Origin of the sequence: Streptacidiphilus sp. PB12-B1b, from assembly GCF_014084125.1 — a bacterium.
GTDB lineage: Bacteria > Actinomycetota > Actinomycetes > Streptomycetales > Streptomycetaceae > Streptacidiphilus.
The window spans coordinates 4218550-4276220 of the sequence record NZ_CP048405.1 but is presented as its reverse complement, the minus strand read 5'-3'; the positions used below and the strand labels follow the sequence as shown (position 1 = coordinate 4276220).

Sequence of the window (57671 nt, the reverse complement as noted above, 5' to 3'; positions counted from 1 at the left end):
GACGCCGACGCCGCCGAGGAGTTGATCGCCCACCTGGACGCGGCCGGCGTCCGTGCGCGCACCATCGCGGTGGGGCTCGCCGCGCACTCCGCCCACATCGACGCCATCCTGCCCCGGATGCGGGCCGACCTGGCACCGATCCGGCCGCGCCCGGCGCAACTGCCCTACTACTCGGCGCTGACCGGCGACCTGATCGACAACCCCCTTCTGGACGCCGACTACTGGTGCCGCAACCTGCGCAGCACCGTCCGGTTCGAACAGGCCACCCGCGCCCTGCTGCGGGACGGCTTCGACGCGCTGATCGAGGTCAGCCCGCACACCGTGCTGACCTCGGCGCTCACGGACAGCGTGGAGGACAGCGGCGCCCGAGCCCTGGTGCTCGGGACGCTCCGCCGCGAGCAGGGCGGGGAAGCCCGGTTCCTGACCTCGCTGGGCGAACTCCGGGCCCACGGCTACCAGCCGGACCGGGACGCGGTCCACCCCGGGCAAGAACCGGGCGGGTTCGAACTGCCGCTGCTGGTGCCGTCGTTGACGCCGTCGATGGATTCGCGGGCAGGCGGGCCCGGCAAGTCGGCGGACGATCCGGCGGCGCAACTCCGTTCAGAGCTGGGCCGGCTGCCGGTGGCCGGGCAGCGGGCCGCACTGCTGAAGCGGGTCGGCCGGGAGGTGGCCGGGCTGCTCGGGCGCTCCGGGCCGGTGCCGGAGGACGGCGCCTTCCTCGATCTGGGCTTCGACTCCGTGACGGCGGTGGAGCTGCGCAACCGGCTGGCCCGGCAGACCGGTCTGCCCCTCCCGTCCACCACGGTGTTCGACTACCCGACACCGGCCGCGCTGGCCGACTTCCTCCGCAAACGCCTGACCGACCAGCCCACCCCCGAGCCGGAACCGGACGCCGCCGGGTCGTCCGCCGACGATCCGGTGGTGATCGTCGGCATGGGCTGCCGCTACCCCGGTGCGGAAACCCCGGACCAGCTCTGGGAGTTGCTGTCCGGCGCCGTGGACGCCGTGTCGGCCTTCCCCGACGACCGGGGCTGGGACACCGCCGCCGGCTATCACCCGACGCCGGGCAGGCCCGGCCGCTACTACCAGCGCGAAGCCGGATTCCTTTATCAGGCAGGTGAGTTCGACGCGGAGTTCTTCGGCATCTCGCCGCGTGAGGCGCTGGCGATGGACCCGCAGCAGCGGCTGCTGCTGGAGACCACCTGGGAGATGTTCGAGCAGGCCGGGATCGACCCGACCACGCTGCGCGGCAGCCGTACCGGCGTCTTCGTCGGCGCGATGACCATGGACTACGGTCCGCGACTCCAGGACGGCGCCGCCGACGGCGGCCACCTGCTCACCGGCAACACCGGCAGCGTGGCCTCCGGTCGGCTGGCCTACACCCTGGGCCTGGAAGGGGCCGCGATCACCGTCGACACGGCCTGCTCCTCGTCGCTGGTGGCCCTGCACCTGGCCGTGCAGGCGTTGCGCTCGGGCGAGTGCTCGCTGGCGCTGGCAGGCGGTGCCACGGTGATGCCGACCCTCGGCATGTTCGTGGAGTTCAGTCGCCAGGGCGGATTGGCCCCGGACGGCCGCTGCAAGGCGTTCGCGGCGGGTGCGGACGGCTTCGGCCTGGCCGAGGGCGTGGGCATGCTGCTGCTGGAGCGGCTGTCGCAGGCGCGCCGCAACGGTCATCAGGTGCTGGCGGTGGTGCGCGGCAGCGCCGTCAACCAGGACGGCGCGAGCAACGGCCTGACCGCCCCCAACGGCCCCTCGCAGCAACGGGTGATCCGAGCCGCCCTGGCCGACGCCGGCCTGTCCGCCGACGAGGTGGACCTGGTGGAGGCGCACGGTACCGGCACCCGGTTGGGCGATCCGATCGAGGCGCAGGCGCTGTTGGCGACGTACGGCCAGAATCGTTCTGCGGCAAGCCCGTTGTGGCTGGGATCGTTGAAGTCCAACATCGGCCACACCCAGGCCGCCGCCGGTGTGGGCGGTGTCATCAAGACGGTGCTGGCGCTGCTGCACGGGATGATGCCGAAGACGCTGCACGTGGACGGCCCGACGCCGCAGGTGGACTGGTCGGCCGGTGCGGTGCGGTTGCTGACCGAGGCCCGGCCCTGGCCGGAGTCCGATCGTCCGCGCCGGGCCGGGATCTCCTCCTTCGGCATCAGCGGCACCAATGCGCACGTGCTGCTGGAGCAGGCCCCGGCGTCAGCCGAGGCGGACCCCGGCGAGCCACGGCCCGACGCCCCGGCAGCGCTGCCCTGGGTGCTGTCCGCCCGCTCCGCGCAGGCCCTCACCGAGCAGGCCCGGCGGCTGTCGGCAGCCCTCCGAACCGACCCGCGGACGCGGCCGCAGGACGTCGGACTCTCCCTGGCGGTGACCCGCACCCGGCACCCGCACCGCGCGGTGGTCGTCGGCGACAGCGCCGAACTGCTCACGGGCCTGGACGCGTTGGCGCAGAGCGTGCCCGATCCGGGAGTGGTGACCGGTGTCGCCCGGCCCAGCGGCCAGACCGTGTTTGTGTTTCCTGGGCAGGGGTCGCAGTGGGTGGGGATGGCGGCGGGTCTGTTGGATGCGTCGCCGGTGTTCGCGGAGCGGATTGCCGCGTGTGAGCGGTTGTTGGCGCCGTTGGTGGGGTGGTCGTTGGTGGATGTGCTGCGGGGGGTGCCTGGTGCTGTGTCGCTGGGGCGGGTGGATGTGGTGCAGCCGGTGTTGTTTGCGGTGATGGTGTCGTTGGCGGAGGTGTGGCGTTCGTTTGGTGTGGTGCCGGATGCGGTGGTGGGGCATTCGCAGGGGGAGATTGCGGCGGCGTGTGTGGCGGGTGGGTTGTCGTTGGGGGATGGGGTGCGGGTGGTGGTGTTGCGGAGTCGGGCGTTGGTGGGGTTGGCGGGTGGTGGGGGGATGGCGTCGGTGCCGTTGCCGGTGGGTGAGGTGGAGGAGCGGCTTGGGCGGTGGGGTGGTCGGTTGTCGGTGGCGGCGGTGAACGGGCCTGCGTCGACGGTGGTGTCGGGTGATGCGGGGGCGGTTGCGGAGTTGGTGGCCACGGTGGAGCGGGCGCGGCGGATCGAGGTGGACTACGCCTCCCACTCAGCCCACATGGACGGAATCCAGGCCGAGTTGACGCAGGCTCTCGGCGGCATCGTCCCCAGAGCTGCCGACATCCCGCTGTACTCCACACTGACCGGCGGCTGGCTGGACACGACGGCGATGGACGCCGACTACTGGTTCGCCAATCTGCGCCGACCGGTGGCATTCGATCCTGCGGTGCGCACCCTGGCGCAGGCCGGGTTCGGGACGTTCATCGAGGTCAGCGCGCACCCGGTGCTCACCGTGCCGGTGCAGGAGGCGGTCGAGGCGGCCGGTGCGGACGCGGTGGTCCTGGGGACGTTGCGGCGCGGCGAGGGCGGCTGGGAGCGGATGCTGCTGGCGCTGGGCGAGGCCCATGCGCACGGAGTGCCGGTCGACTGGACGCCCGCCTTGCCAGCAGCGCGCCGGATCGCCCTGCCCGGCTACGCCTTCCAGCGCAGCCACTACTGGTTGACGGCCGCGACGCCGCAGCAGACGGCCACGCAGTCCCCGGCTTCGGCCGCCGATCCGCTGTGGGAGAGCCTGGAGGCGCTCGGCCCCGGGCAACTGTCCGAGGCGTTGGGCGTCAGCCGCGAGGCGCTGGCCGACGTCCTGCCCGCGCTGTCGGCCTGGCGCTCCGCGCGCAGCCGGGAGCGGCGGGCCGACTCCTGGCGCTACCGCATCGGCTGGCGTCCGGTCCCGGCCGCTCCGGCGGACGCGCCCGCGGGCCGCTGGCTGGCGGTACTGCCGCACGATCCGGCGCAGGAGCGGACCGGCAGGGTGGCGGACCTGCTCGCCGGGCTGGCGGCGGTCGGCGTGGACCTCGTCCCGGCGGTCGTCCCCGGCGGTCCGGGCGCTTCACGTGCCGAGCTGGCGGCGCTGGTCGCGGACGCGGTGGGAGGCCGACCCCTGGCCGGGGTGCTGTCCCTGCTGGCCTGGGAGGAGCGGCCGCACCCCGACCACCCCGAGCTGCCCGGGAGCCTGGCCCTCACCCTGGTGCTGACCCAGGCGCTGGCGGACGCCGACGTGAACGCCCCGCTGTGGCTGCTGACCCAGGGCACGGCCGTCCTCGGCCCGGCGGAGCGTCCGGGCACGCCCGCCCAGGCCGCCGTCGCCGCACTGGGCCGGACGGTGGCGCTGGAGCACCCGCAACGCTGGGGCGGCCTGGTGGATCTGCCGGTCGTCCTCGACGAACGGGCGGCCCGGCGGCTGTGCGCCGTCCTCGGCGGCGCGGTCGCCGAGGAGGAGCAGATGGCGGTGCGATCCACCGGCGTCCACGGGCGGCGGCTGCTGGCCGCGCCGGTGCCACCCACCGCGACCGGCGACGACTGGCGTCCGCGCGGCACCGTGCTGGTCACCGGCGGCACGGGCGCGGTGGGCGCGCACACCGCCCGCCGCCTGGCGGCCCAGGGGGCCGAACGGCTGCTGCTGCTCAGCCGACGCGGCCCCGACGCCCCCGGGGCAACGGAGTTGCGCGCGGAGCTGGCCGGGCTCGGCGCGGTCGCGGACATCGTCCGCTGCGATGCGACCGACCGGGCCGCGCTGGCAGCCGTCATCGCGGACATCCCGGAGGCGTACCCGCTGACCGTGGTGGTCCACGCGGCCGGCGTGCTGGATGACGGAGTGCTGGACGCGCTCACCCCGGCCCGGCTCGCGGCCTCGCTCCAGGCAAAACTGACGGTGGCTCAGAATCTGCACGAGGCCACCGCTGGCTGCACGTTGTCCGCGTTCGTGGTCTTCAGCTCGGTGATGGGCGTGGTCGGCAGTGCCGGGCAGGGCAACTATGCGGCTGCCAACGCCGCTGTGGACGCCCTGGTCGCGCAGCGCCGGGCAGTGGGGCTGCCCGGCACGGCCATCGCCTGGGGTGCCTGGCCCGGCGGCGGCATGCTGGCCGACGGGGTCGCCGACCGGCTGCGGGATTTCGGCATGCCGCCGATGGAGCCCGAGGCGGCGGTCACCGCGATCGGCCGGGCCGTGACCGAGGACGACGGCCTGGTCCTGGTGGCCGACGTCGACTGGCCGCGCTTCGCCGACGGCATGGGCCTGCGCGCATCGGCGCTGCTGAGCGCCCTGCCGCAACCGGCCGTCGCGCGATCGGCGCCAGCCACGGGCCCGGATGCCGCCGCCGACCCGACCGGCGGACCGGACGCCGTCGGCTCGGTCCGGGCCCGGCTGGCGGAGCTGCCCGCCCACGGCGACCGCGTACGCCTGCTGACCGACCTGGTGCGCGCCCACGCGGCGACCGTGCTGCGGCACCGCACCCCCGACGCCGTGCTGCCCGACCGGGCGTTCGCAGCGCTCGGCTTCGACTCGCTGACGGCAGTGGAACTCCGCAACCGGCTCGGCGCTGCCACCGGCCTCGCCCTGCCCGCCACCGTGCTGTTCGACCATCCGACGCCTACCGCTTTGGCCATCCGCCTGCTTGGCGAGCTGGGCACGGCGGAGCAGTCGGACGCCATGGTGAGCAGCACATCTGACGTTGCATCATCTCTGGATGAGCCGATCGCGGTGATCGGGATGGGCTGCCGCTTCCCCGGCGGGGTCGAACGTCCCGAACAGCTGTGGCAGTTGCTCGCCGAGGGTGTGGACGCGGTGGGGGACTGGCCGTCGGACCGTGGCTGGGACGCCGAGCGGCTGTACGACCCGGACCCCGACCGGCCCGGCACCACCTACAGCCGCCAGGGCGGATTCCTGCGCGACGCAGCCGAGTTCGACGCGGAGTTCTTCGGCATCTCGCCGCGTGAGGCGCTGGCGATGGACCCGCAGCAGCGGCTGCTGCTGGAGACCTCCTGGGAGGCGGTGGAGGCCGCCGGACAGGACCCGATTGCGCTGAAGGGCCGTCAGATCGGGGTCTACTTCGGCACCAACGGCCAGGACTACCTCTCCCTGGTGGAGGGCTCCCCGGTCGCCTCGGAGGGGCACTTCCTCACCGGCAACACCGCCAGCGTGCTCTCCGGAAGGGTGTCGTACGTCCTCGGCCTGGAAGGGCCCGCCCTCACCCTGGACACCGCCTGCTCCTCCTCCCTGGTCGCCCTGCACCTGGCCGTGCAGGCGCTGCGGCGCGGCGACTGCGAACAGGCACTGACCGGCGGCGTGACCGTGATGAGCACGCCCAAGCTGTTCGTGGAGTTCAGCCGCCAGCGCGGGCTCGCACCCGACGGACGCTGCAAGGCGTTCTCCGCGCAGGCGGACGGAACCGGCTGGGGCGAGGGCGCCGGAGTACTGCTGCTGGAACGGCTCTCCGACGCACAGCGCCACGGACATCCGGTGCTGGCCCTGGTCACCGGCAGCGCAGTGAACCAGGACGGCGCGAGCAACGGCCTGACCGCCCCCAACGGCCCCTCCCAGCAGCACGTCATCACCGCCGCCCTGGCCGATGCCGGGCTGCGGCCCGAGCAGATCGACGCGGTCGAGGCGCACGGAACCGGCACCGTCCTCGGCGACCCGATCGAGGCGCAGGCGCTGCAGGCCGTGTACGGGCGGCAGCGCACCGCCGACCGGCCGCTGTGGCTCGGCTCGGTGAAGTCGAACCTCGGGCACACCCAGGCGGCGGCCGGCGTCGCAGGCGTCATGAAGATGGTGCTCGCCCTGCGCGCCGGTGAACTGCCCGCCACCCTGCACGCCGAGCAGCCCAACCCGCACGTCGACTGGTCGGCCGGAACGGTGCGGCTACTGACCGAACGCGCCCCCTGGCCGCAGACCGGCGGCCCGCGCCGCGCGGGCGTCTCCTCGTTCGGCATCAGCGGGACCAACGCCCATGTGATCCTCGAACAGGCCCCGGCCGAAGCCGAATTGACCGCCGTCGCCGCCGACCGGCCGGGGTCGCGCACCGGCGTCGCCGTACCGCTGCTGCTCTCCGCCCGCACCCCGCAGGCGCTGCGGGCCCAGGCCGAGCGGCTGCACGCACGGCTCGCCGCCCGGCCCGAGGCCGAGCCGGTGGCCGATCTGGCGGACGTCGCCCACGCGTTGGCCACCGGGCGCGCCGCGATGGAGTGCCGCGCGGCCGTCCTGGACCGGGAGCCCACGTCCGTGCGGCGCACCCTGCGGGCGCTGGCCGCCGACGGCCGCGCCGCCTCGCTGCTCACCGGCACGGCGGGCCTGCCGGGCCGGACGGCTTTCCTCTTCCCCGGCCAGGGCAGCCAGCGCCCGGCAGCGGGCGCGCAGCTCTACCAGGAGGAGCCGGTCTTCGCCGACGCTCTCGACGAGGTCTTCGCCGAACTGGACCAGCACCTCCCGGTGGAGCTGCGCGAGGTCTTGTTCGCCCCGGCCGGCACAGCCGAGGCCGGGTTGTTGGAACGCACCCGCTACACCCAGCCGGCGCTGTTCGCCCTGGAGACCGCGCTGTTCCGGCTGGTCGAGCACTGGGGCGTACGGCCCGATCTGCTGCTGGGGCACTCGATCGGCGAACTGGCCGCCGCCCACGTCGCAGGCGTGCTGGACCTGCGCGACGCCTGCGCCCTGGTCGCGGCCAGGGGCCGACTGATGGACGCGCTGCCCGAGGGCGGGGCCATGGTCGCCGTGGAAGCCACCGAGCAGGAGGTGCGCCGGGCCCTGGCCGAACCCGTCGACCCGCTCGGCGCAGGCACGGTGGACATCGCCGCCGTCAACGGGCCGACCGCCACCGTCCTGTCCGGCGATGCCGAGGCCGTGCTGCGGCTGGCCGAGGTCTTTCGCGCCCGGGGCTGCCGTACAGCGAAGCTGACGGTCAGTCATGCGTTCCACTCGGCCCGGATGGAACCGATGCTGGACGAGTTCCGGCACATCGCGGCCGGTCTGACCTACTCCGCGCCCCGGATCGCGGTGGTCTCCAACCTCACCGGGGAGACGGCCACGGCGGCCGAACTCTGCTCGCCGGACTACTGGGCGCGCCAGGTGCGCGGCACCGTGAGGTTCCTGGAGGGAGCCCGGCGGCTGCGCAGCCAAGGCGCCACCACCTTCCTGGAGGTCGGTCCCGGGGGCGTGCTCTCCGGCATGCTGCACGGCTGCCTCGACGAAGGCGGCCTCGACGAAGACGGCGGCGGCGAAGGCGACGGCGTGCGCGAGGTGGGCGCGGCGACCGTGCCGCTGCTGCGGGCCGAGCGGCCGGAGGCGGCGTCGGTGACGGCCGCGCTCGCCGCGCTCCACGTACGCGGCGTACCCGTCGACTGGTCGGCGGGAACGGCCGGAGCCCGCGCGCGGCGGATCGACCTGCCCACCTACGCGTTCCAGCGGCGCCGGTTCTGGCCGGAACCGGCCGTCGCCGATGCCGATCGCGCCGCAGCACCGGCCTCGACCCTGGCCGCAACGGTCACCGGGCCGGAGCCGGAGGCCGCCGACCGCCGCCGCTACCGGATCGACTGGCGTCCGGTCACCGCCCCGAATTCCCCCCGGCTGACCGGCAGCTGGCTGCTGGTCGTCCCCGACCAGGCCGCCGTTCGGGCCGCCGCACGGGCCTGCCGACAGGCGCTGACCGCGCACGGCGCGCAGGTCGAGACCGTCCGCGTCCCGGACGGCGTCGAGCGCGGCGAGCTGGCCCGGCTGCTGCGGTCCGACGCGGCCGGGGTGCTCTCACTGCTGGCCCTCGCCGAGGGGCGGCACCCGCGCCTGGACGTCCTCGGCGCGGGCCTGGCCGGGACGCTGACGCTGGTCCAGGCCCTGGGCGACGCCGGGACGGACGCGCCGCTGTGGTGCGCCACCCGGGCGGCCGTCTCCACCGGCGGCCGGGGCACGGTCCGGCCGGAGCAGGCCCAGGTGTGGGGCCTGGGCCGGGTGGCGGCGCTGGAGCACCCGCACCGCTGGGGCGGCCTGGTCGACCTGCCCGCAGAGCTGGACGCCGCCGCACAGGAGCGGCTGTGCGCCGTGCTCGCCGGGCTGGAGGGCGAGGACCAGGTGGCGATCCGCCCGTCCGGCGTGCTCGGCCGCAGGCTCGGCCGGGCACCAGCGCCGGACGCCCCCGCCGGGCCGTCCTGGAAACCGCGCGGAACGGTCCTGGTCACCGGGGGCACCGGCGGGCTGGGCGCACAGGTGGCCCGCTGGCTGGCGGCGAACGGCGCCGAACACCTGGTGCTGCTGAGCAGGAGCGGCCCACAGGCCCCGGGCGCGGCAGCGCTCGCCGAGGAGCTGGCCGCACTCGGCGTCCGCTGCACCCTCCCGGCCTGCGACGTCGCCGACCTGGACGCCCTCGCTGACGTCCTGGACGAGTTGGACGTGCAGCAGGACACCGTGCGCGCGGTCGTCCACGCCGCCGGCCTCACCTCCGACACCAGGATCGAGGACTGCACGCTCGACCTGCTCGCCGAGGAGACCGCCGCCAAGACCTCCGGCGCGGACCACCTGGACGCCCTGTTCCAGGGACGCGAGCTGGACGCCTTCGTCCTGTTCTCCTCCATCTCCGCGACCTGGGGCAGCGCCGGCCAGGGCTGCTACGCGGCGGCCAACGCCCACCTCGACGCCGTGGCCGCGCGGCGGCGCAGCCACGGCCTCCCGGCGACCTCGGTCGCCTGGGGCCCGTGGGCGGGCGCGGGCATGGCGCGCGGCGCGGTCGGCGAGGCGCTGCGACGGCATGGCCTGGTGCCGATGGCCGCCGAATCGGCCCTGGCCGCGCTGCGCCAGGCCCTGGAACTGGACGAGACCGAGCTGATCGTCACCGAGGTGGACTGGGAGCGGTTCGCCCCGGTGTTCCGCTCGGCCCGGGACAGCGCACTGCTGCGGGCCCTGCCGGAAGCCTTCGCCGCCGGACGACGCACCGGCGTCACCGAGGCGTCGGGTGACCCCGCCGCCACCGGCGGCGCGGCCTGGCGCCAGCGGGTACTCGCCCTGCCGGAGGCCGAACGCGGCCGACTGCTGCGGGAGTTGGTCCGAACCGAGGCGGCGGCGGTACTCGGTCACGACACGGCCAACAGTGTGGACGCCGACCGGCCGTTTCGTGATGTCGGCTTCGACTCGCTCACCGCCGTCGAACTGCGCAACCGGCTGATCGCCGTCACCGGCCTCCCGCTGCCGCTCACCTCGGTCTTCGACCACCCGACCGCGGCCGCCCTGGGCGGACACCTCAGCCGGGAGCTGACCGGCTCGGCGCCGACCCCGGCAGACCCCGCGTCCCCGGCTGCCGCCGAGCCCGGGGAGCCGCTGGCGATCGTCGCCATGGCCTGCCGCTTCCCCGGCGGGGTGCGCACGCCCGAGGAGTTGTGGCAGCTGGTGGCCGAAGGCGGCGACGCCATCGGGGAGTTGCCCGAGGACCGGGGCTGGCCGCTGGACACGCTGTATGACCCGGACCCGGATAACCCCGGCACCTTCTACACCACCGGCGGCGGATTCCTGGACGGCGCAGCCGAGTTCGACGCCGAGTTCTTCGGCATCTCGCCGCGCGAGGCACTGGCGATGGACCCGCAGCAGCGGCTGCTGCTGGAAACCGCCTGGGAGGCGCTGGAACGCGCCGGCATCGACCCGGCGTCGGTGCGCGGCAGCGAGGGCGGCGTCTACGTCGGCGTCGCCTCCCAGGGCTACGCCACCGGCCCGCACGATCCGGCCGCCGACGTCGAGGGCCACCTGCTCAGCGGCAACGTCACCAGCGTCGCCTCCGGCCGGATCGCCTACACCCTGGGCCTCGGCGGGCCCGCCGTCACCGTGGAGACCGCCTGCTCGTCCTCGCTGGTCGCCCTGCATCTGGCCGGACAGGCCCTGCGTTCCGGCGACTGCTCGTTCGCGCTGGTCGGCGGGGCCGCAGTGATGGCGAGCCCGGACGTCTTCGTGGAATTCAGCCGCCAGCAGGGCCTCTCGCCGGACGGCCGCTGCCGCTCCTTCGCCGACGGGGCCAACGGCACCGGCTGGGGCGAGGGCGTGGGCGTGCTGCTGGTCGAGCGGCTGTCCGACGCCCGCCGACACGGGCACCCGGTGCTGGCCCTGGTACGCGGCACCGCGATCAACCAGGACGGCGCCAGCAACGGCCTGACCGCCCCCAGCGGCCCCGCGCAGCAGCGGGTCATCCGGCAGGCCCTGGCCAACGCCGGACTGTCCGGTTCACAGATCGACCTGGTCGAGGCGCACGGCACCGGCACCGTGCTCGGCGATCCGATCGAAGCCCAGGCACTCATGCTGACGTACGGTCAGGGACGTTCTCCGGAGCGGCCGTTGTGGCTTGGGTCGCTGAAGTCCAACATCGGGCACACCCAGGCCGCCGCCGGAGTGGCCGGGGTCATCAAGACGGTCATGGCGCTGCGCCACGCCGTGCTCCCGCAGACCCTGCACGCGGGGCAGGCGTCCAGCCGGATCGACTGGGCCGCTGGGGCGGTGCGGCTGCTCGCCGAATCCCGGCCCTGGGACGCCGCCGAGGGCCCGCGCCGGGCCGCCGTCTCCGCCTTCGGCATGAGCGGGACCAATGCCCATGCCGTCCTCGAACAGGCCCCGGACAGCCAATCCCTTCACCAGGAAAGCCCGGTGGCCTCGGACGATCCGGGCACTGTGCCCTGGCTGCTGTCGGCCAGGAACCCGGCAGCACTGCGGCGCCAGGCCCGACGGCTGCGGGAGCACGTCCAGGCGGAGCCGTCATTGACGACCGCCGAGCTCGCTCGCGCCCTCGCCACCACCCGTTCGCCGCTGCCCTGCCGAGCCGCCGCCATCGGCGCCGACCGCAGCCGACTGCTGCAGTGGCTGGACGCCCTTGCCGAGGCAACTCCCGCCCCCGACGCGGTGGAAGGGTGGGCGCGCGGCGGCCGCACCGCCTTCGTCTTCCCCGGCCAGGGCTCCCAATGGCTCGGCATGGCGGCCGGACTGCTGGACTCCTCGAACGAGTTCGCCGAAGCCGTCGCCGATTGCGGCAAAGCACTGGCCCGCTACACGGACTGGTCGCTGGAGAAGCTGCTGCGCAACGAACCTGATGCAGCATCACTGGAACGTGTGGACGTGGTCCAACCCGCGCTGTTCGCCGTGATGGTGGCCCTGGCGGCGGAGTGGCGCAGCGCCGGAGTCCACCCGGACGCGGTGGTCGGACACAGCCAGGGCGAGATCGCCGCCGCCTGCGTCGCCGGCGCGCTCTCGCTGGAGGACGCCGCCCTGGTGGTCGCCCTGCGCAGCCGGGCGCTGCTCCAACTGGCCGGGCAGGGCGGCATGGTGTCGGTCGCCGCCTCCGCCCAACGGGTTGAGGCACTGATCGGCTCCGACAGCGACGACCGGATCTGTGTAGCAGCCGTGAACGGCCCCGACGCCGTGGTCGTCGCCGGACGGCCGCCGCAGCTGGACGCCCTGCTGGCCGCCTGCGAGCGGGACGGGCTGCGGGCCCGGCGCATCCCGGTCGACTACGCCGCGCACTCCGCTCAGGTCGCCGACCTCGAGGACGAGTTGCGTACCGCGCTGGCCGGGGTGCGGCCGCGCCCCTGCACCGTCCCGCTGTACTCCTCGGTGACCGGCGAGCCGGTCGAGGGCACGGCGCTGGACGCCGACTACTGGTACCGCAACCTCCGCGAACCGGTCGCCTTCGAGCGGGCCACCGGCGCGCTGCTGGAGGCCGGACACGACCTGTTCGTCGAGGTCAGCCCGCACCCGGTGCTGCTCGCCGGGATCGAGGGCGTCGCCGAGCAGGCCGGGCGGGCGGTGTCGGCCGTCGGTACGCTGCGGCGCGGCGACGGCGGCCCGGACCGGATGCTGGCCGCCCTGGCCGAGGCGTGGAGCAGCGGCGCGCCCGTGGACTGGGCCGCGCGGCTCGGCGGACTCCCCGGCGCGGACCACGTACCGCTGCCGACCTACCCCTTCGAGCGTGACCGCTACTGGCTGCCCACCCCCGGCCGCAGCGGCGGGACCGCGCCCGCGCCCACCTCACCACCGTCGCCCGGCCAGGCGGCCGACGGGCCGGAGCAGGACGACGCCCCCGCGCGGCTGGCCGCGCAACTGGCCCGGCTGGACCGGCCCGGCCGCCGTCAGGCGCTGCTGGACCTGGTGACCAACCACGCCTCGGCCGTGCTGGGGCACAGTGGCTCCGGCGCGGTTCGGCCCGAACGCGCCTTCTCCGAGGCGGGGTTCGACTCCATGCTCGCCGTGCGGTTCCGCAACCGGCTGTGCGCGGCCACCGGCCTGGCCGTCCCGCCCACCGTCGTGTTCGACTACCCGACCCCGGCGTCGCTGGCCGACTACCTGCACGAGCAGTTGTCCGCCGCCGCCGAACCGGTGCCGCCGGTGCTCGCCGAACTCGACCGGCTGGCGGCCACCCTCGCCGCCGTCGCCCCCGGCAGCAGCGGCAGCGACGAGATCGGTCGGCGGTTGGACGCTCTGCTGCGCGAATGGGGACAGCGCACCGAAGCCTCCTCCTGCCCCCCGGCGAACACACCCGCCGGGGCCGACAGCGCCGGACCCGCGCCCGACGGCAGCGCGGCGGCGACAGCGACGGCCTCGGCAGACGAACTGTTCGCCCTGCTCGACACCAACTTCGGCATGGCCTGAAAGAGAGCTGGCACTGATGTCCGACGACAAGAAGCTGCTCGACTACCTCAGGCGGGCCACGGCCGATCTCGGCGATGCCAGGCGGCAACTGCGCGAGGCCGAGGACGCCCGCCGCGAACCCATTGCCATCATCTCCATGGGCTGCCGCTACCCCGGCGGCGTGGACACCCCGAACTGCTCTGGGAGCTGGTCGCCCGGGGCGGCGACGCGATATCGCCGTGGCCGACCAACCGGGGCTGGGACGTCGAAGCCCTCTACGACCCCGACCCGGACCGCCCCGGCACCTCCTACACCCGGCACGGCGGATTCCTGCACGAGGCAGCGGAGTTCGACGCCGCCTTCTTCGGCATCTCGCCGCGCGAAGCCCTGGCGATGGATCCGCAGCAGCGACTCGCGCTGGAGACCGCCTGGGAGACCGTGGAGCGCGCCGGTATCGACCCCGGCACCCTGCGCGGCAGCCGCACCGGCGTCTTCCTCGGCGCGATCGGCAACGGCTACGGCGAGGGCTCCCGTCACCTGCCTGACGTCCAGGGCCTGTTGGACACCGGAACCGCCGGCAGTGTGGTCTCCGGCCGGATCTCCTACACGCTGGGCCTGGAAGGCCCGGCGGTGACCGTGGACACCGCCTGCTCCTCCTCGCTGGTGGCGCTCCACCTGGCGATCCGCGCACTGCGTGCGGGCGACTGCACGCTGGCCCTCGCCGGTGGCGTGTCGGTGATGGCCACCCCGGACGCGTTCGTCGCCTTCAGCCGCCAACGCGCCCTGTCGGCCGACGGACGCTGCAAGGCATTCGGGGCGGGCGCGGACGGCACCGGCTGGTCCGAAGGCGTGGGCGTGCTGCTGCTGGCCCGGCTCTCCGAGGCGACCCGGCTCGGCCACCGGGTGCTGGCGGTGATCCGTGGCAGCGCGGTGAACCAGGATGGCGCCAGCAACGGTCTGACCGCCCCCAGCGGCCCCGCGCAACAGCGGGTCATCCGGGCGGCGATGGCGGACGCGGGCCTGACAGCGGCAGACGTGGACGTGGTGGAGGCACACGGTACCGGCACCCGGTTGGGCGATCCGATCGAGGCGCAGGCGCTGTTGGCGACATACGGCCAGAGCCGTTCAGCAGCAGACCCGTTGTGGCTGGGCTCGTTGAAGTCCAACATCGGCCACACCTCGGCGGCGGCCGGTGTCGGCGGCGTGATCAAGATGGTGCTGGCACTGCACCACGCCGAACTACCGCCCACCCTGCACGCGGACGAGCCCACCCCCATGGTGGACTGGTCGACCGGAGCCGTCCGGCTGCTCAGCAGCGCACAGCCCTGGCCGCAGACCGGGCGTCCGCGCCGGGCGGCCGTCTCCGCCTTCGGCGTCAGCGGCACCAATGCGCACGTGATCCTGGAGCAGATCGAGCCCGCACCTACCGACGGCCAAAGCCCTTGCGCTGCCGACGAGATGGGCCACGGCTCCGGCGCCGTACTGCCCTGGGCGCTGTCTGCCCGGAGCGCCGAGGCACTACGGGCGCAGGCCGTCCGGCTGTTGACGCACCTGGACGGCGAAACCCCTGCGGACGCAAGCGCCTTGGGCCATGCGCTGGCCACCACCCGGACCGCCTTCGAGCACCGGGCGGTGGTCGTCGGCCGCGATCTGGACGCCATGGTCTCCGGCGTCCGCGCCCTTGCCCGGGGTGAGGCCGCACCGCTGCTGGTGCAGGGGATTGCCGAGACCAGCGGTCGTACGGTGTTTGTGTTTCCTGGGCAGGGGTCGCAGTGGGTGGGGATGGCGGCGGGTCTGTTGGATGCGTCGTCGGTGTTCGCGGAGCGGATTGCCGCGTGTGAGCGGTTGTTGGCGCCGTTGGTGGGGTGGTCGTTGGTGGATGTGCTGCGGGGGGTGCCTGGTGCTGTGTCGTTGGGGCGGGTGGATGTGGTGCAGCCGGTGTTGTTTGCGGTGATGGTGTCGTTGGCGGAGGTGTGGCGTTCGTTTGGTGTGGTGCCGGATGCGGTGGTGGGGCATTCGCAGGGGAGATTGCGGCGGCGTGTGTGGCGGGTGGGTTGTCGTTGGGGGATGGGGTGCGGGTGGTGGTGTTGCGGAGTCGGGCGTTGGTGGGGTTGGCGGGTGGTGGGGGGATGGCGTCGGTGCCGTTGCCGGTGGGTGAGGTGGTGGAGCGGCTTGGGGGGTGGGGTGGTCGGTTGTCGGTGGCGGCGGTGAACGGGCCTGCGTCGACGGTGGTGTCGGGTGATGCGGGGGCGGTTGCGGAGTTGGTGGCCACGGTGGAGCGGGCGCGGCGGATCGAGGTGGACTACGCCTCGCACTCGGCTCAGATGGAGCAGTTGCGGGAGCAGTTGTTGGGCGACCTGTCGGGTATCGAGCCGTGTTCGGGTGTGGTTCCGTTCTTCTCCACGGTGACGGCGGGGTGGTTGGACACGGCGGAGTTGGATGCCGGGTACTGGTTTCGGAATCTGCGGCAGACGGTGCGGTTCGAGGAGGCCACGCGAGGGCTGCTGGCCGAGGGGTTCCGCTTCTTCGTGGAGCCCAGCCCGCACCCCGTGCTCACCTTCGGCGTGCAGCAGACCGCCGAAGCGGCGGGCGTGGCCGACAGCGCGCAGGGCCCGGCCGTGGCCCTGGGCACGTTGCGGCGCGGCGAAGGCGGCCTGGAACGGTTCCTGCTGTCGCTCGGCGAGGCTCACGTCAGCGGGCTCACACCCGACTGGGAGCAGGTCTTTGCCCCGCACCCGGTCGGCCATGTCGCGCTGCCCACCTACGCGTTCCAGCGCCGCCCGTACTGGCTGGAGGCCGCGAGCCCACAGCCGACAGCCGGCGGAGCGGACGCGGAAGGGCAGGACGCCCTGTGGCAGGCGCTCGGCGCCGGAGACCTGGAGCAGCTGAGCGAGACCCTCGGGGTCACTCCCGAGGCTCCGCTGAGCACCGTGCTCCCGGCCCTGAACCGCTGGCGCGAGCACCGGCGCGAGCGGGCGGTGCTGGACTCCTGGCGGTACCGCATAGCGTGGCGGCCGCTGGACGAGAGCGGTTCGGCGGTGCTGACCGGCACCTGGCTGGTCCTGACCTCCGACGAGGACCCCGCCGCGCCCGCCTGCGTGCAGGCGCTTGAGCAGGCCGGAGCCGGTGTCGTCCGGCTGACGCTCACCGCCGAACACGCCGAGCGGGCCGTACTCGCGGCCTTCCTGGGCCGGGCGCTGGACGCGGTGGACGGCCCGGTCGGCGGCGTGCTGTCGCTGCTGGGCCTGGACGAGCGCCCGCACCCCGACCACCCGTCCGCCCCGCTGGGCACGGCGCTGAACCTGGCGCTGGCGCAGGTCCTCGGCGAGTCCGGCCCGGGCGCGCCGCTGTGGTGGGCGACGCGTGGCGCGGTCGCGGTCGGCCGCGCCGACGGCCCGGTCAGCCCCGCGCAGAGCCTGCTGTGGGGCCTGGGCCGCGTGGCCGCCCTGGAATACCCGCAGCGCTGGGGCGGCCTGGTGGACCTGCCGCCGGAGCTGGACGCTTCCGCGTCGGCGCGCCTGGCGCGGGTGCTCGCGGGCGGCAGCGGCGAGGACCAGGTCGCGGTGCGGGACTCGGCCTGCCACGGCCGACGCCTGGTCAGGGCGGTCCGGGGGGAGACGCCGGGGCGGCGGTTCTGGAAGCCGCGCGGCACCGTCCTGATCACCGGCGGTACCGGCGGCATCGGCACCCAGATCGCGCGCTGGCTGGCGCGCAGCGGCGCCGAGCACCTGGTGCTGGTGAGCAGGGCCGGCGCGCAGGCACCGGGCGCGGCCGGGCTGGCGGAGGAACTGACCGCACTCGGCACCCGGACCACCCTGGCCGCCTGTGACGTCGCCGACCTGCACGCGTTGCGCGCCCTCAAGCAGGAGTTGGAGCGGGACGGCTGCGAGATCCGCTCGGTCCTGCACGCGGCCGGCGGCGGATCGCTGGTGCCGCTGCCCGACACCGATCTGGCGGAGTTCGCCGGGACGCTGCGCGCCAAGGTCCTCGGCGCCCGCAACCTCGACCTGCTGTTCGACCAGGACTCGCTGGATGCGTTCGTGCTGTTCTCGTCCATCTCCGGGGTCTGGGGCAGTGCCGTGCACGGCGCGTACGCCGCCGCCAACGCCTACCTCGACGGCCTGGCCGAGAGCCGGCGCGGTCGCGGGCTGGCCGCCACCTCCGTCGTCTGGGGCATCTGGAGCCCGCAGGACGGCGCCGGGATGGCGGCCGACCTGGTCGAGGAGAACCTGCGCGGCCACGGCATCCTGTTCATGCCGCCGGCCGTCGCCATCGCCGGTCTGCAGCAGGTGCTGGACCACGACGAGACCGTGGTGGTCGTCGCCGACGTCGACTGGGACCGCTTCGGCCCGGTCTTCACCTCGGCCCGGCCCAGCCCGCTGATCGGCGACCTGCCCGAGGTGCGGAAGGCGCTGGAGCCCGATCCGGCCGCCGGGCCGGAGCAAACCGGGGCGTCGTCCACGCTGGCGAACCGGCTGCGCGGGCTGCCCTCCGCCGAGTGCGAACGGGTCCTGGTGGCACTGGTGCGCACGCACGCGGCGGGCGTGCTGGGCCACGACTCCCCGGACGCGGTCGCGCCCGGCCGGGCTTTCCGCGACCTGGGCTTCGACTCGCTCACCGCCGTCGACATGCGCAACCGGCTCAACGCCGCCACCGGGCTCCGGCTGCCGGTCACCGTGGTCTTCGACTACTCCTCGGCGACGGCCCTGGCCCGGCACCTGGGCGCGGAACTGCTCGGCACCGCCCGACCGTCGGCCCCCGCGCCGCTGCCGGTGGTGGCCGCGCCCGACGACGATCCGGTGGTCGTCGTCGCCATGAGCTGCCGCTATCCGGGCGGTGTGCGCAGCCCCGAAGACCTGTGGCGGCTGGTCGCGGAGGGGCGCGACGCCGTCACCGAACTGCCCTCCGGACGCGGCTGGGACCTGGACGCCCTCTACGACGCCGACCCCGACCGGCCCGGCAAGAGCTACGCCGCCGCCGGCGGGTTCGTCCACGACGCCGGACGCTTCGACCCGGCGTTCTTCGGCATCTCCCCGCGCGAGGCGCTGGCGATGGACCCGCAGCAGCGGCTGCTGCTGGAGACCTCCTGGGAGGCGTTCGAGCGCGCGGGCATCGACCCCGCCTCGCTGCACGGCACCCGGACCGGCGTCTTCGCCGGGGCGTCCTACCAGGGCTACGGCGGCAGCATGCGGGACGTCCCGGACGAGCTGGAGGGGCTGTTCATCGCGGGCATCTCGACCAGCGTCCTCTCCGGCCGGATCGCCTACCACCTGGGCCTTCAGGGGCCCGCCATCACCGTGGACACAGCCTGCTCCTCCTCGCTGGTCGCGGTGCACCTGGCCGCGCAGGCGCTGCGCTCGGGCGAGTGCACGCTGGCGCTGGCGGGCGGCGCGACCGTGATCGGCACGCCGCTGTCGTTCACCGGCTTCAGCCGCCAGCGCGGCCTGGCCGCCGACGGCCGCTGCAAGTCCTTCGCGGCCTCCGCAGACGGCTTCGGCATGGCTGAGGGCGTGGGCCTGCTGGTGCTGGAACGGCTGTCGGACGCCCGCCGCAACGGGCACCCGGTGCTGGCCGTGCTGCGCGGCTCGGCGATCAACCAGGACGGCGCCAGCAATGGCCTGACCGCCCCCAGCGGGCTGGCCCAGCAGCGAGTCATCCGGGACGCGCTGGCCGACGCCCGGCTGTCGCCGACGGAGGTGGACGCGGTCGAGGCACACGGTACCGGCACCCGGCTGGGCGACCCGATCGAAGCCGACGCATTGATCATGACGTATGGTCAGGAACGTTCACTCGAAAGCCCGTTGTGGCTTGGCTCGCTCAAGTCCAATATCGGGCACAGCCAGGCGGCGGCCGGGGTCGCCGGGATCATCAAGATGGTGCAGGCGATGCGGCACGGCACGCTGCCGAAGACCCTGCACCTGGACGAGCCCACACCCCACGTGGACTGGTCGGCCGGGACGGTCGCGCTGCTGGCCGAGGCCGTGCGGTGGCCGGAATCCGGACGTCCGCGCCGCGCGGGCGTGTCCTCCTTCGGACTGAGTGGCACCAATGCGCACGTCATCATCGAGCAGCCGCCTGCCGAGGCAGAGCCTGGACAAGCTGACGCGGCCGGGGGCTTCACCGTCCCCTGGGTGGTGTCCGGCCGCAGCCCCGAGGCTTTGAACGCCCAAGCAGCTGATCTGCATACCTATCTGATGGAGCATCCGGAGATCTCGGCAGTGGATGCGGGCTACTCCCTGGCGACCACGCGGACCGCCTTCGAGTACCGCGCGGCCGTCGTCGGCGGCGACCGGGAGGCGCTGCTGCGCGGGCTGGAGGCGCTCGCCGACGGCCGCCGCGCCCCGGGCCTGGTCAGCGCCGCCGCCCCGGTCGGCGTCGGCGTCGATCGACAGATCAGGACGGTACTGGTCTTCCCCGGGCAGGGCTCCCAGTGGACCGGTATGGCGCTGCAACTCCTGGAGCAGGCGCCGGTCTTCGCCGACCGGATCGCCGCCTGCGAACGCGCCCTCGCCCCGCACGTGGACTGGTCGCTGACGGCCGTGCTCCGGGACGAGCCGGGGACACCGCCGCTGGACCGGGTGGACGTCGTCCAGCCTGTGCTGTTCGCGGTGATGGTGTCCCTCGCCGAACTGTGGCGCTCCTACGGGGTGGTGCCCGACGCGGTCGTCGGCCACTCGCAGGGCGAGATCGCCGCCGCCTGCGTCGCCGGAGCGCTGTCGCTGGAGGACGCGGCCCAGGTGGTCGCCCTGCGCAGCCGGGCCCTGCTGGCGCTCACCGGCCACGGCGGCATGCTGTTCGTCCCGCTCCCCGCCTACCAGGTGCGGCAGCGGCTCGCCGCCTGGGACGGCCTGCTCGGCGTCGCCGCCGTCAACGGGCCCACCTCGGTGGCGGTTTCCGGCGACCCGGCCGCCTTGGCGGAACTCGCCGAACAACTCTCCGCCGACGGTGTGCTCAGCTGGCCGATCCCCGGCGTGGACTTCGCAGGGCACTCGGTGCAGGTCGAGCAGATCCGGCAGGAGCTGCTGACCGTTCTGGACGGCATCGAGCCGCGCTCCGCCGCCGTCCCGTTCTACTCCACGGTCACCGGGGCGCCGATCGACACCAGCACCATGGACGCCCACTACTGGTACCGCAACCTGCGCCGACCGGTGGAGTTCGGCCAGGCCGTCGAGGCGCTGCTCGCCGACGGCCACCGGGTGTTCGTGGAGTGCAGCACCCACCCCGCGCTCGCGGTCTGGCTGCAGGAGGCCGTGGAGGCGTCCGGACCCGGCGGCGGCGTGGTGGGCACGCTGCGCAGGGACGAGGGCGGCCCGGACCGGATCCTCGCCGCGCTCGCCGAACTGCACGTGCTGGGACTGCCGTTGGACTGGGAGGCGGTGTTCGCCGGTACCAGGGCCCGCCGCTGCCCGCTGCCCACCTATGCGTTCCAGCAACAGGACTACTGGCTCAACCCCGTTGCGGACAAGACCGACATGACTGACCAGTGCGTCACCGGCCTTGCTGAGCAGGACTTCTGGGGCGCGGTGGACCGCGAGGACCCGGAGGCGCTCGCCGACACCCTGCACCTGGACGACGACCAGCTGCGGTCCTCCCTGGGGGCGCTGGTCCCCGCGCTGTCGGGCTGGCTGCGCGACCGCCGGGGCCACTCCACCGTGGACGGCTGGCGCTACCGGGTCACCTGGAAGCCGCTGCCGACCGGGCCCAGGCGCTCCGGGAACCGCCTCTCCGGGAGGTGGCTGGTCGCAGTCCCGGCTTCGGCCGCGAACGATCCGGCGGTCGCCGCCTGCGTCACCGCCCTGCGCAGCCACGGCGCCGAACCCGTGCTGCTGGAGGCGGGCACGGCCGAGACCGACCGCAGCGCCTTCGCCGACCGGCTCCGCGCCGCCGCGCTCAGCGCACTGAACACCGCACAGAACACCGCACAGAGCGCCGAGGAGCCCGATGCGCCCGTCGGCGTGCTGTCGCTGCTCGCACTCGCCGAGGAGCCCCACGCCGACGGCTCCGACCTGCCGGTCGGCCTGGTGCTGACCGTCTCGCTGCTCCAGGCGCTCGGCGATCTGGGCCTGGACGCACCCGTCTGGTGCGCCACCCGGGGCGCGGTCTCCGTAGGCCGCTCCGACCGGCTGGGCAGCCCGTTGCAGGCCCTGGCCTGGGGCCTCGGCGGTGTCGCCGCCGTCGAGTACCCGCAGCGTTGGGCCGGGCTGGTGGACCTCCCGCAGCAGCTGGACGAGCGCGCCGCCGCCCGGCTCGCCGAGGTGCTCGCGGGCCCGGACGGCGAGCACCACGGCGAGGACCAGCTGGCCGTGCGCGGCTCCGGGGTGTTCGGCCGCAGGCTGGCGCGCGCCGCCGTCGGCGCCGCCGCCCCGGCCCGCGCCTGGACGCCGGACGGCACCGTCCTGGTCACCGGCGGCACCGGCGGCCTGGGCGCACAGGTCGCCCGCTGGCTCGCCCGCAACGGCGCCGGACACCTGCTGCTCACCAGCCGCCGTGGCCCGCAAACCCCCGGCCTGGAACCGCTGGTGGCCGAACTGGAGCAGCTCGGCGCCCAGGTCACCGTCGCGGCCTGCGACGTCGCGGACCGGGACGCGCTGGCGCGGCTGCTGGCCGCTGTCCCGGCCGAACGCCCGCTGCGTGCGGTGCTGCACGCGGCCGGTGTGCTGGACGACGGTGTGATCGACTCGATCACTCCCGAGCGCGCCGCCGGAGTGCTGCGGCCCAAGCTGGACGCCGCCCGCGCCCTCGACGCACTCACCCGCGACCTGGACCTGTCGGCGTTCGTCCTGTTCTCCTCGCTGGCCGGGACGTTGGGCGGTACCGGCCAGGGCAGCTACGCCGCCGCCAATGCCTACCTGGACGCGCTGGCGCAGCACCGCCGGGATCTGGGGCTGCCGGGAACCTCCATCGCCTGGGGCCTGTGGGCGGGCGACAGCCTCGCCGCCGGGGCCGTCAGCGAGCGGCTGATCCGCGACGGCCTGTCCGCCATGGATCCCCAACTGGCCACCGCCGCACTGCAACAGGCGCTGGACCACGACGACGCCCGGCTGGTCGTCGCCGACTTCGCCTGGGACCGCTTCGTCCGGGCGTACAGCGCCCTGCGGCCCAGCCCCGCGATCGCCGAACTCCCCGACGTGCGGCGCCTGCTGAGCGAGCTGCAGTCTGCCGGGGGCACGGCCGACGGCATCGGGACGCCGGCGCTGCGACTCGCCGGGATGCCCGCCGAGGAGCGCGACCGGGCCCTGGTCGACCTGGTCCGCACCGAGGTTGCGGCGGTGCTGGGCCACGCCGGGCCCGAAGCCGTCGACCCCGACCGGGTGTTCAAGGACATCGGCTTCGACTCGCTGACCGCGGTGGAGCTGCGCAACCGGCTGGCGGAGGCCACCGGCCTGCGGCTCTCGGTGACCCTGGTGTTCGACTACCCGACCGCCACCGTGCTGGCCGCCCACCTGCGCGCCCAACTCCCCGGCACGGCAACGCCGGAGGAAGCGCAGCCGCCGCACACCGCCGACCGCCCCGCCGACCGTGCGGACGACCCGATCGCCGTGGTGGCCATGGGCTGCCGCTTCCCCGGCGGCGTCACCACCCCCGAGGAGCTGTGGGAGCTGGTCTCCACCGGTGGGGACGCCATCTCCGGCTTCCCCACCAGCCGTGGCTGGGATCTCGACGGCCTGTACGACCCCGACCCCGACCAGGTCGGCCGCAGCTACGCCCGGGAGGGCGGATTCCTGCACGACGCCGACCAGTTCGACCCGACCTTCTTCGGTATCTCGCCGCGCGAGGCGCTCACCATCGACCCGCAGCAGCGGCTGCTGCTGGAGATCGCCTGGGAGGCGTTCGAACGGGCCGGTATCGATCCGCTGACACTCAAGGGCAGCCCGAGCGGCGTCTTCGTCGGCTGCAGTCACCACGACTACGGCTCCCGACTGGCCGAGCCCTCCGAGGAGTTCGAGGGCTACCTCGGTATCGGCAGCGCGGGCAGCGTGGCGTCCGGCCGGATCTCCTACAGCCTCGGCCTGGAAGGCCCGGCGGTGACCGTGGACACCGCCTGTTCCTCGTCGCTGGTGGCGGTGCACCTGGCCGCGCAGGCGCTGCGCAACGGCGAGTGCACGCTGGCGCTGGCCGGGGGCGTGACCGTGATGTCCACGCCCGGCGCGTTCGTGGAGTTCAGTCGGCAACGGGTACTGGCCGCCGACGGCCGCTGCAAACCCTTCGCAGCGGCCGCCGACGGCACCTCCTGGGCCGAGGGCGCGGGCCTGCTGGTGCTGGAACGGCTGTCGGACGCCCGCCGCAACGGCCACCCGGTGCTCGCGCTGGTCCGCGGCTCGGCGGTGAACCAGGACGGCGCCTCCAACGGGCTCACCGCCCCCAACGGCCCCTCGCAGCAGCGGGTGATCCGGCAGGCGCTGACCGCCGCCGGACTGGCCCCGGCCGACGTGGACGCGGTCGAGGCGCACGGCACCGGAACCAAGCTCGGCGACCCGATCGAGGCACAGGCCCTGTTGGCCACCTACGGCCAGGAACGCTCCCCGGAACGGCCGTTGTGGCTGGGCTCGCTCAAGTCCAACATCGGGCACAGCCAGGCAGCGGCCGGGGTCGCCGGGATCATCAAGATGGTGCAGGCGATGCGGCACGGCACGCTGCCGCCGACCCTGCACGTGGACCGGCCCACGCCGTTCGTGGACTGGTCGGCCGGGGCGGTGCGGCTGCTCACCGAGACCGTCGCCTGGCCGCAGACCGGCCGCCCGCGCCGCGCTGCGGTGTCCTCCTTCGGCGTCAGCGGCACCAACGCGCACACCATCCTGGAGCAGGCCGAAGCCGAGCCGGCCGCCCCGAGCAGACGCAGCCGGAGTCGACGGACGGTTGCCGGGAGGCGCTGCCGTGGCTGCTGTCCGCCCGCAGCGCCGACGCCCTGCGCGGCCAAGCCCGGCAGCTGCTGCGACAGGCCGATGAGTTGACCGATCCGCTCGACGTCGGCTTCTCGCTGGCGGTGCAGCGCAGCGCCTTCGAGTACCGCGCGGCCCTCACCGGCGGCGACCGCAACGCCCTGCTGCGCGGCCTGAGCGCGCTGGCGTCCGGCCAGCCCTGCGCCGACCTGGTCCAGGGCATGGCCGCGGGCCGCACCGGCAGCGGCCCGGGCCGGACGGGCAGGACAGTCAGGACGGCGTTCCTCTTTCCCGGCCAGGGCAGCCAGCGGACCGGCATGGGAGCCGAACTGTACGCCCGCCACCCGGTCTTCGCCGACGCCTTCGACGCGGTCTGCGCCGAGCTCGACCCGCTGCTGGACCGCCCGCTGCGCGAGGTGATCGGCGCAGTCGACAGTCCCGACACCCCCGGCGCCCGTCCGCTGGACCGGACGGGCTACACCCAGCCCGCCCTGTTCGCCCTCGGCGTCGCCCTGTTCCGGCTGGTCGAGCACTGGGGTGTACGGCCGGACCACCTGCTCGGCCACTCCGTCGGCGAACTGGCCGCCGCCCACGTCGCCGGAGTGCTGTCCCTGTCCGACGCCGCCCAACTCGTTGCGGCTCGGGGCCGGTTGATGCAGGTGCTGCCGGACGGCGGGGCGATGGTCGCGCTCACCCTCCCCGAGGCGGAACTGCTGCCGCTGCTGGACGGGTACGGCGACCGGCTCGGCCTGGCCGCCGTCAACGGTCCGGCTGCCACCGTGGTCTCCGGCGACGAGGAGGCGGTCCTGGAGATCGCCGCCCGGGTCGAGGCCCTCGGCCGCAAGGCCCGGCGGCTGCGGGTCAGCCACGCCTTCCACTCGCCGAGGATGGAGCCCATGCTCGCCGAGTTCCGGCAGGTCGCCGAGGCGGTCGAGTACCACCCCGCGTGCATCCCGATCATCTCCGACCTCACCGGCGCCCCGGCCGGGGCCGAGGAGCTGTGCTCGCCCGACTACTGGGTGCGCCACGTCCGGGGAACCGTGCGCTTCCTGGACGGTATGCGCCACCTGGAGGCCGAGGGCGTGACGGCTTTCCTGGAACTCGGCCCCGACGGCGCCCTGTGCGGCCTCGGCCAGGACTGCCTGGCCGAGCCCGACGGCAGCACGCTGGTGCCGCTGCTGCGCAAGGACCGTCCCGAGCCCGCCTCGGCCGCCGCCGCCCTGGCCCGGCTGCACGTCCACGGCGTCCCGGTGGACTGGCGGGCCGTCTACGCCGGGACCGGCGCCCGCGCCACCGCCCTGCCCACCTACGCGTTCGACCACCGCCGCTACTGGCTCGACGGCCGAGCCGCCACCGCCGACCTGCCCTCGGCCGGGCTGCTGCCGGTCGATCACCCGCTGCTGGGCGCCGGAGCCGAACTGGCCGACTCCGACGGCTTCCTGTTCACCGGCAGGCTCTCGCTGGCCGGGCAGCCGTGGCTGGCCGACCACGGCGTCTTCGACGGCGTGCTCTTCCCGGCCACCGCCTTTCTGGAACTCGCCCTCCGCGCGGGCGACCAGGTCGGTTGCGACCAGGTCGAGGAGTTGACCCTGGAGGCGCCGTTGACGCTGCCGCCGAGCGGAGCGGTCGCGCTGCAACTCGCCGTCGGCGCCCCGGACGCCTCCGGCACCCGCAGCATCAGCGTCCACGCCAGGGCCGACGACGCCCGGGCCGAGGAGCCCTGGACCCGGCATGCCAGCGGCCTGCTGGTGGTCGCCGACCACCCCGACGACACGGATCCCGGCCCGGACGGGCTCGCCGTCTGGCCGCCGGAGGGAGCCGTCCCGCTGGACGTGGAGGGGCTGTACGGCCGCTTCGCCGAGGGCGGCTTCGCCTACGGCCCGGCGTTCCAGGGCCTGCGGGCCGCCTGGCGGAGCGGCGAGGAGGTGTTCGCCGAGGCGAGCCTGGCGCCGCAGCAGCAGGCCGACGCCGACCGCTTCGGCCTGCACCCGGCGCTGCTGGACGCGGCCCTGCACGCGCTGGTCTTCGACGTGCTGGAGGGCCCGGCCAAGGGCTGGCTGCCGTTCTCCTGGAACGGTGTACGGCTGCACGCCTCCGGCGCGACGGCGCTGCGGCTGCGGCTGACCCCCCTCGGCCGGGACACCGTGGCGGTGCTCGCCGCCGACGCCTCCGGCCGCCCGGTGGCCTCGGCCCGCTCGCTGGTGCTCCGGCCGGTCTCCGGCGACCAGCTGCGGGCCGCGCGCACCGGACACCACGAGGAGCTGTACCGCCCCGAGTGGAGCCCCCTGCCCGAGCGCACCGCGCCCGCCCCGGACGCCGCCTGGGCCCTGCTGGGCGCACCGGCCCCCTGGTGGCCGACCGGCGCCGACACCGTCACCGTCCACCCGGACGGCCGCAGCGCCGAACCGGCGCCGGACCTGGCAGCGGATCTGGCAGCGGATCTGGCCGCCGCGTTGGCCGCGCGCACCGACACCGGACAGCCGGTGCCCCGGCTGGTCCTGGCCGCCTGCCCGCAGCCCCAGTCCCCGGCCGACGGCCCCGCCGCCGTGCGCGCGGCGCTCGCCGACACCCTGGCGCTGCTGCGCGCCTGGCTGGCCGACGACCGGCTCCCGGGCAGCACCCTGGTGCTGGTCACCTCCGGCGCGGTCCCGGTGCGCCCCGGCGACGACGTCCCACAGCTGGCCCAGGCCGCAGTCTGGGGGCTGGTGCGCTCCGCACAGACCGAGAACCCCGGCCGCTTCGTCCTGCTGGACCTGGACGAGGACGCGGCCTCGTACGCCGCGCTGCCGGCCGCCCTGGCCTCCGGCGAGCCGCAGCTCGCGGTACGGGCGGGGGCGGTGCACGCGGCCCGGCTGGCGCGGGTGCCGCTGTCGGCGGCCGAACGCCGACCCGGCTGGGACGCCGACGGAACCGTCCTGATCACCGGCGGCACCGGCGCGATCGGCGCCCACGTCGCCCGGCACCTCGTCGCCGAGCACGGAGTCCGGCACCTGCTGCTCGCCAGCCGCAGCGGCCCGGCCGCCGAGGGCGCGGCCGAACTCCTCACCGAACTGGCCGCGGCCGGAGCCGACGTCGAGATCGCCGCCTGCGACACCGCCGACCGGGACGCCCTCGCCGACGTGCTCGACTCCGTCCCCGCGCAGCACCCGCTGACCGGGGTGGTGCACGCGGCCGGGGTACTGGCCGACGGCGTCGTCGCCGACATGACCGCCGACCAACTCGACCGGGTCCTCCGCCCCAAGGTGGACGCGGCCCTGCACCTGCACGAGCTGACCGCCGACCTGAAGCTGTCGGAGTTCGTGCTGTTCTCCTCCATCGCCGGCGTCTTCGGCGGCATGGGCCAGGGCAACTACGCCGCCGCCAACGCCTGCCTGGACGCCCTGGCGCACCACCGCCGGGCCCGAGGACTGCCCGGCACCTCGCTGGCCTGGGGTCTGTGGGCCAACAGCACCGGCATGACCGGCGGCCTCACCCAGGCGGACCTGCAGCGCATCGCCCGGGGCGGCATCATCGCCTTCACCCCCGCCGAGGGCCTGGCGCTGTTCGACGCGGCCGGGGGAGTGGACGAGCCGGTGGTGCTGCCGCTGCGGCTGGACACCGCCGCCGTCCGGGCCCAAGCGGACAGCGGCGGCATCCCGGCGCTGCTGCGCGGGTTGGTGCGCGCGCCCGTCCGCCGCGCCACGGCGGGCACCGGGACCGGGCCGGACGCGGCGGAGGCGCTCAAGCAGCGCCTGGCCGCCCTCGGCGGCCCGCAGCGCGACCGGGTCCTGCTGGACCTGGTCCGCACGCACGCCTCGCTGGTCCTCGGCTTCAGCAGCTCCGCCGCGGTCGAACCCGACCGGGGCCTGTTGGAGCTCGGCTTCGACTCGCTGACCGCCGTGGAGCTGCGCAACCGGCTCCGCGCGGCCACCGGGCTGCAACTGCCGGCCACGCTGCTGTTCGACTACCCCACCTCGCTGGCCATCGCCGGCCACCTGGCTGCCGGAATCATCCCCGGGCCCGAGCCCGAGCCCGGAGCCGACCCGCTGCCCGGCCTGGCCGAACTCGACCGGCTGGAGCAGGCGTTGGGCGTCGGCGTCACCGACACCGCCGCCCGGGAGCGGCTCGCCGCCCGCCTGCAAGCGCTGCTGGGCCGGCTCGGCCCGGTCACCGGCGGGGCCGAGGTGGCGATCGAGGACATGATGGACGGCGCCACCGACGACGAGATCTTCGACTTCATCGACAACGAGCTGGGCACCTCGTGACCGCCCCGGTCCCGACCCCCGCGACGACCCCCGCAATGACGCCCGCGACGAACCCAGCCATGAACCGAGGCACGGACCAGGTGACGAGCAAGGTGACGAGCAATGGTGAATGACGACAGGCTCCGCGACTACCTCAAGCGGGTCACCGCCGACCTGCACCGCACCCGGCAGCGGCTGAGCGAGGCCGAGGCCGAGGCGGCCAACCGCGAGCCGATCGCCATCGTTGCGATGAGCTGCCGCTACCCCGGCGGGGTGGACTCGCCCGAGGAGCTGTGGCGGCTGGTCTCCTCCGGCACCGACGCCATCACCGCGTTCCCCGCCGACCGCGGCTGGGATCTGGACGACCTGGACGACCCCGACCAGCTCCGCCCCGGCACCAGCTACGCCGTGCAGGGCGGATTCCTGGACGACGTCGGCCGGTTCGACCCGGCGTTCTTCGGCATCTCCCCGCGCGAGGCGCTGGCGATGGACCCGCAGCAGCGGCTGCTGCTGGAGACCACCTGGGAGGCGTTCGAACGCGCCGGGATCGACCCGGCCACGCTGCGCGGCAGCCGCACCGGCGTGTTCGCCGGGGTCATGTACCAGGACTACGCCGTGCGGCTGCGGCAGGTCCCCGAGGACGTCGCGGGCTACCTGGGCAGCGGCAGCTCCGACAGCGTCGCCTCCGGCCGGGTCGCCTACACCTTCGGCCTGGAGGGGCCGGCCGTCAGCATCGACACCGCCTGCTCGTCCTCGCTGGTGGCGATCCACCTGGCCTGCCAGGCGCTGCGGCTCGGCGACTGCACGCTGGCGCTGGCCGGCGGCGCGATGGTGATGTCCACCCCGGTTCCGTTCGTGGAGATGAGCCGCCAGGGCGGCCTGGCCCGGGACGGCCGCTGCAAGTCCTTCTCGGCCGCCGCCGACGGCACCGGCTGGGGCGAGGGCGTGGGCATGCTGCTGCTGGAGCGGCTCTCCGACGCCCGGCGCAACAACCATCCGGTACTCGCCCTGGTCCGGGGCTCCGCCGTCAACCAGGACGGCGCCAGCAGCAGGCTCACCGCGCCCAACGGCCCCGCCCAGCAGCGGGTGATCCGCCAGGCGCTGGCGGCGGCCGGGCTGGCGCCGTCCGAGGTGGACGTGATCGAGGCGCACGGCACCGGCACACCGCTCGGCGACCCGATCGAGGCGCAGGCCCTGCTCGCCACCTACGGCCAGGACCGGCCCGCCGGACAGCCGCTGCTGCTGGGCTCGCTGAAGTCGAACATCGGCCACACCCAGGCGGCGGCCGGGGTCGGCGGCGTGATCAAGACCGTGCTGGCGATGCGGCACGGCACCGTCCCGCCGACCCTGCACGCCGAGAACCCCTCACCGCAGGTGGACTGGACGTCCGGCGCGGTCCGGCTGGTGACCACGGCGGTGCCCTGGCCGCAGACCGGCCGTCCGCGCCGGGCCGCCGTCTCCTCCTTCGGCGTCAGCGGCACCAACGGCCATGTGGTGTTGGAGCAGGCGGAACCGGCCGCCCCAGTCGAGCCCCGGACCGATGCCGGTTCCCCGGCCGCTGTGCTGCCGTGGGTGCTCTCCGCCCGCACCGCCGGGGCGCTGCCCGCCCAGGCCCGTCGGCTCCGCGCCCACCTGGACGACCACCCGCAGCTGAACCCGGCCGAGTTGGGCCACGCCCTGGCCACGACCAGGGCCGCCCACGAGCACCGGGCGGTACTGGTCGGCTCCTCCACGGACGAACTCCGCCGGGCCCTGGACGCCCTCGCAGCCGACGCGGACGCCCCCGGCCTGCTGCGCGGCGCGGCCGGTCCAGGTGGCGAGCCGGTGTTCGTCTTCCCCGGCCAGGGCTCGCAGTGGAGCGGCATGGCGGTGGAACTGCTGGAGCAGTCACCGGTGTTCGCCGCCCGGCTGCACGAGTGCGCCCAGGCCCTGGAGCGTTATCTCGACTGGTCGCTGATACCCCTGCTGCGCAAAGAAGCTGACACTCCCTCACCGGAGCGGTTGGACGTCGTCCAGCCGGTGCTGTTCGCGGTGATGGTGTCGCTGGCGGAACTGTGGCGCTCGTACGGGGTGCGGCCGGGCGCGGTGGTCGGCCACTCGCAGGGCGAGATCGCCGCCGCCTGCGTCGCCGGTGCACTCACCCTGGACGACGCGGCGCGGGTGGTCGCGCTGCGCAGCAGGGCGCTGCGGGCGCTGTCGGGCCTGGGCGGCATGGTCTCGGTGGCGCTCCCGGTCGACGAGGTGCGCGCCTGGATCGCGGGCTGGGGCGAGCGGCTCTCGGTGGCGGCGGTCAACGGCCCGCGCTCCACCGTGGTGTCCGGTGACGCCGAGGCGTTGGAGGAGCTGCTGGAGCAGGCGGAGCAGCGACAGCTGCGGGCCCGCCGCATCCCGGTCGACTATGCCTCGCACAGCGTCCATGTGGAGCAGATTCAGCAGCAACTCCAGCTCGAACTGGCTGGACTGACGCCACATCAGTCCGAGGTCCCGTTCTACTCGACGGTCACCGGCGGGCTGCTGGACACCACCGCGCTCGACGGTGACTACTGGTATCGCAACCTGCGCCGGACCGTGGAGTTCGAGCAGGCCACCCGGGCCCTGCTGGCCGACGGCTACCGGGTGCTGCTGGAGGTCAGCCCGCACCCGGTGCTCACCGTCGGCGTCCTGGAGACCGTGGAGGACGCAGGCGGCGACGCCACCGCCGTCGGCACGCTGCGCCGGGACGAGGGCGGCCTGCGCCGGTTCACCGAAGCGCTGGCCGAGCTGCATCTGCGCGGCGTTCGCGTCGACTGGGACGCCGTCTTCGGCGGCCCCCCGGCCGCACCGGTGGAGCTGCCGACCTACGCCTTCCAACGGCAGCGCTACTGGCTGGAGGACGGCGCGGGGCAGAGCGCCGACGTCGCCTCGGCGGGCCTGGCCACGGCGGACCATCCGCTGCTGGGCGCCGTGGTCGAGCAGGCCGACTCCGACGGGGTGCTGTTCACCGGCCGGCTGTCGCTGCGGACCCACCCCTGGCTGGCCGACCACGCCGTCCTGGGCAGCGTGCTGCTGCCCGGCACCGCCTTCCTGGAGCTGGCACTCCGGGCCGGGGAGCGGGTCGGCTGCCCCATGGTCGAGGAGATCACCCTGGAGGCCCCGCTGCCGCTCCCGGAGACCGGCGCTGCGGTGCTCCGGCTCTCGGTCGGCTCGCCGGACCGGCACGGCCGCCGCCCGCTGAGCCTGCACTCCCGCCCGGACGGCGCGGAGCCCGGCGAGGAGTGGCTGCGCCACGCCAGCGGCACGCTCGCCCAACCGGCGCCGCAGCCGGCGCCGCAGCCTATGTCCCAGCCGTCCGAGGCTGTCGCGTCCGCGCCCTGGCCGCCGGTCGGCGCCGCGCCGATCGCGGTGGAGGGCATGTACGAGCGCTATGCCGAGGGCGGCTTCGGCTACGGCCCGGCCTTCCAGGGGCTGCGGGCCGCCTGGCAGCTGGGCGAGGAGGTGTTCGCCGAGGCGGTGCTGCCCGAGCCGCAGCGGCGCGACGCCGAGCGCTTCGGCCTGCATCCGGCGCTGCTGGACGCCGCCCTGCACGCCACCGGCCTGGAACCGCTCGGCCTGGAGCACTCCGACAGCGTCGGCGGACGGATGCCGTTCTCCTGGTCCGGTGTCACGCTGCACGCCTCCGGCGCGACCGCCCTGCGGCTGCGGATCTCCCCGGCGGGCCGGGACGCGGTAGCGCTGGAAGCAACCGACCCGGCCGGTCGGCCGGTGGCCTCGGTGGAGTCGCTGGTGCTGCGCCCCGCCGCCGCGCCCGCCCCGGACAGTGCCCGGCATCAGGCCCTGTTCCAGGTGGAATGGCACCCGTTGACGGTGGCCACCACTCCTGCCGAACCACTGCCCGCACCGGTCGCCGACCTGGGACAGCTGCTGGCGGATCTGGACGTCGGCCTGCCCGCGCCCGAACTGGTCCTGCTGCGCGACCACGCCCGCCGCGTCGATCAGGGCGAGCAGCCCGGAGCCGGGACGGTGTCCGCCGCGCACCAGGCCGTGCAGCGGGCGCTGACCGCAGTCCAGACCTGGCTGGCCGATGAGCGCCTGGCCCGCTCCCGGCTGGTCGTCGTCACCCGCCGCGCCATGGCCGTCCCCGGCGGGGGAGAGCCCGACCCGGTGCAGAGCGCGGTCTGGGGCCTGGTGCGCTCGGCGCAGTCGGAGCACCCCGGGCGCTTCGTCCTGCTCGACCTGCCGGACGGCACGGCATCCGCACCCGCACCCGCATCGGCCGCCGCTGCTGTGGCCACCGGGGAGCCGCAACTGGCCGTGCGCGGTGACGAGGTGCTGGTCCCCAGGCTGGGCCGGGTCCGCGGCCGACCGGCCGAGCCCGGCGACGGCGCACCGGTCGGCCGTCGTGCGCTCGACCCGGACGGCACCGTCCTGGTCACCGGCGGGACCGGGCTGCTGGGCTCCCACATCGCCCGGCACCTGGTCGGCGAGCACGGCGTCCGGCGCCTGCTGCTGGTCTCGCGCAGCGGCCCGACCGCCGACGGCGCCGACGCCCTGCGGGCCGAGCTGGAGGCGCTGGGCGCGGACGTCCGGATCGCGGCCTGTGACGCGGCCGACCGGGACGCCCTCGCCGAGCTGCTCGCCGGTGTGCCCGCAGAGCACCCGCTGACAGCCGTGGTGCACACCGCCGGGGCGCTGGACGACGGCGTCGTCACCGCGCTCACCCCCGAGCGGGTGGACAGCGTGCTGCGTCCCAAGGTCGACGCGGCCTGGAACCTGCACCGGCTGACCCGCACCCACGACCTGGCCGCCTTCGTGCTGTTCTCCTCCGCCGCCGGGACCTTCGGCGGCCCCGGCCAGGCCAACTACGCCGCCGCCAACGCCTTTCTGGACGCCCTCGCCCAGCAGCGCCGCGCCGAGGGGCTGCCCGGCCAGTCCCTCGCCTGGACGCTGTGGGACCAGCGCAGCGGCCTCACCGCGCACTTGGACGACGCCGACGTACGGCGGGTGGCCCGCTCCGGCATGCCGCCGCTCAGCACCGACCAGGGCCTGGCACTGTTCGACGCCGCCCTGGCGGCAGACCCGGCCGCGCTGGTGCTGATGCGGCTGGACACCGCCGCATTGCGGGCCCGGGCGGCGACCGAGGAGCTCCACCCGCTGCTGCGGGGCCTGGTCCGGGTGCCGCCCCGGCGGGCAGCCGCGCCCGGCGAGGCGGCGCCGGCCGAGGGCGACGCGCTGCGGCAGCGGCTCGCCGCCCTGGACCGGGCCGGACGCATCCGGTTGCTGCTCGGGCTGGTCCGCACCCATGCGGCAGCCGTCCTCGGGCACCTCTCCGCGGACACCCTGGACGCCGCCCGCGCCTTCCGCGAGCTGGGCTTCGACTCGCTGGCCTCGGTGGAGCTGCGCAACCGGCTGACCAACGCCACCGGCCTGCGGTTGCCGGCCAGCCTGGTCTTCGACCACCCCACGCCCACCGTCCTGGCCGAGTACCTGAGCCAGCAACTGATGGGCCATCAGAATGCTGTGCTGCCTGACACGGTGGGCGCCGGGCCGACCGTCGCGCAGGACGATCCCATCGCCATCGTGTCGATGGCCTGCCGCTTCCCCGGCGGCGTCCGCAATCCGGAGCAGCTGTGGCAGCTGGTCGCCTCCGGGTCGGACGGCATCGCGGAGTTTCCCACGGACCGGGGCTGGGCACTGGACGACCTGTACGACCCGGACCCCGACCGCCCCGGCACCTCCGTCACCCAGCAGGGCGGATTCCTGTACGACGCGGCCGAGTTCGACGCCGACTTCTTCGGCATCTCGCCGCGTGAGGCCCTGGCGATGGACCCGCAGCAGCGGCTGCTGCTGGAGACCACCTGGGAGATGTTCGAGCAGGCCGGGATCGACCCGGCCGAGCTGCGCGGAGACCCGGTCGGGGTCTTCGTCGGGCTGATGCAGCAGGACTACGCCGCCCGGCTGCTGCCCTTCATCCCCGAGGACGTCGAGGGCTTTCTCGGCACCGGCAACTCCGGCAGCATCGTCTCCGGCCGACTGGCGTACGTCTTCGGGCTGGAGGGCCCGGCGGTGACCGTCGACACGGCCTGCTCGTCCTCCCTGGTCGCCCTGCACCTGGGCGTCCGGGCGCTGCGCTCGGGCGAGTGCTCCCTGGCCCTGGCCGGGGGAGTGAACGTGATGTGCAGCCCGGAGCTGTTCGTGGAGTTCAGCCGTCAGGGCGGGCTCGCCCCCGACGGCCGCTGCAAACCGTTCGCGGCGGCGGCCGACGGCACCGGATTCGGCGAAGGCGTGGGCATGCTGCTGCTGGAGCGGCTCTCGGACGCCCGGCGCAACGGGCATCCGGTGCTGGCCCTGGTGCGCGGCAGCGCGGTCAACCAGGACGGCGCCAGCAACGGCCTGACCGCCCCCAACGGACCCTCGCAGCAACGGGTGATCCGAGCCGCCCTGGCCGATGCGGGACTGGCCGCGACCGAGGTGGATCTGGTGGAGGGCCATGGCACCGGCACGCGCCTGGGCGATCCGATCGAGGCCCAGGCGCTACTGGCGACGTACGGTCAGAACCGGCCGCTGGGAATGCCGTTGTGGCTGGGCTCGCTGAAGTCCAACATCGGCCACGCCTCGGCCGCAGCCGGGGTGGGCGGCGTGATCAAGACGGTGCTGGCCATGCGGCACGGAGTGATGCCCAGGACCCTGCACGTGGACGACCCGACACCGCACGTGGACTGGTCGGCCGGAGCCGTGGAACTGCTGACCGACTCCCATCCGTGGGAGGTCTCCGGACGTCCGCGCCGGGCCGGGGTCTCCTCCTTCGGCGTCAGCGGCACCAACGCCCATGTCGTCCTGGAGCAGGCTCCGGAGGCCGATCTCCGACCGCAGGCCGGGCCGTACGCCGAGGCCGGGCCGGTGCCGCTGCTGCTCTCGGCGCGCAGCCCGCAGGCGTTGCGCGACCAGGCGGCTGACCTGCTGGCCGCCTGGACGGCGGCCTCCGAGACCGCTGCCGACCTGGGCTTCTCGCTGGCCACCGGTCGCGCCCGGCACCGCCACCGCGCAGCGGTGGTCGGCCGGAGCGGCGAACTGGCCGACGCCCTGCGCGCCTTGGCCGACGGCGTCCCCACCGCCGGAGCGGTGACCGCCGACGCGGCCCTCTCCAGCCGTACCGTGTTCGTCTTCCCCGGGCAGGGGTCACAGTGGGTGGGCATGGCGGCCGGCCTGCTGGACGAGTCGTCGGTGTTCGCCGAGCACATCGCCGCCTGCGCACGGGCGTTGGCGCCGTTCGTGGAGTGGTCGCTGCTGGACGTGCTGCGGGGTCTGCCCGGTACGCCGCCGCTGGAGCGGGTGGACGTGGTCCAACCGGCGCTGTTCGCGGTGATGGTGTCACTGGCCCAGGTGTGGCGGTCCTACGGGGTGGAGCCCGATGCGGTGGTGGGGCACTCGCAGGGCGAGATCGCCGCCGCCTGCGTGGCGGGCGCGCTCTCGCTGGAGGACGCCGCCCGGGTGGTCGCGCTGCGCAGCCGGGCCCTGGGCGTTCTGGCCGGAGACGGCGGCATGGCCTCAGTCTCCCTTCCCACAACCGAAGTTGACCAGCTGCTGGCCCGCTGGGGCGGTCGGCTGTCGGTGGCGGCGGTCAACGGCCCGGCCTCCACGGTGGTGTCCGGCGACGCCGAGGCCGTCCGCGCGGCCGTCGCCGACCTGCTGGCAACGGGCGTACGGGCGCGGCGGATCGAGGTGGACTACGCCTCGCACTCGGCTCAGATGGAGCAGTTGCGGGAACAGTTGTTGGGCGAGCTGTCGGGTATTGAGCCGTGTTCGGGTGTGGTTCCGTTCTTTTCGACGGTGACGGCGGGGTGGTTGGACACGGCGGAGTTGGATGCCGGGTACTGGTTTCGGAATCTGCGGCAGACGGTGCGGTTCGAGGAGGCTGCGCGGGCGTTGTTGGGGGAGGGGTTTCGTTTCTTTGTGGAGCCCAGTCCGCATCCGGTGTTGTCGGTGGGGGTGCAGGAGTCGGTGGAGGCGGCCGGTGTGGAGGCCGTGGTGGTGGGTACGTTGCGGCGTGGTGAGGGCGGGTTGCGGCAGCTGCTGCTTTCCCTGGGCGAGGCGTGGACGCATGGGCTGCCCGTGGAGTGGGATTCCGCCTTCCCCGGCGGCAAGCGGGTCGAGCTGCCCACCTACCCGTTCCAACGGCAACGCTTCTGGCTGGACGTCCCCAGCACCAGCCGGGACGTGGCGTCGGCCGGACTGGGGTCCACCGGGCATCCGCTGCTCGGCGCAGCCCTGGAGGTCGCCGACAGCGGCGAACTGCTGCTGAGCGGCCGACTGTCGCTGCGCAGCCACCCCTGGCTGGCCGACCACCAGGTCTCCGGCGTCGTGCTGCTGCCGGGCACGGCCTTCCTGGAGCTCGCCCTGCGGGCCGGTTCCGAGGCGGGCTGCCCGGTGGTCGAGGAACTCACCCTGCAGTCACCGCTGATCCTGCCCGAACACGGCGCGCTCCAGCTGCAACTTCGGGTCGAGGCAGCAGAAACCGACGGACGACGCCCGCTGACCGTCTACGCCCGACCCCAGGCGGACGCCGACCAGCCCTGGACGCCCTACGCCACTGGCCTGTTGGCGCCCACGACCGCAACCGCTGCCACCGCCGTACCCGCCGCAACCGCCCTGCTGGCCTGGCCGCCGTCCGGGGCCGAAGCCGTGGACGTGGACGACCTGTACCAGCGCTTCGCCGACGCCGGATACGCCTACGGTCCGGCCTTCCGGGGCGTCCGCGCGGCCTGGCGGCGTACCGGGGACAGCCGCACCGGCGGTACCGGCACCGACGAGGTCTTCGCCGAAGTCGTGCTGGAGCAGCCGCAGCACGCCGACGCCGGCGGTTGCGCCGTCCACCCGGCGCTGCTGGACGCGGCCCTGCAGACCGCCGCCCTGCTGCCGGACCAACCCGGCGGCGCGCGGCTGCCGTTCAGCTGGACCGGGGTGACCAGCCACGCCGCCGGAGCCACCACCCTGCGGGTGCGGCTCGCCGCCGCCGGACCGGACGCGGTCACCCTCAGCGTCCACGACCTCTCCGGCCGACCGGTGCTCACCGTGGATTCGCTGGTGCTGCGGTCGGTGGCACCCGGCGCGCTCGACCTCGCCGCCCGCACCACGGACCTGCTGTTCCACCTGGATTGGACACCGGCACCCGCCCCGGCCGAGGCCGCTGACCCGGCTGCCCCGGTCGCTCCAGTCGTTTGGGCGGCGCTCGGCACGGCCGTCCCCGACGCCGCCCCCGCAGCCGCCTGGTCGAGCCTGGACGCGCTGTGCGCCGCACTCGACGCGGGCACCGCACTGCCCGGGCTGGTCGTGGCGCAGTGCCCGACGCCCGCCCTCGCCGACCCGGCCGAACGGGTGCGCGCCGCCACCCGCGACGGCCTGGCCCTGATCCAGGGCTGGCTCGCCGAGGAACGACTGGCCGACACCCGGCTGGTGCTGCTCACCAGGAACGCCGTCCGCACCGGCCCCGGCGACCGACCGGCCGATCTGGCCCAGGCCGCCCTCTGGGGCCTGCTGCGCAGCGCCCAGACCGAGCACCCGGACCGCTTCGTCCTCCTCGACCTCGACCGGGACGACGACCCGGCCGTCGTCCTGCCCGCTGCCCTGGCCTGCGGCGAACCACAACTGGCCGTGCGCGCCGGCCAATTGCTGCTGCCCAGGCTGGCCCGCTCGTCCGGAGCGGCCGACGCACCCGGCGCAGTGCTCGCCGTACCCCCGGGCGAGCCCGCCTGGCGGCTGGTCGCCGGACAGGGCACGTTGGAGGGCCTCGCACTCGCCCCGGCTCCGGACGCGCTCGCGCCCCTGGGCAAGGGCGAGGTGCGCATCGCGGTGCGCGCCGCCGGGCTCAACTTCCACGACGTCATCACCACCCTCGGCCTGGATCCGGACCCGGAGCAGCAGGGGCTCGGCAGCGAGGGCGCCGGGGTCGTCCTGGAGACCGGGCCCGGCGTGGACGATCTCGCCCCCGGCGACCGGGTCATGGGCATCTTCGGCGGAGCCTTCGGCCCGGTGGCCGTGGCCGATCGGCGCACCATCGCCCGGATACCCTCCGGCTGGTCGTTCGCCAGGGCCGCGTCCGTACCGGTGGTCTTCCTCACCGCCTACTACGGCCTGTTCGACCTCGGCGGCCTGCGGCGCGGGGAGTCCGTGCTGGTCCATGCCGCCGCCGGGGGCGTGGGCATGGCGGCCGTGCAACTCGCCGCACACGCCGGAGCCACCGTGTTCGGTACCGCTGCCCCGCGCAAGCAGCAACTGCTGCACGCCTCGGGCCTGGACGAGGACCACATCGCCTCGACCCGCACCGTGGACTTCGCCGACCGGTTCCTGCGCACCACCGGCGGACGCGGCGTGGACCTGGTACTCGACAGCCTTGCACGGGAGTTCGTGGAGGCCTCGCTGCGGTTACTGCCCAACGGCGGCCGCTTCGTGGAGATGGGCAAGACCGACGTCCGCGACGCCGACGAGGTCGCCGCCCGGCACCCCGGCGTGCGCTACCGGGCCTTCGACCTGATGGAAGCCGGGCCGCAGCGCATCGGCGAGATGCTCGCCGAGATCCTGGACCTGTTCGAGCAGGGGGCCCTGCACCCGCTGCCGGTCACCGGCTGGGACGTCCGCCGCGCGCCGGAGGCCCTGCGATTCCTCAGCCAGGCCAGGGGAGTCGGCAAGAACGTCATGCTGCTGCCCGCGCCGCTCGACCCGGACGGCACGGTCCTGGTCACCGGCGGCACCGGAACGCTGGGCCGCCTGGTCGCCCGGCACCTGGTCACCGAGCACGGGGTGCGGCACCTGCTGCTGGTCGGACGCCGGGGCGAAGCCGCCGACGGCATGCCCGAACTCCTGGCGGAACTCTCCGCGCTGGGTGCCCGGACGACGGTGGCCAGCTGTGACGTCGGCGACCGCGCCGCGCTCCGCGCACTGCTGGCGTCCGTACCCGGCGAGCACCCGTTGACCGGGGTGGTGCACGCGGCCGGGCTGCTCGACGACGGGACGGTCACCGGATTGACGAATCGTCAGTTCGCCTCGATGCTGAGGCCCAAGAGCGATGCCGTACTGGCCCTGCACGAACTGACCAGGGACCTCGACCTGTCAGCGTTTGTGCTGTTCTCCTCCGGCGCGGCACTGTTCGGCGGGGCCGGCCAGGCCAACTACGCCGCCGCCAACGCCGTACTGGACGCCCTCGCCGCAGAGCGCCGCGCCGAGGGCCTGCCGGGCACCTCCATCGGCTGGGGTCTGTGGGAGCAGCGCAGCGCGATGACGGCCGGGCTGACCGGAGCCGCCGTGCGGCGCCTGGGCGCCTCCGGCGCCGGGGCGCTGACCTCGGCCGAGGGCCTGGCCCTGTTCGACGCCGCGCTGTCCGGGCCGTACGCCTACCAGCTCGCCGCGCGGATCGACCCGGCCGCGCTGCGCTCCGCCGACCGGGTGCCCCCGGTGCTGCGCGGGCTGGTGCGCCCGGCGCGGGTCCGGGCGGCTGCGGCCGCTCCCGCGTCGGCCTCCGTCGCCGAGCAACTGGCCGCGCTCTCCGGGGAGGAGGCGTACCGGGTGCTGCTGGATCTGGTCCGTGGCAGTGCGGCGGCCGTGCTCGGGCACAGCTCGCCCGAACTGGTGCGGCCAGCAAGGCCGTTCAAGGAGATCGGCTTCGACTCGCTGACCGGGGTCGAACTGCGCAACCGGCTGATGGCGTCCACCGGGCTGCGGCTGCCCGCCGCGCTGGTCTTCAACCACCCCACACCGGAGGCGCTGGCCCGGCATCTGACCGAGCGCACTTCGGCCGCCAGGCCCAGCGCCGCCGGTGCCCTGCTCGCCGAACTCGACCGGATGGAAGCCCTGCTGGCGGACCTCCCGGTACTCCCGGAACTCCCGGACGACCAGCCACTGCGGGAGCAGCTCGCCGACCGGCTGCGCCGCGCGCTCACCCGGCTGCAACCGGGCGGTGTGCCCGGCGGCGCGGCAACCACGCACGTCCCCGTCGCCGCCGATACCGCCGGACCCGATGAGCTGCCGGCCAGCGGTATCGAGGCGGCCACCGACGACGAGGTGTTCGCCTACCTCGACCGGCAGTTGGGCCGCTCATGACCTCCGCCCCGACCACACCCCACGGCAATCCACACCTCGAAGGCGGCGGTATCCGGTGACCGACCAGCGGCTGCGCGACTACCTGAACCGAGTGACGATCGACCTGCAGCACACCCGGCAACGCCTCCAGGAGGCCGAGGCCAGGAACCAGGAGCCCATCGCCGTCGTTTCGATGAGCTGCCGCTTTCCCGGCGGCGTACGAACCCCCGAGGAACTCTGGCAGCTGCTGGCGGCGGGCCGTGACACGGTGACGGTCCTCCCCGCCGACCGGGGTTGGCAGACTGCCGCGCTGGCCGCCGGCGGCGTACCCGGCCAGGGCGCGTTCCTCGACGACGCGGCCGAGTTCGACGCCGCGTTCTTCGGGATCTCCCCGCGCGAGGCAGTCGCCATGGACCCGCAGCAGCGCCTGCTGCTCACCGCCGCCTGGGAGGCCGTGGAACGCGCCGGGATCGACCCGCTCACCCTGCGCGGCAGCCGTACCGGGGTGTTCGCCGCCGCCATCGACCAGGGCTACGCGACGCTGGGAACGGCCGCCCCGGAGGCCGTCCAGGGTTTCCTGATGACCGGCAACTCCATGAGCGTGGTGTCCGGGCGGATCTCCTACACGCTGGGCCTCGAAGGCCCGGCGGTGACCGTGGACACCGCCTGCTCGGCCTCGCTGGTGGCGCTGCACCTGGCGGCCCGGGCGCTGCGCGCGGGGGAGTGCGCACTGGCGCTCGCCGGGGGAGTCAGCGTGATGTCGCTGCCCGCCGTGTTCGTGGAGTTCAACCGCCAGGGCGCGATGGCCGCCGACGGACGCTGCAAGCCCTTCGCCGCCGCTGCCGACGGCACCGGCTGGGGCGAGGGGGTGGGCATGCTGCTGCTGGAGCGGCTCTCCGACGCCCGGCGCAGCGGCCGCGAGGTGCTCGCTGTGCTGCGCGGTTCCGCCGTCAACCAGGACGGTGCCAGCAACGGTCTCACCGCCCCCAACGGGCCCTCGCAGGAGCGGGTGATCCGGGCCGCGCTCGCCGATGCCGGCCTCGCCCCCGGCGATGTGGACGCCGTCGAGGCGCACGGAACCGGAACCACCCTCGGCGACCCGATCGAGGCCGAGGCCCTGATGGCAACCTACGGTCAGAACCGTTCCGCAGAGCGGCCGTTGTGGCTGGGATCGCTGAAGTCCAACATCGGCCACACCCAGGCCGCCGCCGGGGTGGCCGGTGTCATCAAGACCGTTCTGGCGCTGTGCAACGGCGTCCTCCCGCGCACGCTGCACGTGGACCGGCCGACCCCGCACGCGGACTGGTCGGCGGGCGCGGTGCGGCTGCTCACCGAGGCCCGAGAGTGGCCCGAGACCGGACGTCCGCGCCGGGCCGGAGTCTCCTCGTTCGGCATGAGCGGCACCAATGCCCACCTCGTCCTGGAGCAGGCCCCGCCGCCGGAACCGGCACCGCCGAACGCCCCGCCGAACACCCCGGAACAGGACGGCGCAATCCCGGTGGTGCCCTGGATCCTCTCCGGCCGTACCGACACCGCCCTGCGGGACCAGGCCGTCCGGCTTGCCGTGGCAGCTGCCGGAAGCGCCGACGGGGACGGCCCGGCCCGGGCGGTCGACTACGGCCTCTCACTCGCCACCACCCGCTCCGCCTTCGAACACCGGGCCGTCGTCCTCGGCGAGGACCGCGCCGCCCTGCTGGCCGGGCTCGCCGCACTCGCGGACGCCGCCCCCGGCCAGGCCGCGTCCGGCGTCGTGGTCGGCGCGGGCCGCACGCTCGCCGGTCGGACCGTACTGGTCTTCCCCGGCCAGGGATCGCAGTGGGCCGGCATGGCCAGAGAACTGCTCGACACCTCCGAGGTCTTCCGGCAGCGGATCAGCGAGTGCGCCGCCGCCCTCGCCCCGCACACCGACTGGTCCCTGCACGCCGTCCTGGCCGACGAGCCGGGCGCGCCTTCGCTGGAGCGGGTGGATGTGGTCCAGCCGGTGCTGTTCGCGGTGATGGTGTCGCTGGCCGCGCTCTGGGAGTCCTGGGGCGTCACCCCGGACGCCGTGGTCGGCCACAGCCAGGGCGAGATCGCCGCGGCGGTGGTGGCGGGCGCGCTGACCCTGGACGACGGGGCGGCGGTCGTCGCCCTGCGCAGCCGGGCGCTGCGGGCGCTCACCGGCGACGGCGGCATGGTCTCGCTGGCGCTCACCCCCGAGCAGGCCCGGGCCGCGATCGCCCGCTGGGGCGAGCGGCTGTCGGTGGCGGCCGTCAACGGCCCGGCGGCGGTTGTCGTCTCCGGCGAGGCGCAGGCACTGGCCGCGCTGCTCGCCGACTGCGACCGGCGCGGAGTGCGAGCCCGGGCGCTGCCGGTGGACTACGCCTCGCACTCCGTCCAGGTCGAGCGGATCAGGGAGGAACTGCTGGCGGTACTGGCCGGGGTACGCCCGCGCCGGGGCCGGGTGCCGCTGTTCTCCACCGTCACCGGCGACTGGCTGGACACCTCCGTCATGGACGCCGACTACTGGTACCGCAACCTGCGGCAGACCGTCCGCTTCGACACCGCAGTGCGCTCCCTGGCCGAGCAGGGCTACGACGCCTTCGTCGAGGCGTCACCGCACCCGGTACTGACCATGCCGCTGCTGGACACCGTCGAAGCCGCCCACGCGGACTCCGACTCCGGCGACGGCTCCGGTGCCGCCGAGGCCGTGGTCGTCGGCACCCTGCGGCGCGGCGAGGGCGGCCTGCGCCGGGCCCTGGCCTCCGCCGCCGAACTCTGGGTCTGCGGCGTGGCCGTCGACTGGGCGGCGGTCTTCGCCGAGTCGGACGCCCACCCGGTCCCGCTGCCCAGCTACCCGTTCCAGACCCGCCGGTACTGGCTGGAACCCGACGCCACCGACAGGGCGGCCGCCGCCGCGGGCGACGCCGACCCGGCCGACACCGCCTTCTGGCAGCTGGTCGAGGGCGGCGACCTCGCCGCAGCCGCCGACACGCTCGCCGTGGACGAGGAACCGTTGCGCCGGGTGCTGCCCGCCCTGCGCAACTGGCGCCAGCAGCAGCGCGACGCGGCCGTCCTGGACTCCTGGCGCTACCGCATCGCGTGGCAGCCGCTGACGCTGCCGCCCGCCGCTGCGCCGCAGGGCCTCTGGCTGGTGCTGCTGCCCGCCGGGCACCGCGACGACCAGCGGGTATGCGGCCCGGTCCGGGCACTGACCGAACGCGGCGTGGAAGTCCGGCAGGTCGAGCTCTCCGCCGCCGACGTCCACCGCGAGACGCTGGCGGGCACCCTCACCACCGCGCTGGCTGACCTGCCCGCAGCGGCCTATCCGTCCGGCATCCTCTCGCTGCTGGCCGTGGACGACCTGCCGCACCCCGAGTATCCGGCCCTGCCGGTCGGCACCGCGCTGACCGTCGCCCTGATCCAGGCACTCGGCGACCTCCGGATCGCCGCGTCGCTCTGGTGCGCGACCAGCGGCGCCGTCTCCACATGCGCGGACGACCCGGTCACCGACCCCGCACAGGCGCTGATCTGGGGCACCGGACTGGTGGCGGCGCTGGAAGTGTCCGCCCGCTGGGGCGGTCTGCTGGACCTGCCGCCCGAACTGGACGACCGGTCCGCCGCCGCCCTGGCCGCCGCGCTGGCCGGAACCGCGGGGCCGCCCGGAACCACCGGCGGGCCCGAAACCGCAGGCCGCGAGGACCAGTTGGCGGTTCGCCCGTCCGGCCTGTTCGCCCGGCGGCTGGTCAGGGCCCCCAGGACGGCGTCCGGCGGGGCCGGTTGGAAGCCGCGCGGCACCGTGCTGGTGACCGGCGGCACCGGCGCGGTCGGCCCGCACATCGCCCGCTGGCTCGCCCGCAACGGCGCCGAGCACCTGGTCCTGCCCGGGCGGCGCGGCGGCGACATCCCCGGCGCGGCCGAACTCACCGACGAACTCGCCGCACTCGGCGCCCGGCTCTCGCTCCCCATATGTGATCTGACCAATCGTCAATCCGTGGAGACGCTGCTGGCCGACCTCGACGGCCAGGGCAGCCCGATCACCGCCGTGGTGCACGCCGCCGCCTTCATCGCCCTCGCCCCGCTGGACACCACCCCGATCTCCGCCTTCGAACAGATCGTCGCCGCCAAGGCCGCCGGGGCCGGACACCTCGACGCCCTGCTGGACCGGGAGTTGGACGCCTTCGTACTGTTCTCCTCCATCGCCGGCGTCTGGGGCAGCGGCAACCACGCCGCCTACGCCGCAGGCAACGCCTACCTGGACGCCCTCGCCCAGCACCGCCGGGCCCGCGGCCTGACCGCGACCACGGTGGACTGGGGCGTCTGGCAGGCCGAGAACCCCTGGCAGGACCGGATCGCCGGGGAGGACGCCGACCTGTTCAAACTGGAGAAGCACGGCCTGCCCCGGATCGCCCCCGATCTCGCCGTCGCCGCGCTGCACCAGGCCCTGGACGACGACGAGACGGTGATCGCCATCGCCGACGTCGACTGGGAGCAGTTCACCGCGGTCTTCACCTCGACCAGGCCCAGCCCGCTGATCTCCGGCATCCCCGACGTCCGCCGCCAGCAGCAGGCGCCGCCCGACGACACCCGCACGGCCACGCCCGCCGCCGCCCGGCTGCGGCAACGGCTGACCGGGCTCGGCCCGGCCGACCAGCAACGCGCGCTGCTGGACCTGGTCCGCGACCACGCTGCCGCCGTGCTCGGCCACGACACCCCGGACGCCATCCGACCCGGCAAGGCGTTCCAGGAGTTGGGCTTCGCCTCACTCACCGCCGTCGAACTGCGCAACCGGCTCAACACCGCCACCGGCCTACGGCTGCCGTCCACGCTTGTCTTTGACTATCCATCAGCAAACGTGCTGGCCGAGCACATCAGGTCGGAGCTCCTGGGCACGGTGGATGCCGCTGCCCCCGACGCCCTCCCCGGCGCGGACCCGGCCGCAGCAGACGATCCGATCGCCATCGTCTCCATGGCCTGCCGGTTCCCCGGCGGAATCACCTCCCCCGAGGGCCTGTGGCACCTGCTCGCCGAAGGCGGCGACGTCGTCAGCGAGTTCCCCACCGACCGTGGCTGGCCGCTGGACGAACTCTACGACCCCGACCCCGACCGGCCCGGCACCTCGACCACCCGGCAGGGCGGATTCCTGCACGAGGCAGCGGAGTTCGACGCCGAGTTCTTCGGCATCTCGCCGCGCGAAGCCCTGGCGATGGACCCGCAGCAGCGGCTGCTGCTGGAGACCAGTTGGGAGGCGCTGGAACGGGCCGGACTCGACCCCGCCGCCCTGCGCGGCAGCCGCACCGGGGTGTTCACCGGAGTCAACTACGCCGACTACGCCAGTGTGGTGGCCCAGTCCGACGAGGGCGACGGCCACCTCCTCACCGGCAGCGCCCCCAGCGTGGTCTCCGGCCGAGTCGCCTACACCCTGGGGCTCGAAGGACCGGCCGTGACCGTGGACACCGCCTGCTCCTCCTCCCTGGTGGCGCTGCACCTGGCCGGGCAGGCGTTGCGCGCCGGCGACTGCTCGCTGGCCCTGGTCGGCGGAGTCGCCGTGATGGCCACTCCCGGCGCCATCGTCAGCTTCTCCCGGCAACGCGGCCTGGCCGCCGACGGCCGCTGCAAGGCGTTCGCCGACTCCGCCGACGGCATGGGCATGGGGGAGGGAGCCGGGGTCCTGTTGCTGGAGCGGCTGTCGCAGGCGCGCCGCCATGGCCACCCGGTGCTGGCCGTGGTGCGCGGCAGTGCCGTCAACCAGGACGGCGCCAGCAACGGCCTCTCCGCCCCCAATGGCCCCTCACAGCAGCGGGTCATCCGGGCTGCCCTGGCCAACGCCGGGTTGTCGCCCGCAGACGTGGACGTGGTGGAGGCGCACGGCACCGGAACCACCCTGGGCGACCCGATCGAAGCGCAAGCGCTGCTGGCCACCTACGGGCAGCAGCGGCCGGAGCAACGACCGCTGCTGGTCGGCTCGTTGAAGTCCAACATCGGCCACACCCAGGCCGCCTCCGGCGTCGCCGGGGTGATCAAAACGGTGCTCGCCCTGCAACACGCCGCCGTACCGGCCACCCTGCACATCGACAAGCCCAGCACCCATGTCGACTGGCAGCAGGGGGCGCTGGAGCTGGTGACCGAACTCCGGCCCTGGCCCCAGAACGGCCGACCACTGCGCGCCGGAGTGTCCTCCTTCGGCCTGAGCGGCACCAACGTCCACACCATCCTGGAACAACCGCCCCAGCCGGACGCCCCTGGCGAGACCCCGAATGCCGGGCACCTCCTCCGGCACGATGCCGCGTCCGTGCCCTGGCTGCTCTCCGCCCGCACCCCGCAGGCCCTGCGACACCAGGCCGGTCGCCTGGCCAGTCGACTGGACGCCCGCCCCGACACCGATCCGCTGGACGTGGGGCTCTCCCTCAGCCGCCGAACGGCCTTCGATCACCGAGCAGTTGTCATCGGCGACCGGGAAGGGCTGCTCTCCGCCCTGCACGCGCTGGCTGACGAAGCCGCCACGAACGGAACCCGGATCACCACTGGTCGTACGGTGTTTGTGTTTCCTGGGCAGGGGTCGCAGTGGGTGGGGATGGCGGCGGGTCTGTTGGATGCGTCGTCGGTGTTCGCGGAGCGGATTGCTGAGTGTGAGCGGGAGTTGGCGCCGTTGGTGGAGTGGTCGTTGGTGGATGTACTGCGGGGGGTGTCCGGTGCCGCTTCGCTGGAGCGGGTGGATGTGGTGCAGCCGGTGTTGTTTGCGGTGATGGTGTCGTTGGCGGAGGTGTGGCGTTCGTTTGGTGTGGTGCCGGATGCGGTGGTGGGGCATTCGCAGGGGGAGATTGCGGCGGCGTGTGTGGCGGGTGGGTTGTCGTTGGGGGATGGGGTGCGGGTGGTGGTGTTGCGGAGTCGGGCGTTGGTGGGGTTGGCGGGTGGTGGGGGGATGGCGTCGGTGCCGTTGCCGGTGGGTGAGGTGGAGGAGCGGCTTGGGGGGTGGGGTGGTCGGTTGTCGGTGGCGGCGGTGAACGGGCCTGCGTCGACGGTGGTGTCGGGTGATGCGGGGGCGGTTGCGGAGTTGGTGGCTACGGTGGAGCGGGCGCGGCGGATCGAGGTGGACTACGCCTCGCACTCGGCTCAGATGGAGGAGATCAGGCAGCAGGTGGTGGAGGACCTGTCGGGTATCGAGCCGCGTTCTGGTGTGGTTCCGTTCTTCTCCACGGTGACGGCGGGGTGGTTGGACACGGCGGAGTTGGATACCGGGTACTGGTTTCGGAATCTGCGGCAGACGGTGCGGTTCGAGGAGGCTACGCGGGCGTTGTTGGGGGAGGGGTTTCGTTTCTTTGTGGAGCCCAGTCCGCATCCGGTGTTGTCGGTGGGGGTGCAGGAGTCGGTGGAGGCGGCCGGTGTGGAGGCCGTGGTGGTGGGTACGTTGCGGCGTGGCGAGGGCGGCTTGCGACAGCTGCTGCACTCCCTGGGCGAGGCATGGACGCATGGGCTGCCCGTGCAGTGGGCCTCCGCCTTCCCCGGCGGCAAGCCGGTCGAGCTGCCCACCTACCCCTTCCAGCGGCAACGCTTCTGGCCCGAGCCGGGCAGCGCCACCCGCGCCGACGTCGGCGCGGCCGGGCTCGACTCGGCGGATCACCCGCTGCTCGGCGCCGCCGTGGAGGTCGCGGAGACGGGGGAACTGCTGCTGAGCGGCCGACTGTCGCTGCGTACTCACCCCTGGCTGGCCGACCACCAGGTGTCCAGCACGGTCCTGCTGCCGGGCGCGGCCTTTGTGGAGCTGGCGGTGCGCGCCGCCGACCAGGCCGGTTGCTCGGTGGTCGAGGAGCTGACGCTTCAGTCCCCGCTGCTGTTGCCGCCGGACGGCGCGGTCCGGCTTCAGGTCCGGGTGGGCGCGGCGGACGACCAGGGCCGGCGCTCGATCGACGTGTTCTCCCGCCAGGAGGACGCCGCCGATCCGGCCTGGACCGCGCACGCCAGCGGCCTCCTGGCCGTGGCGGACGACCAGCCCCCACTGCCCGACGCCCAGCCCAGCGCCGAGGACGTCTGGCCGCCGACCGGAGCCGTCCCGATTCCGGTGCAGGACCTCTACCAGCGCTTCGACGCCTCCGGCTACGGCTACGGCCCGGCCTTCCAGGGGCTACGAGCCGCCTGGCGGCGCGGCAGCGAGGTCTTCACCGAGGTGCGGCTGCCGGAGCCCCAGCAGCGCGACGCCGCCGCCTACGGGCTGCACCCCGCCCTGCTGGACGCTGCCATCCAGGGCCTGATCCTCGGACAGCAGGACGGTCCGGACGCTCGGACGCCCGGTGCCGCCGGGCTGCCCTTCGCCTGGAGCGGGGTCAGGCTGCACGCCTCCGGCGCCGGTGCGTTGAGGGTACGGATCGGCTACGGCACGGACGGAGCGGTATCCGTCACGGCCACCGATCCTGGCGGCCGTCCGGTGGCGTCGGTCGAGGCGCTGGTCGTCCGCCCGGTCGAACTCGATGCCATCCGAGCCGGGGGCACGATGACCGGTGCGCGGGACTCGCTCCACCGGCTGGAGTGGACTGCCGCGCCGCCCGCCGCAGATGCGGTCGAGCACCTCGGCCACTGGGCGGTGATCGGCAGCGGCGCGGGCTTCGCCGACACGTACACGGATCTCTCCGCCCTCAACTCGGCCGTGGCCAAGGGCATGCCGCGCCCGGGTGTGGTGGTGGCGCATCTGGGACGCGTCGGGCACGACGCCCTTTCCGACGCCACATCGGTTCATGAATCCTGCTGCGAGGCACTCCAGTTGATTCAGGAGTGGTTGCAGGATGCTGCCTGGGAGGACTCCCGGCTGGTGGTACTCACCTGCGGCGCGGTCGCCACGGCCGTGGGTGAGCCGGTCTCCGACCTCGCGGGGGCCGCCGTGCGCGGACTGCTCCGCTCGGCGCAGTCCGAACACCCGGATCGCTTCGTGTTGTTGGACGCCGACAACCCCCAGGCGGTGCCCGGACTGCTGCCCGAGGCGCTCGCCCTGCGAGACGAGCCGCAGCTGGCCGCACGCCGGGGCAGCCTGCTGGTGGCCCGGCTGGTCCGCCTGACCGTCCCGGTCGGCACACCGGGGATGTCCTTCGACGCCGCCGGAACCGTGCTGGTCACCGGCGCGGGCGGGGTGCTGGGCGGCGCCGTGGCCCGGCACCTGGTGGCCGCGCACGGCGTACGGAACCTGCTGCTGGTCAGTCGGCGCGGCCAGGACGCCCCGGGCATGTCGGCCCTGACCGCCGAATTGCGCGCGCTGGGGGCGGAGGTGACGGCGGCGGCCTGCGATGTCGCCGACCGGTCCGCCTTGGAGCGCCTGCTCGCCGACGTCCCCGGGGACCGCCCGCTGACTGCGGTGGTTCATGCCGCCGGGGTGCTGGACGACGGCCTGGTCGGCTCGCTCACCCCCGAGCGGATGGCCGTGGTCCTGCGGCCCAAGGTCGACGCGGCCGTCAACCTGCACCGGCTCACCCGCGATCTGCCGCTGTCCGCCTTCGTGCTGTTCTCCTCGGCGTCCGCCACGGTCGGCAACGCCGGTCAGGCCAACTACGCCGCCGCCAACGCCTTCCTGGACGCCCTGGCGCAGCAGCGTCGGGCGCTGGGACTGCCCGGGCAGTCACTGGCCTGGGGGCTGTGGGAGCAGCGCAGTGCGATGACCGGTGCCCTGGGCGACGCCGATCTGCGCCGGATGGCCCGGGGCGGCACCGTCGCGCTGTCCACCGCGACGGGTCTGGCGCTCCTGGACGCGGCCCTGGCCTCGGCGGAACCGCTGCTGCTCCCGGTCAGGATCGACCTGGCCCGGCTGCGGGCCGGGGCGCGGACGGGCGCGGTTCCGGCACTGCTGTCGCGGCTGGTCGGGGCCGGTGTGCGCCGCCGGACGGCGGGGGAGGCCGCTGCCGAGGCGGGTTCGCTGCGTCGACGGCTGGCCGCGCTCGGTCCGGAGGAGTGCGGCGCGGCCGTGCTGGAGCTGGTCCGGGGCCGGGTCGCGGACGTCCTCGGCCACGGCGGCGCGGCGGCGGTCGATCCGGAGCGGGCCTTCAAGGAGCTCGGGTTCGACTCGCTGACCTCGGTCGAGCTGCGCAACCGGCTCAATGCCGCCACCGGCCTGCGGCTGCCCGCGACCCTGGTGTTCGACCGGCCCACCCCGGCCGCCGTCGCCGACCACTTGGTGCAGCGGCTGCTGCCCACGGCGGCGGCCGAGGGCGGGGCGCCCGAGGCGCGGGCCGAGCACACGGACGGCGAGGTCCGTCGCCTGCTCGCCGCCATCGCCCCCGCCGAACTGCGCCGGGCGGGCCTGCTGGACGCGCTGCTGCGGCTGGCGCAGCAGGCACCGGCGCCCGATCCCGAACCGGCGGACGTCCCCCAGCAGCAGATCCAGCAGGCCCAGCAGATCCGGGACATGGCCGTGGACGACCTCGTCCGGATGGCCCTCGGCGGCGAACGTGACTGACCCGAAGCAGCAGGCCCCGAAGCAGCACGAAGGGACGACCATGCCCACGCAGACCGACCAGGTGGTCGCGGCCCTGCGCGCCTCGCTGCTGGACAACCAGCGCCTGCGCCAGGAGAACCGGCAACTGCTCGACGACGCCCGGGAGCCGATCGCCGTGGTGGCGATGGGCTGCCGCTACCCCGGCGGCGTGCGCACCCCCGAGGAGCTGTGGGAGCTGCTGGTCAAGGAGCAGGACGCGGTGTCGGCCTTCCCCGCCGACCGGGGCTGGGACGTCGGCGGACGCTTCGACGCCGAGGCCGACACGCCCGGCACCTTCTACGTCCGGGAGGGCGGCTTCCTACAGGACGCCTTCGGTTTCGACCCGGGCTTCTTCGGTATCTCGCCGCGCGAGGCGCTGGCCATGGACCCGCAGCAGCGGCTGCTGCTGGAGGTCGCCTGGGAGGTGGTCGAGCGTGCCGGGATCGATCCGCTGACGCTGCGCGGCACCCGGACCGGGGTGTACGCGGGCGTCATCTACAGCGAGTACGCCTCCCGGCTCGGCCACGTCCCTGACGAGCTGGAGGGGTTCCTCGGCACGGGCAGCATCGCCAGCGTGGCCTCCGGGCGGATCGCCTACCTGTTGGGGCTGGAGGGCCCGGCGGTGACCCTGGACACCGCCTGCTCCTCCTCGCTGGTCGCCGTCCACCTCGCCTGCCAGGCGCTGCGCGCCGGTGACGCCACGCTGGCGCTCGCCGGAGGGGTGACCGTGATGTCCACCCCGGGGATGTACGTCGGTTTCAGCCGGCAGCGCGGCCTGGCACCGGACGGGCGCAGCAAGTCCTTCTCCGATGCCGCCGACGGCGCGGGCTTCGGCGAGGGCGTCGGCCTGCTGCTGTTGGAGCGGCTGTCGGACGCCCGCCGCAACGGCCATCCGGTACTGGCCGTGGTCCGGGGCTCCGCCGTCAACCAGGACGGCGCCAGCAACGGCATGACCGCGCCCAACGGCCCGGCCCAACAGCGGGTCATCCGTCAGGCGTTGCGGCAGGCCGGGCTCACCCCGGCCGAGGTGGACGCGGTGGAGGCGCACGGCACCGGCACGGTTCTGGGCGATCCGATCGAGGCGCAGGCGCTGCTCGCCGTCTACGGCCAGGAGCGGCCTGCCGCAAGGCCGTTGCTGGTCGGCTCGCTCAAGTCCAATCTGACGCACACTCAAGCCGCGGCCGGGGTGGGCGGAGTGATCAAGACCGTGCTGGCCATGCGGAACGGCCTGCTGCCCAGGTCGCTGCACATCGACCGTCCCTCCACGCAGGTGGACTGGAGCGAGGGCGCGGTGTCGCTGCTCACCGAGGCGACGCCGTGGCCGCCGAGCGGTCGGCCGCGCCGGGCCGGGGTCTCCTCCTTCGGCGCGAGCGGCACCAACGCCCACGTGATCCTGGAGTCCGCCGCCGAACCCGAGGCTGAGCCCGACCACGAATCCTGGTGCTGCGGCCCGGTGGCGTGGCAGCTGTCGGCCCGGACCGGCGCCGCGCTGCGCGGCCAGGCGGCGGCGCTGCACGCCCAGGTGCTGGCCGATCCCGGCGCGCGGCCGATCGACATCGCCGTCTCGCTGGCCCGTGGCCGGTCGCGCTTCGCCGAGCGGGCCGTCCTGGTCGGCGAGGAGCGCGACGAACTCCTCGATGCCCTCGCCGCCCTGTCGCGGGGGGAGAACGCCCCGGCCGTGCTGCGCGGAACCGCTCCGCAGGGCGGGCGCAGGGCCGTCTTCGTCTTCCCCGGGCTGGGCGCGCAGTGGCCCGGCATGGGCGCCGAACTCCTGGACTCCTGCCCGGCGTTCGCCCGGCAGCTGGCCGACTGCGATCGCGCGCTGGCACCGTACCTCGACTGGTCGCCCTCGGCCGTGCTGCGCGCCGAGCCCGGCGCGCCCTCGCTGGACCGGGTCGAGGTGTTGCAGCCCACGCTGTTCGCGGTGATGGTGTCGCTGGCAGCGGTGTGGCGCAGCCACGGTGTGGAACCGGCGGCGGTGGTCGGGCACAGCCAGGGCGAGGTGGCGGCGGCCTGCGTCGCCGGTGTGCTGTCGCTGGAGGACGCCGCCCGGATCGTGGTGCGGCGCAGTCTGGCCCTGGCAGGCCTGCCCGGTGGCGGTATGGCCACGGTGATGATGTCCGTCGAGGAGGTCGAGGCCCGGCTCCGGGGCCGCCCGGAGGAGCTCACCGTCGCGGCGGTGAACGGGCCGCGGGTGGTCGTGGTGGCCGGTTCCGGCGAGGCCGTCGGGAGGCTGGTGGACGAACTCACCGAGGACGGTGTGATGGCCTGGCGGATGGTGGTCGACCACGCCTCCCACTGCGGCGGTGTGGAGGCCGTCCGGGAGGGCCTGCACGCCTCGCTGGCCGGTATCGCCCCCCGGGCGGCGGCCGTGCCGATGATGTCCACCGTCGACGCGGACTGGATCGACCCGGCCGGGCTCGGACCCGACTACTGGTACCGCAACCTGCGGCAGGCCGTACGCTTCCGGGACGCCGTGCAGCGCCTGCTCGAGGCCGGTCACCGTACGTTCGTCGAGGTCAGCCCGCACCCCACGCTGCTGTTCGGGGTCGAGGACACGGCCGCCGACGCCGGGGCGTCCGACACCGTCGCGGTCGAGACGCTGCGCCGCGCGGAGGGCGACCTGCGGCGGCTGCTGCTGTCGCTGGGCGCGGCCCAGGCCCACGGGCTGCCGGTGGACTGGGAGCCGCTGTTCACCGGCAGCGGTGCCCGCCGGGTGGAGCTGCCCACCTACGCCTTCCAGCGGCAGCGCTTCTGGCTGGACGCCACCCCGGCCGGGGGCGACCCGAAATCCGCAGGTCAGGAGGGTGCCGATCATCCGTTGCTGGGCGCGGCCGTGGCCCTGCCGGACGCCGCGGGGACGCTGTTCACCGGGCGGCTGTCGGCCGCCGAGCACCCCTGGCTGGTCGACCACGCGGTGGCGGGCACGGTCCTGCTGCCCGGCGTGGCGTTCCTGGAGATGGCGGCGCACGCCGGACGCCGGCTCGGCTGCCCGCTGGTCGAGGAGCTGACTCTGGCCGCGCCGCTGCTGCTGCCCGGCGGCGCCGACCGGGCCGTCCAGCTGCGGCTGCTGGTCGGGCCGGACAACGGCTCCGGGCAGCGCCCGGTCGCGTTCCACTCCCGGCCCGAGGACGCCGAGCCGGACCGGCCGTGGACCCGCCACGCGGGCGGCACGCTCGCCGCCCCCGGCGCACCGCTCCCGGTCGATCCGGGCGCGTGGCCGCCGCCGGGGGCGTCCCCGCTGGACGTGGACGGGCTGTACCAGCTGCTGGAGGCCAGGGGCGTGCAGTACGGCCCGGCGTTCCGGGGCCTGCGCGCCGCCTGGCGCGGCGGCGACGGCGAGCTCTGCGCCGAGGTGGCGCTGCCGTCGGCGCTGCCGGGCCGGGACCGCTTCGCCGTGCACCCGGCGCTGCTGGACGCCGCGCTGCAGATCACCGGGCTGCGCCAGGCGGGCCAGGGCCAGGCCGGGCAGGACGGCGGGGGCGTGCCGCTGCCGTTCTCCTGGAACCGGACGACGATCGAGCCCACGCCCGCAACGGCGCTCCGGGTACGCCTGCGCTCCGACGGCCCGGACGCCGTCACCGTGCGGATCACCGACCCCGAGGGCCGCCCGGTCGCCGCCGTCGGCTCGCTGGAACTGCGCGCCGCGTCGCCCGCCTCGCTGCGGCTGCCCGCCGACTCCCTGTTCCACCTGGACTGGACGCCGGTGCCTGCCCCGACCGGCCCGTGCCCGGTCGTCCGCTGGGGCCTGCTCGCCGAACCGGACGGACAACCGGGCCGACCCGACCGCCCCGACCAGGGCGGACGACTGCTGCCGCCGAACTTCCCCGCCGAGCCGCTGCGTCCGGCCCCCGGCCCGGTGCCGGACGCCGTGCTGATGCCCTGCCCGGCCCTCGCTGCCCGGGACGGCGACACCCCCGAGGCGGTGCACGCCGCGGTGGCCTCCGTGCTCGCCCGGGTGCAGGGCTGGCTGGCCGACGACCGGTACGCGCACACCCCGCTGGTGGTGCTCACCCGGGGCGCCGCCGACCTGGGGGAGCAGCCGCTCGACCTCGGCGCGGCGGCTGTCTGGGGCCTGCTGCGGGCCGCCCAGCTGGAGCACCCCGGCCGTTTCGTCCTGCTGGACACCGACGGACCGGAGGACACCGCTACCGTCCTGCCCGCTGTGCTCGCCTCCGATGAGCCGCAACTGGCGCTCCGAAAGGGCGCGTTGTATGCGGCCCGGCTGGTCCGGCCGCAACCCGCACCCGCATCGCCGCCACCGTTCGGCCCGGAGGGGACGGTGCTGCTGAGCGGCGGCGGGACGCTGGCCTCGGTGCTGGCCCGGCACCTGGTCACCGAGCACGGCGTACGCCGGCTGCTGGTCCTGAGCCGGCGCGGACCGGAGGCCGAGGGCGGAACCGCGCTGATGGCCGAGCTGGCCGCGCTGGGCGCCCGGACCACCATGGCCGTCTGTGATGTGACGGACCGTCAACAATTGACGGCGGCGCTGGCGGCCGTTCCCGCCGAGCATCCGCTGCGGGCGGTGGTGCACACCGCCGGGGCGCTGGACGACGGCCTGCTGGAGTCACTGACGCCGGAGCGGCTGCGCGGCGTGCTTCGGCCCAAGCTCGACGCCGCCTGGCATCTGCACGCACTGACACGGGACGCCGGGCTGACCGCGTTCGTGCTGTACTCCTCGGCCGCCGGTGTCCTCGGCAGCGCCGGGCAGTCCGCGTACGCCGCGGCCAATGCCGCCCTGGACGCGCTGGCCGCGACCAGGCGACGCCAGGGGCTCCCCGGGACCTCGCTGGCCTGGGGCCTGTGGGAGCAGCGCAGCGGGCTGACTTCGGAGCTGGCCGAGGCCGACCGGAACCGGATGGCCCGAAGCGGAGTCCGGGGCCTGACCGACGCCGAGGGCACCGCCCTCTTCGACGCCGCCGTCGGCTCGGAGCGGGCGCTGGCCGTCCCGGTCCAACTGGAGCCGACCGCCTACCGCGACCAGGCCGTGCCCGCGCTGCTGCGGCTACTGGTCCGGGCCCGCCCGGCGCCGGCGGCCGACACCGGTCGACTGCGGCAGCGGCTCACCGCCGCCGACCCGGAGCAGCGCGAGCGGCTGCTGCGGGAGCTGGTCTGCGCCGAAGCGGCGGCGGTCCTCGGGCACGGGGCGGCGGAGGCCATGCCGGAGACCACGGCCTTCCTGGCCGTCGGCTTCGACTCGCTCACCGCCGTGGAACTGCGCAACCGCCTGGGCACCGCCACCGGCCTGCGGCTGCGCCCCTCGGCGGTGCTGGACAGCGGCACCCCGGCCCGGCTGGCCGGGCTGCTGGCGGCGGCGCTGGCCGCCGAACCCGACCGGGGCTCCGACCCGGGCGCGGCGCCGGGCACCGGCACGGACCCGACCCCCGCGACCGCCGCGCTTGCGGAACCGGCCGCGCCGATCGCGGTGCCGGAGGGCGATCCGGTGAGCGTGCTGTTCCGGCAGGCGTGCCTGCTGGGCAGGACCGACGAGGGCATCGCACTGCTCAAGAGCGCCTCCGCCCTGAGGCCGCAGTTCCAGCACGCCGAGGAGCTGTTGGCGTCCGGCGGCGCTCCGCAACTGCTGCGCATCCACGCACGCGACGACGCTCCGGTCGTGGTCTGCTTCGGCTCCATCGTCGCCCTGGGCGGCGCGCACCAGTACGCCCGGTTCGCCGCCTGCCTCCGGGACCGCTACGGCGTCAGCGCCCTGGACGCGCCCGGCTTCACCCCGAGCAGCAACTGCCCGCCGACATGCGGGCCCTGCTGCGGCTGCAAGCTCTGACGTTGCGTCAAGAGCATCCGGGCGAAAGGCTGGTGCTGCTGGGATCGTCCTCCGGGGGCACGCTCGCACATGGCGTCGCCGCCGAGTTGGAGGCTCTCGGCGAGGGGCCGGCCGCCGTGGTGCTGCTGGACACCTACCTCAACGACAACCAGGGCATCACCCAGTTCAATGACGTCCTGCTGGGCGGCATGTTCGCCCGGGAGGAGCGGGCCGCGCCGATGGACGGCACCCGGCTGACCGCCATGGGCCGCTACTTCCGGCTGCTGGACGACTGGCAGCCGCCCGCCGTCCGGGCACCGGTGCTGCTGGTCCGCGCCACCACCCCGCTCGGGCGGCCCTCGGCCGAGGCCGGGGAGTGGCGCTCGTCCTGGCCGTCCGCGCACACCGTGCTGGACGTCCCCGGGGACCACTTCTCGATCATGGAACAGCATGTCGGGACCACCGGCCGGGCCGTCGCCGACTGGATCGGGACCGTCGTCCCGACCACCGCGCCCACCGCACCCGCCCGCAACCCGCACCCGAACCCGTGAAGGAGCGCCGGATGACCACCGCGCCGCGCCACGACCCCCCGACCCCGCCGCCGCACACCCTCGCCGTCCTGGGCGCGGGTGTGATGGGCGTCGGCATCACCGCCCTGGCCCTCGGCCACGGCCTGCCGGTCCACCTGGTCGACGTCGACCACGAACGGCTCGAACGGGCCCGCAGCCTGATCGCCGGTGAATTGCGGCTGGCCCAGCTGATGGGCGCGCTGCCGCCCGGCGTCCCCGAGGGTGAGCTGTCCACCGGGACCGTCCTCGACCCGGCCGCCCGGGCCACGGCCGTCGTCGAGGCCGTCACCGAGAGCGCCGAGACCAAGACCAAGGTGC

General features: G+C 74.7%; 4 protein-coding genes and 2 pseudogenes (2 of these 6 only partly in view). All 6 read left to right on the top strand.

Annotated elements, in window-relative coordinates; translation table 11 throughout:
* Positions 1 to 13461 carry the 3' portion of a type I polyketide synthase gene (locus tag GXW83_RS18905; RefSeq protein ID WP_182444211.1) on the top strand. The gene continues 798 nt to the left of window position 1, outside the view, so the window shows 13461 of its 14259 coding nt (coding positions 799-14259); the start codon falls outside the window, past its left edge; it ends in the stop codon at positions 13459 to 13461.
* 7 nt (positions 13462 to 13468) lie between these two features.
* Positions 13469 to 28564 (top strand): annotated as a pseudogene (locus tag GXW83_RS18900) (type I polyketide synthase).
* Between the two features lie 102 nt (positions 28565 to 28666).
* Positions 28667 to 40612, top strand: coding sequence for a type I polyketide synthase (locus GXW83_RS18890; RefSeq protein ID WP_182444209.1), 11946 nt, complete (start codon positions 28667 to 28669; stop codon positions 40610 to 40612).
* Between the two features lie 55 nt (positions 40613 to 40667).
* Positions 40668 to 51005: a type I polyketide synthase gene (locus GXW83_RS18885; RefSeq protein ID WP_225447097.1), complete on the top strand. Its 10338-nt coding sequence runs from the start codon at positions 40668 to 40670 to the stop codon at positions 51003 to 51005.
* Positions 50998 to 57335, top strand: a pseudogene (locus tag GXW83_RS18880) (type I polyketide synthase). The gene GXW83_RS18885 and the pseudogene GXW83_RS18880 overlap by 8 nt, the downstream one beginning before the upstream one ends.
* A gap of 11 nt (positions 57336 to 57346) precedes the next feature.
* Positions 57347 to 57671: the 5' portion of a 3-hydroxyacyl-CoA dehydrogenase family protein gene (locus tag GXW83_RS18875; protein ID WP_182444207.1), read on the top strand. 551 nt of this gene lie beyond the right edge of the window; the window shows 325 of its 876 coding nt (coding positions 1-325); it begins with the start codon at positions 57347 to 57349; the stop codon falls past the right edge of the window.

Bases quoted from the DNA above. Each gene is read 5' to 3' on its own strand.
- GXW83_RS18890 (WP_182444209.1), top strand. From the start codon at position 28,667: ATGGTGAATGACGACAGGCTCCGCGACTACCTCAAGCGGGTCACCGCC.